Here is a 55,713-nt window from a genome sequence, read left to right on the forward strand (position 1 = left end):
GATCCCGCCGGGCCCCCTGATGCTGCTGCAGGGCTTCGGCAGCGCCGAGACGCTCGACGGCGAAGACCACCGCCACCGCAAGGCAATGATGATGTCGCTGCAAACCACGGCCGACCGCGCGCGCATGGTGACGATCGCGCAGGCAGAATGGCGCGCCCGGGTCGCCGGCTGGCCCGCCCGGCGCCGCGTGCGCCTGTTCGACGACGCCGAAAGCGTGCTGTGCGCCGCGGCCTGCCGCTGGGCCGGCATCCCTGCCGCGCAGGTCGACCATGCGCGCCTGACCCGGGAATTCTCCGCCATGATCGACGGCGCCGGCAGCGTGTTCCGGCGCACCCTCCAGGGCCTGCTGCTGCGCAGCCGCACCGGGCAGTGGGCCAGGGGCCTGGTCGAGGCGGTGCGCACCGGCCAGCTGGCACCGGAACCGGGCAGTCCGCTGGCCGTGATCGCCCGCCACCGCGACCGCGACGAACGGCCGCTGGGGGCCGACATCGCCGCCAACGAGCTGATCAACGTGCTGCGTCCGATCGTGGCAGTGGCGCGCTACATCGTGTTCGGCGCCCTGGCGCTGCACGAGTACCCCGAATGGCGCGCGCGCATCGCCACCGGCGACGAGGCCACGCTCACCGCCTTCGCCCAGGAGGTGCGGCGCTTCTCTCCCTTTTTTCCGGCGATCGGCGGGCGGGTGCTGGATGCGTTCGACTGGCGCGGCCGGCACTTCGCCGAAGGCACCTGGGTGCTGTTCGACATGCACGGCACCAACCACGACCCGCGGCTGTGGCCGGAACCGGAGCGCTTCAGGCCGGAGCGTTTCATGGGCTGGCAGGGCGACGGCTTCGACCTGGTCGCGCAAGGCGCGGGCGACTACCTGACCGGGCACCGCTGTCCCGGCGAAGCGATGACGATCGACCTGGTGAAGGCGGCGCTGCACCTGCTCGCCTCGGAAGTGGTGTACACGGTGCCGCGCCAGGACTTGCGCGTCAATCTGGCGCGCATGCCGGCCATGCCGGCCAGCGGATTCGAGATTCTGGTGGCGGCGCCGGTGCGCTGAACCCGCCTCAGTCCTGGCTGCGCAGTGCCGGCTGGCCCCGTGCCGGCGCCTGCCTGTGCGCGCTCGCCACGCGGTTGCGCCCATGCGACTTGGCATCGTACATGGCCAGGTCGGCGGCCCGCAGCAGCTCCTCGGCATCCATGCCGTCGTCCGGGAACAGCGCGATGCCCAGGCTGCCCGAGATGCGGTGCACCAGTTCGCCGTCCTCGAAGGGCTGGTTCAGCTGGACCAGGATGTTCTCTGCCACCTTGCTCGCGTCAGGCAGCTGGTCGCAGCGCGGCAGCAGCACCACGAACTCGTCGCCGCCGACGCGCGCCAGGGTATCGGCATCGCGCAGGCCCGCGCGCAGGCGGCGCGCCACCAGTTGCAGCAGGCGGTCGCCGGCCGCGTGGCCGGCTTGAACTTGTCGAGGTCGAAGTAGATCAGCGCCACCTTGTGCCCGTCGCGGCTGCCCGCGCGGATCGCCTGGCGCAGGCGGTCGCCCAGCAGCACGCGGTTCGGCAGGCCTGTCAGCGCATCCTCGTGCGCCATGCGGCGCATGCGCGCTTCTTCGAGCTTGCGCGCGTCGATGTTGGAGAAGGTGCCGACCATGCGCATCGGCTGGCCCAGCTCGTCGCGTTCGCTGACGGTGCCGCGCGCATCGATCCAGCTCCACTCGCCGCTGCGCTTGCGCACCCGGAACTCGGCCGCGAAGTCCGGGCTGCGCCCGGCCAGGTGGCTGCGCAGCTGGGTGCGCAGCTGCGGCAGGTCTTCGTGGTGGACGATGGCGTCGAGCGCGCTGCCGTACCAGGAGATCACCGCGCGCTCGGTATCGAGGATCATCCGGGCGCGCGCCGACAGCGTGGCCAGGCCGGTGACCACGTCGCAGTCCCACACGCCGTCGCCGGTGGCGGTGAGCGCCAGCTTCCAGCGCGCCTCGGCGGCGGCCAAGGCCTTGAGGGCGCGGCGGCGCCGTTCGGTGGCGCCGAGCGCGGCCCAGCCCAGCAGGGTGAGCACGAAGGACACGGCGGCGCCGGCCCAGCTCAGGGCATTGCGCTGCCGGGCGAAGCGCGCCTCGGCATCCTGCACGGCTTCGCCGACCGTCACCACCATGCCGTAGTCGGGCAGCTTGTGCCAGGCGTAGAAGCGTTCGACCCCGTCGAATTCGCCGACGCGGCGGTAGCTGCCCGTCACCGGGCTATGCGGGGAATGCGGATTGTCCTTCAGGACCAGGCCCATGCCATGGCTGGGACTGCCGCGGGTGCTGCGGGCGATCATGGCCCCGTCGGTGCGGAGCAGCGACACCGACGCATGGGGACCGAGGTCGATGTCCTCGTAGAAGCGCACGAAGTAGTCGGGCGCGACGGCGGCCACGATCACACCCTGCAGGCCGCCGCCGGCGTCGCGGATCGCGCGGCTGAACTGGACCGTCCAGGCATTGGTGAGCGGCGAGACCACCGATGAACTCACATAGATGCGATCGTCGCGCGCACCGACATGGGCCAGGTAAGCGGGGTGGGCGCTCAGGTCTCGACCGGTGAACGAAGGCCCGGCATTGGTATGGACAATCTTCCCTTTCGCGTCGACCACGCTGACCATGATCGGCACCCGGTAGCGCAGGTGACGCACGGTCTCTCCGGCCGCCCGCGCAAATCCGCCGCGGTCGCGTTGCCAGGTGAGGCGCAACTGGACCAGGGACAGGTCGATGATGCCCACGGTGGCGCGCACTTCCTCGGCGAAGACGTGCGCATAGTTGCGCAGGTCGCGCATGCTGCCGGCCTTGGCGATCGCGGCGAAGCGCGCCTGCTCCACCGCCACCAGGCCCCAGACGATGGGCAGCATGACGGCCAGATAAATGGCGAGGTCGCGCAATACCCGCGCTCGGAACAGCGTCGCCAGGCGTGCCCGCAAAGGAGGCTTGGTGGTGGGGGAAGACGTAGGCATGGACGACGAGCTTGCGGCAACCGTTAGATGGCAATGAGAGGCGAAGCCGGGCGTCTTGCTCGCGCCCGCAAAACTCATGGATCGCGCCCGTCGTGGTCACACCCATTATACATACAGTTTCCTACTGGAACTTAATGTTGAAGTAAAATTTGACGATTTCAAGGATTCCTTTTCGTCGTGAAAGGATATTTCACAACAAACATCTTGATGAAATATTATTTCATCAATAGATGGCAGCACGGCCTGTCATGACGCATGCTAGAGTGAGATCATGAAACCGATCTACAACGCGGCGGGAGTGCTGGCGCTACTGCTGGGGATCCTCGGACTGTTCCTGCCCCTGCTGCCGACCACGCCCTTCCTGCTGCTGGCCTCCTGGTGCTTCGCACGGGGCTCCGAGCGCCTGCACCGCTGGCTGCTGTCGCACCGCGTGTTCGGCGAATACCTGCGCAATTTCGAGGCCGGCCGCGGCATCCCCTTGAAGGCCAAGATCCTGGCCACAGCCATGCTGTGGGCGTCCCTGCTGATGGCGATGCGCCGCTTCGACAGCCCGGCCATTCCCACCGTGCTGGCCGTGACCGGCGCCTGCGTCAGCATCTACCTGTGGCGCTTCCTCCCTACCCTGCGCCTGGACCGCTCCGCAAAAACCTGAGCCCGTCCGACAGCACGTTGATGACCATGCCCGAGAGCGCCAGGGCCGTTCAGGAACAGCCGCGCTTGAAGCGTCCCTTGCCATCGGCCGGATAGCTCAGCAGGATCGTATCGGCGCGTCCCTCGGGCATCCAGATGAGTTGCACATCGCCGCGGTAGGAAGCGTAGTGGTGCGGGCCGACCTCTTGCAGGTAGACCTGGCGACGGTTGTCGAACGTGGCCAGCACATCGTGCTGGAGGTCGCTCAGTTCCAGGCGACGGCCGTTCGACAAGGCGTAGTGGCCCGCCACTTCGGCGGACAGCTGGGCGCCCGTGGAAACGAAGCCGCCAGAGCCGCCCGCGCCTTCGCGCTGGGCGACCAGCATGACCATGCCTCCCGCGCCGCACTGGGCGGCGGACGCAAGCGGCGCCGCCAGCAGGCAGGCGGCCGCGATGAGCGGATGTAAGCTGCGCATGACACCTCCTCGTGATGAATGAGCTGGCAGCCGCACCATGGCGGCCGTCCTGTCACTCAGACAGCGGAATGGACGGGGAGTGCAAGCTAGGTCACGTCACTGATTGAATGCATTGAGCGCGATCAAACACACGGCAGATTTGAAGAGGTCACGCAAGCTGACGCCGCATTGCCGGCAATTGCGGATAATGGAGGCCTCATCAGCCACGGCGCAATGTATGGAAATCCAGTTCCTCGGCACCTCCTCCGGCGTACCGACCCGGTCGCGCAACATGACGGCGATCGCAATCCGCACGCGCGGCGCCCGGCACTGGTCGCTGGTCGACTGCGCGGAAGGCACGCAGCACCGGCTGCTGCGCTCGAATTTGTCGCCGATGAGCCTGCGCGCGATCTTCATCACCCACCTGCACGGCGACCACTGCTACGGCCTGCCCGGCCTGCTGGCCAGCGCCGGCATGCTGGGCCGCACGGAAGCACTGAGCATCGTCGGCCCGCCGGCCCTGCGCGGGATGATCGAATGCGTCATGGAAGCGACGCAGCTGACCCTGCCCTACCCCATCGACTGGGTGGCGGTCGACGCGCTGGCGCACAGCGACATCCTGCCCGACCTGCGGGCGCACGCCACCAAACTGTCGCACCGGATCGATTCCTGGGCCTACAGCTTCACCGAGGCGGCGGTGGAACGCAAACTCGACATCGGCAAGCTGAAAGCGGGCGGCGTCCCCGCCGGGCCGGCCTGGGGCGAGATCCAGCAGGGGCGCAACCTGGTCCTGCCGGATGGCCGCACCGTGGTGGCCGAGCAATTTTTGCTGCCGCCGCGCAGGTCGCGCAAGGCGATCATTGCGGGCGACAACGATACACCGGAGCTGCTGGCGCTCGAAGCGGCCGGCGCGGACGTGCTGGTGCACGAGGCGACCTATACGGAAGCGATCCTGCACAAGGTGGGGCCGGAGCCGCAGCACAGCTCGGCCGCGATGGTGGCCCGGGTGGCCGAGCAGGCCGGGGTGCCGAACCTGATCCTGACCCACTTCAGCCCGCGCTACCTGGACCCCAAGCAGGGCAAGGCGAATGTCCTGACGCTGGACGACATCGAACGCGAGGCGCGCGAGCATTACACGGGCACGCTGGCGCTGGCGCGCGACTTCGCGCGTTACGAGCTCGGGAAGGATGGCAGCCTGCATCCGCTGCCCTGAGCTCGGGCTACAATCCTTGCATGCCTAAAAAAACGCCCATCTTCCCCGGACCGAATACCGCACGCGGCGCCGTGCTCGCCGTGCTGCTGTCGAACGAAGACCAGTTGGGTAGCGAACCGCTGCGCGGCCGCATCACCCTTGCCGCCATCGTGCGCGCGCTCAAGCGCAAGTACCACTGGCCGATCGAGACCGAAAGCTTTCCTTCCAACAGCGCGGACGGGCGCGCGACCTGGGCGACGGTGTACAGCCTGCCGGCCGAGGTGATCGCGAAAGCCCTCAATGCCGGCGGGCGCGACTGGCTGAAGAGCCGGAAGGCTGGCTCGGCTGGTGATCAAGGAATGTAGCCGGTGGCCCGCGGCGACCTGTGCCGCGACATTCACCAGGCTCAAGCGCCAAAATCACACAAATCTTCAAGGGCCACAATTGATCTTGTAGATATTCTGCGTGATGATGAGACGATCATCCATTGCGAGCGGGGTCCATCATGAAAAGGCCCATCTATAAAGTCTTGTATGTGCAGGTATTGTTCGCGATCATTGTCGGTGTCTTGCTGGGCATCTATGATCCGGGCCTCGCCACCGCGATGAAGCCGCTGGGAGACGGCTTCGTCAAACTGATCAAGATGATCATCGCTCCGGTGATTTTCTGTACCGTCGTCGCGGGCATCGCCGGCATGCAGGACATGAAAAAGGTCGGCCGCGTCGGCGGCAAGGCCCTGATCTACTTCGAGATCGTGTCGACCTTCGCGCTGGCGATCGGCCTGGTCGTCGCCAAGCTGATCCAGCCGGGCGCCGGTTTCAACGTCGACCCGGCCCACCTCGACAGCAGCGCGATCGCGCAGTACACGGACAAGACCAAGTCGCTGTCGACCGTGGACTTCCTGATGAACGTCATCCCGAACACCTTCGTGGACGCGTTCGCCAAGGGCGAGATTCTGCAAGTCCTGCTCATCGCCATCCTGTTCGGCTTTGCGCTGTCGTTCCTGGGTGAGCGCGGCCGTCCGCTGACGCGCTTCATCGAGGACGTCTCGCACGTCATCTTCGGCATCGTGAACATCATCATGAAGGCCGCCCCGATCGGTGCGTTCGGCGCCATGGCCTTCACCATCGGCAAATACGGCGTCAAGTCGCTGATCCCGCTGGCCTCGCTCATCGGCTCGTTCTACCTGACCTGCGCGCTGTTCATCGTGCTGGTGCTGGGCGCCATCGCCCGCGTGATCGGCTTCTCGATCTTCCGCTACCTCGCCTACATCAAGGAAGAACTGCTCATCGTACTGGGCACGAGCTCGTCGGAAAGCGCCCTGCCCGCCCTGATGCGCAAGATGGAAAAGCTGGGCTGCCCGAAATCGGTCGTGGGCCTGGTCGTGCCGACCGGCTACTCGTTCAACCTGGACGGCACCAACATCTACATGACGATGGCCGCCCTGTTCGTTGCGCAAGCCACCAACACCCACCTGACCCTGATGCAGGAACTCACGATCCTGTTCGTCGCGATGCTGACCTCGAAAGGCGCATCGGGCATCACCGGCGCCGGCTTCATCACGCTGGCCGCGACCCTGGCCGTGGTGCCGACGATCCCGGTGGCGGGCATGACCCTGATCCTCGGCATCGACAAGTTCATGAGCGAAGTCCGCGCGCTGACCAACATCATCGGCAACGGTGTCGCCACGATCGTCGTGTCGAAGTGGGAAGGTGAGCTCGACAAGGAGCGCTTGAGCGCCGAGCTGCGCAACCCGAGCCCGGAACTGGAGGACTCGCTGCGCGTTGTCGCGGCGCATGAGACTGCCTGATTTACGAGTGAATTGCCACGCGTTCAGTAGACACGCCTGAGCCTGCCATTGTAGGTTCAAGGAGAAAGTTTGAGCGGCAAGCGGCGTCCCGAAGAGTTCAGGATTGAAGCGCTCAAGCATACAACGCTTACTGCCGTGTGGCCTACCCACGCTACGCGGAATTACAAGCGCAGCACATGCCAAAAAACTAGAGACTTGAAGCGTGTCAATGTCACGCTGTCTCCGAGTTTTACCATCGTTCATTGTCCACACCACACTGCCGCTCGCTTCCCAGCCAACTGGGATAGCGCCAACACCCCAATCAGGAAGCTCCTAATGGACCTGAAGGATATATCACAGGTATTTGACGGCTTGTCTGAAGCAAAACGCCCCATCCGTTTGCGGCTATCGCAAGAGCAGCAGGTACTAGACGATGTCTTGCTGGTCAAACGCATTACGGGAAATGAAACCTTATGCGGCGGACTGGAATACCGGCTTCTATGCGTATCGACACGTTCTGATTTGCCTTTGAAAGAATTCATCGCAGTGCCGGTTGAGCTCCAGTTCGTGACAGACCGCGGGGACGTACGCGCCGTGTGCGGAATAGTCGCGCAAGTGGCTGCCGGCCAGAGTGATGGAGGTCTGGCGACCTATGAGTTGCTGGTGCGCGATGCGTTAGCTCTGATGGAGTATCGCACCAACACCCGCGTCTTCCGCAATCAGAATGAACTGGATATCACCGAAGTCATTCTGCGTGAGTGGCGCCAGAACAATTCAGTGCTGGCCAAAGCGTTTGACGTGGACTGGTCGCATGTAAAGGGCACCTATGCCGCTCGAGAATTCACGATGCAGCACAACGAGTCTGACGCCGCCTTTCTGCGACGGTTATGGAAACGGCGTGGCATCGCGTGGTTCATGCGGCCGGGTCAAGCTAGCCGGATGCGAAGTCAGAACATCCCCGCTCATGCCTTGGTGCTATTCGACGATGTATATGCTCTACCGCAAAATGCCGCTGGCGCCGTGCGCTATCACCGTGATGGGAGCACGGAGGATGCGGACACCGTTACCGCATGGAGTCCGGTGCGCACACTCAAACCGGGCAATGTCGCCCGCCAAAGCTGGGATTACAAGCAAACCCGTCCCATGACCAGTAACGCTCCCTCCCGCGTAAATCAAGGGGTGATGGGCAGCCAGTTCGCGGTCAGCCTCGAGGATTACTTGGTCGACGTGCCGCATGCTGGAAAGGATTACGACGACTACCGGCAACTCGGCGACATACGCATGAAGCGCCATGAGTACGAATCCAAGTGCTTCTATGGCGAAAGCAGTGTGCGCGCCTTATGTATCGGGGAATGGATTGCCCTGACCGGCCATCACGAAATCGACACGCATCCGCCGAAAGAGCGAGAATTCATCGTTACGCGCCTGGAGGTTGATGCAGAAAACAATCTGCCCAAGACCATCGACGAGCAGGTGCAGCGCCTGTTTGCTCTCAACCGCTGGGACGAAAGACCGTCCAGCAGCGCTCTACAGCAAGCCAGCGAGGAACGCGGCATGCGGTACACCAATCGCTTTTCTTGTGTGCGTCGTGGCATTCCGATTGTTCCCGCATTTGACTCCCGTGCCGATTTGCCGCGTCCACAGCTGCAAAGCGCAATTGTGGTCGGGCCGGCCAGCGAAGAAGTGCATTGCGACGAATATGGACGCGTCAAGGTGCGTTTTCCCTGTACCAAGCCAGAAGACCACAAGCATGCGTGAATCGCCCCGGGTTTTGTAGAGGCTCCAATGTTTGAGAAAATGGAGCTATGAAGAAGCAACCCAAGTATTCCCCCGAAGTCATCGAGCGCGCTGTGCGCATGGTCAGCGAGGCTGCCAGCGAGTACGAATCGCAGTGGGCCGCCATCACGTCGATCGCGGCCAAGATTGGCTGCACGCCTGAGACGCTGCGCCGCTGGGTACGCCAGCAGGAGCGCGATACCGGGCAGCGTCCAGGCCCGACCACAGCTGAAGAAGAGCGCATCAAGGCGCTGGAGCGAGAAGTGCGCGAGCTGCGCAAGGCAAACGAGATCCTGCGTCTGGCGAGTGCGTTTTTCGCTCAGGCGGAGCTCGACCGCCGCTTCAAGCCGTGAGGGCATTCATCGACCAGTACCGCCATGCCTACGGTGTCGAGCCGATCTGCCGGGTGATGCAGGTCGCGCCGTCGGGATACTGGCGCTATGCGGCGCAGCAGCGTAACCCCGCACTGCGCTGTGCACGAGTCCAGCGTGACGATGTGCTGAGCGTCGATATCGAACGGGTTTGGCAAGCAAACATGCAGGTCTATGGGGCTGACAAGGTCTGGCGCCAATTGCGACGCGAGGGAACGGACGTGGCCCGCTGCACGGTGGAGCGCTTGATGCGCAAGGCCGGGCTGCGAGGCGTCATGCGTGGCAAGGTCGTGCGCACGACGATTGCGGATGCAAAGGCGCCATGCCCGCTCGACCGGGTCAACCGCCAGTTCAAGGCGCAGCGGCCGAACCAGCTGTGGGTGTCGGACTTCACGTACGTATCGACCTGGCAGGGTTTCGTCTACGTCGCCTTCGTCATCGACGTCTTCGCTCGGCGCATCGTCGGCTGGCGGGTGAGCAGTTCGATGCGGACTGACTTCGTGCTCGATGCGCTGGAACAGGCACTGTATGCTCGTCAGCCGGAACGAAATGCGCTGGTCCATCACAGCGATAGGGGCTCGCAATACGTGTCAATAAAGTACAGCGAACGTCTAGCAGAAGCCGGCATTGAGCCTTCTGTGGGCAGCAAAGGCGACAGCTATGATAATGCCCTAGCCGAGACCATCAACGGGCTCTACAAGGCTGAGTTGATCCACCGCCGTGCTCCTTGGAGAACACGTGAAGCCGTTGAACTGGCCACGCTGGAATGGGTTTCCTGGTTCAACCACCACCGCTTGCTGGAGCCGCTCGGTTATATACCGCCAGCGGAAGCTGAGGCAAACTATTACAAGCAGTTGAGCAGTCAGGCTGTTCCGGCCTGACTCACACTAACCGGCCTCCACGAAAGCCGGGGCGATTCATGCGCAAGGTGCCGGTGCCAGCGACAGCGACTCGGACTCCGGTTGGATACGTGTCGCTAGCACCTGGGCCAGCAATCACTGGGGAACAATTACCCTTCCCCGTGTGGGCGATGAGGTCATCGTCGATTTTCTAGGCGGAGACCCTGACAAGCCCATTATCGTGGCGCAGGTGTACGGCGGCAGAACCAAGCCGCCTTCGTTCAGCCATACCGGGGCCCTACCTGGAAACAGGTACCTGGCTGGCATCAAGAGCAAGGAAGTGCACGGTACGCGTTACAACCAGCTGCGGCTAGACGATACCTCGGGGCAAATCAATGCGCAGCTATCCTCCCAGCACGGGCATAGCAAGCTGAATCTGGGATGGCTGACTCATCCTCGCAGTGACGGCAAGGGGGAGGCGCGAGGCGAAGGGGCGGAGTTGCGCAGTGATTGCGCTGTTGCGGTACGCGGCGCACAAGGCGTACTCATCACTGCTGCCGCACGTCAGCAAGCGAGCGGCAGGCAACTCGACCGTAATGAATTGATTGGCTTGGTGGATGCGCTGCAAGGCATGCAGCAGTACCTGTCCGAACTGTCGTCGACGCATCATGCGGACGGCACCGACGACAAAGAACTCAGTCAACTGATCGCTCACCTAAAGCGGTGGGAAGCCGGCAGCAACACCGAAGTCGACGGCACGGGCACCGGGGGCCAACCCGTCGTGGCACTGTCCGCGCCTGCCGGTGTGGCAGTGACGAGCCAGGACAACATTGCGATCGGCTCGCAAACGCATATCGACATGGTCAGTATTGGCAATACCCAACTTTCCGTTGGCAAGAAATTGCTCGCCCGCGTATCAGAGAATATCAGCTTGTTTGCACATCGACTCGGCATAAAACTCATTGCCGCCAGCGGCAAGCTGGAAATGCAAACGCACGGTGACGACATCGAGCTCACGTCCGCCAAACGCATCGTGTTGACTGCAGCTGACGAAATCGTGCTGCAAGCGCCCAAACTGCGTGAGGTACGCTGATTTTTTCGGACACTCTTGTTTGGTAAAGTTCACCAACAGGAGCCTTTATGAAGACATTGAAGAAGACGTACACCCCGGAACTCAAGGAAGAAGCCGTGAAGCTGGTGCTGGCGCAGGGTTTGTCCATTGAGCAGGCAGCAGCACGAGTAAGTATCCCAAAAGGGACGCTGGCCAATTGGGTAGCAGCCGCCAAACGCGGGCCGGCCGCAACAGCAGCCCCTGGAAGCCGCTCTGTGGCCGAGCTGGAAGCGGAGAACGCGAAGCTGCGCAAGCAGCTAGCCCAGGCAGAGATGGAGCGGGACATCGTAAAAAAAGCGGCGGCGTACTTTGCGCAGGAGTCGCTGCCAAGTACGCGTGGATAAAGACAATGCGACTCGATTTCCCTGGCTATCCTGTGAAGCTGATGTGCCAGGTATTGGACGTCTCGCGCAGCGGCTACTACAACTCGCTGCAGGCCAAGCCATCGACACGCGAGCAGGAAGACGCTCGGTTGAAAATCCTGATTACGGCAGTGCATCGGCAAACCCGAGAGACCTACGGGGTGCCTCGGATAAAGCACGAGCTTGCTGCACAGGGTCATGAAGTTGGTCGCGACCGTGTGCGCCGACTTCGCCAGGAGCTCAATCTGCGCTGCAAACAACGGCGCAAATTCATCGCAACGACAAACTCGAATCACAACCTTCCCATCGCTGAGAACTTGCTGGAACAGCGGTTCGCGCCGAACAGGCCTGACGAAGTGTGGGTGACCGACATCACCTATATCTCCACTGCCGAAGGCTGGCTGTATCTTGCCGGCGTAAAGGACGTTTTTACCTGCGAGATCGTCGGCTACGCGATGGGCGAGCGCATGACGCAGGAGCTGACGACGCAGGCCTTGTGGCGCGCCGTGAGCCACAAGCGGCCGGCGCCAGGGCTGATCCATCATTCGGACCGTGGAAGCCAATACTGCGCCCATGCCTACCAGGAGCTGGTGGCGCAGTTCGGCATGCGCGCGTCGATGTCGCGCCGCGGGAACTGCTATGACAACGCGCCGATGGAGAGCTTCTGGGGCACGCTGAAGAATGAGCTTGTTCATCATCGCCGCTATGCCACCCGTGCTGAGGCAAAGGCCTCGATTCAGGAATACATTGAAATTTTCTACAACCGACAGCGGCGCCATTCCCGCATCGGCTTTGTTCCGCCAGCGTTGTTCGCCGAATCCTTCAGCGAACAGCCGCAGGCGGCTTAAGACGAGCGTGTCCGTTATTGACAGTACACCTCAGCGCTTCGTTGCGCAAGGTGCTCAAGTGGATCTCGGTGGCGGCGCGATCACGCAGCAAAGCAGTGGCAAGCACACCATCAAATCGTCGAAGTTCGCTCATATCAAACCGGGAGGCGGCAGTCCACTTGGTGTGACTTTGCCCAAGAGCGAGCTGGCGCACGATCAGCAAACGGTTCTGCGCTGGATTGGAACAGACGAGCCGATGAAGAATCAACGCTATCGCATCACGACAGAGGACGGCCGCACGTTCGAAGGACGCACCGATGCAACCGGGCTGACAGAGCGATTTACGAGTGCCATCCCTTTTGGACAGTACACGGTCGAAGCGCTCGACGACTGACAACGGTATCGCAGACAAGACGATAAACGAGGCTGAAGGGCACGATGACAACCGCTGAATACCTGTTACCCGCGAAACAAAACGATGGTGCCGCTCGGAAGGCTGAAGGCTTTGCGACACCGAAGCAGGACAAGAAGCTGCAATGCGCCAGGTTCCTCCCCAAGCGGGTGTTGCCGATCGTTTGAGGTGTACTGTCAATAACGGACACGCTCGTCTTAAGCCGCCTGCGGCTGTTCGCTGAAGGATTCGGCGAACAACGCTGGCGGAACAAAGCCGATGCGGGAATGGCGCCGCTGTCGGTTGTAGAAAATTTCGATGTATTCCTGAATCGAGGCCTTTGCCTCAGCACGGGTGGCATAGCGGCGATGATGAACAAGCTCATTCTTCAGCGTGCCCCAGAAGCTCTCCATCGGCGCGTTGTCATAGCAGTTCCCGCGGCGCGACATCGACGCGCGCATGCCGAACTGCGCCACCAGCTCCTGATAGGCATGGGCGCAGTATTGGCTTCCACGGTCCGAATGATGGATCAGCCCTGGCGCCGGCCGCTTGTGGCTCACGGCGCGCCACAAGGCCTGCGTCGTCAGCTCCTGCGTCATGCGCTCGCCCATCGCGTAGCCGACGATCTCGCAGGTAAAAACGTCCTTTACGCCGGCAAGATACAGCCAGCCTTCGGCAGTGGAGATATAGGTGATGTCGGTCACCCACACTTCGTCAGGCCTGTTCGGCGCGAACCGCTGTTCCAGCAAGTTCTCAGCGATGGGAAGGTTGTGATTCGAGTTTGTCGTTGCGATGAATTTGCGCCGTTGTTTGCAGCGCAGATTGAGCTCCTGGCGAAGTCGGCGCACACGGTCGCGACCAACTTCATGGCCCTGTGCAGCAAGCTCGTGCTTTATCCGAGGCACCCCGTAGGTCTCTCGGGTTTGCCGATGCACTGCCGTAATCAGGATTTTCAACCGAGCGTCTTCCTGCTCGCGTGTCGATGGCTTGGCCTGCAGCGAGTTGTAGTAGCCGCTGCGCGAGACGTCCAATACCTGGCACATCAGCTTCACAGGATAGCCAGGGAAATCGAGTCGCATTGTCTTTATCCACGCGTACTTGGCAGCGACTCCTGCGCAAAGTACGCCGCCGCCTTTTTTACGATGTCCCGCTCCATCTCTGCCTGGGCTAGCTGCTTGCGCAGCTTCGCGTTCTCCGCTTCCAGCTCGGCCACAGAGCGGCTTCCAGGGGCTGCTGTTGCGGCCGGCCCGCGTTTGGCGGCTGCTACCCAATTGGCCAGCGTCCCTTTTGGGATACTTACTCGTGCTGCTGCCTGCTCAATGGACAAACCCTGCGCCAGCACCAGCTTCACGGCTTCTTCCTTGAGTTCCGGGGTGTACGTCTTCTTCAATGTCTTCATAAAGGCTCCGTTGGTGAACTTTACCAAACAAGAGTGTCCGAAAAAATCAGCGTACCTCAGTTTTTCTGCCCGGGATCATGGGATCGAACTTGCGAATGAGCGCGCAGCGACAAACGGAGCTGCATAAAAAGGACAACATTGCATGGCGGCCAGATGTTCTCGGGCCAACGAATATAAGCAACGCCTCCAATGACAGTCCAAGAGGCCGACAACTGAGGCTCGATCCGATGCAAACCACGGTGGACATTTATGATCCTGCCGGTCCAATGGACATCAGTGGAGATGGTCGGCATGGCAATGTGACACTCGACGAGAACTTTCGCTCGCCATTGCTAACGGATGACCCACCAACCGCGAAAAACCCGCGTACCGCGATACAAAAGGCCCGGGCGCGAGGCTGGGGTGAGGTCTTTTTCAAAAGCTATGGAGAGCTGCTACAGCATCTCGAATCACGCCTCAACAATACATTCTCCGACGGTAAGCTGCGGCAGGAATGGTGCGATGTCGTGGGCGTTGATCCTCGCGTATGGGGAAGCGATCCCAGCTTGCCGCAATCGGCATTAACGGAAGGCGAACTCAAGAAACTGGCTACGGGCTGCTGGTTTGCTGTGTACGCGTTCGGATACAACTGGCTGCAATCCAATGGGGACAGCGCCAGAATCATCGCAAAGCGCATCAATCAGCTGGTGGACGATCTCAAGCAGTCAGGCTATGAGTGCAACCAAGTGATCGTCGTAACCCACTCTATGGGCGGGCTGGTCGGCCGGGCACTGGTCCATCCGAAGTACGGAAATCTGCAGGACAAGGTGCTGGGGGTCGTCCATGGCGTCATGCCGGCCATCGGTGCCCCAGCTGCCTACAGGCGCATGAGGGCCGGGTTCGAGGATTCCGGCATGATGTTTGGCCCGGAAAACAGTCTTGGCGCCAAGGTGGCCGGCAATTATGGCGACGAGGTGACAGCAGTTCTGGCGAATGCACCAGGGGGATTGGAGTTATTACCAACCGCGTCCTATGGCAATCGCTGGTTGCGCGTGACACACAATGGACGCGACCTGGATGCATGGCCGAAACAAGGCGAGCCATACAGTGAGATCTACAAGGTGCGAGGCAAGTGGTATTCACTGTTTCTGGAAAAATGGATCAATCCGTCTGGACTGCCTTCAAGACTAGGCGGCGGCACTTTCGAGCGGACGTGCGAGTATCTCGATAAGGCCCAAGGCTTCCATCGACAGATCGATCAAACGTTTCATCCCAACAGCTATGCACATTACGGTGCCGACCAAGCGCGACGGAGCTTTGGCGAAGTCATATGGGAAATCGACAAAAGCTGCGCTGACCCGACGGGCTGGCAAGATTGGCCCATCCTCGGTGACACCAAGCAAGGGCGAGTGGAACTCGTTCGATGGGATACTCTAAACAGCAAGGCCTTCGAAATTGTCGATTTTGAAGTACCCAAGCCGATATATGCCACTATCCTTCCGCCATCGGCGCCAGGCGACCAGACCGTTCCAGCGAAATCTGCCGACCATCAGCTGAAAAGTGGAATGTTCAAGGGCGTGTTCCGCCAGACCGGTTACGAACACCAAGCAAGCTACAAAAATCATCGGGCGATCGCATCGACGTTGTACAGCATTATGCGCATCGCCCAAGCAGCTACATGGAAATGCTGAAAAGGACATTTATATGCTCGCAATAACACGCCTTTACATTGTTCCTCTTGCCGGCGTGCTCTTGATGCTTGCTGCCTGCGATCGCACTCCAAAAGAATGGAAGACCGCTAACATGACCACACTTACTCCCCGTCTCCAGGCTGTTTTCCAGAAAACTAAGACCGTCTGCTTTGGAAGATTCATGGTGGATTTGCCTTCCTCAACAACCGTAGCATGGGGGGAAACGGATGTGTCACTTGGTATAAGCGTACGCCCTAATGGCGTAAATGAAGTAGAAAACCTGGCGCAGAAATTTATCAATGAACTCAACAGTGAGAAGGCCATCAACCACGATGACGTCCCCTTGCTGCTGTCGGTAGAACATGTGCCCCAGCCGGAAGGCAAAATCGTTATCGGTTACGAAGATTTTCAGTCCGTCAACGGGCTCAAGATCAACGGGTATTTCAGGCTGAATAATGACGGCATTATCATTAATGCACGTCCTTTAAGGAACGACAGAGATGGAACTGTATCACTCATCAAGAGCATCGCCCGGCGCCTGAAGCAACGTTCTGAGAACGAAATCCCAATTGAGCACGGCAACTGTATCGAACACGCCTTCCTCCCTGACAAAACGGCTCCAGGCGAGGAACCGCCTGCAGAACTCATTCGTATCGGTTTTCGGTTGAAGGAGTTTCCTGACACGCACCTCTCGATTTTTATTGGTCCGTCGAATCCCCATTACGAAGAGAGCCACTCGTTGGAGTGGCGACTCAATCAGCTCGAGAAGAACCAAAAAACCCAGGATCCCAACAATCCCCTGATAAAAACTAAAGACTTGCGGAGAGGGGCGCGGCAGATCCACGGCTGGTTAAACGGCTTTGAAGCTCTGTCGCGTACCCCGGAACAGGCGGAAATACACTCGATCCATGATTTCGCCATGGATTTCAGAGGGGTGCCGTCAGACCCGTTGAAACCTTATGTAGAAATACAGATGCAGACCGGCGTTGCCGATAACGTCGCCGGCGCAACCAAAGCTAGCCTGACTGACGAAGAGGCCATCGCGGTTTGGGACAAGATCACCAGCACTATCCGCGTGCGTTCGACCGGCACCGCGGCGGCCAAGACCGCCGAGACGGACTCTGGCCCCAGGCTTCCACTCGGCGAGCTTGCGGCAACTGGTCGCGCGTGCCCGCAAACGGGCTGGTGGGTGCCTGATGAGCCGAAAGATCGTCAGGGTGACCGGAGACAGCACATCAAGGCAGGCGAGCGCATGCCACATGTGATATCGCTCGGCGAACCGTCCATATGGCAAAAGCTGAAAGGAGAAAGGCCTACTTACCGTACGGCGACGGTGTGGAAACTCCTCAGCTATGACGACGCGCCAGTTCACGTCGACACGATCTTGGCGACGCCAACAATCGCACAAGTTTCTTCCGACAACTTTGCCGTCAAAGACGCTGGAGGCGGCACAACCGAAAGCAGCCGGAACGACGAAACCTCAGCGCAGAAGAAAGGTTAAGCCATGCGAAATGTGATTCGTCTTGGCGCCCCCTCGTCTCATGGCGGCAAGGTCGAGAGTACCGGCGCAAATCATTTTACGGTTGACGGCATTCCTGTCGCTCGCGTCGGGGATGTATGCAGTTGCCCCATCAAAGGACATGATAACTGCACCATTGCCGAAGGAGAACTAGACCACGTCATTGACGGAGTTGCTGTCGCCTACGATGGGCATAAGACCACTTGTGGAGCTACCCCCCGGTGTCAGAATAGTTGTCGCGTCACTTGGTGAAGTAAAACCATACCGGGGACGGGCAAGAGAGATTGCGTGAAGCAGTATTCAGCAGAACGGAAAGAAGCACTACTACGGCAGATGATGCCGCCGCAGAACAGGTTGGTGTCGGAGCTGGCTCGCGAGAGCGGGATTACCGAGCAGACCCTTTATACTTGGCGCCGTCAACTTCGTAATCAGGGAACAGCGGTGCCGGGTAGTGGGAAAAATGCTGAGGAATGGACCTCGGAAGACAAGTTTGCCGTGGTGTTGGAGACGGCCGCGCTGAACGCCAGCGAGCTGGCCGAGTATTGCCGTCGCAAGGGGTTATTCGCCGAGCAGATCGCCATGTGGCGCGCCGCATGCATGGCCGCCAATGCGAGCACGACGCAGCAGACGCGGGGCCAGCTGGCGCAGTCGAAGGAAGACAAGAAGCGCATCCGGCAGCTGGAGAAGGACTTGCAGCGCAAGGAGAAAGCGCTGGCCGAGGCGGCAGCGCTGTTGATCTTGCGAAAAAAAGCCCAGGCGATCTGGGGGGACAAAGAGGAAGACTGATCAGCGTCCCAGATCGCCTGTCGTGTGTCGAGTTGATCCGTGAAGCACAGACAGCGGGCAGTCGCCTTGCGCCAGCCTGCCTCGAGTTGGGCATCACCCTGCGCACATTTCAGCGCTGGGTGCGTGAAGGCGACGATGCCGTGGCCACTGACAGCCGTCCAACCAGTGTGCGTCCAGAACCGGCCAACAAACTGAGCGAGGACGAGCGAGCCGAGATCCTGGCCGTTGCCAACAGCGAGGAATTCGCCAGCCTTCCACCGAGCCAGATCGTGCCGGCGCTGGCCGATCGCGGCGTGTACATGGCGTCGGAGTCGAGCTTCTACCGCGTCTTGAAAGCGGCATCGCAACAGCATCACCGAGGCCGAGCGAAGAAGCCTTCTGAGCGCGTCGTCACGAGCCATTGCGCCACCGGCCCGAACCAGGTATGGAGTTGGGACATAACCTGGATGCCGGCCGCCGTGAAAGGCCAGTTTTACTATTGGTACATGGTGCTCGATGTCTTCAGCCGTAAGATCGTCGGCCATGAAGTGCATGTCGCGGAATCGGCGGAACTGGCGTCACGGCTGATGCGCCGGGCCAGCTTGGCCGAAGGATTGGCAGGCCGTTCCCTGGTGCTCCATTCAGACAATGGCAGTGCCATGAAAGGCGCGACCATGCTGGCCACGCTGGAGCAGTTGGGTGTGGCACCGTCGTTCAGCAGGCCGCGTGTGAGCAACGACAATGCCTACGCCGAGTCGTTGTTCCGTACCTGCAAATACCGTCCGGACTACCCGAGAAAACCATTCGGGAGCCTGGAACAGGCGCAGGCATGGACGCAGAAATTCGTACGTTGGTACAACCAGGAGCACAAGCACAGCGGCCTGAAATTCGTTACACCGGCACAGCGTCACAACGGCCAGGACGCGGCGATCCTGAAACGCCGGGAGCAGGTTTATGACGATGCCCGAAACCGTCACCCGCAGCGCTGGTCGCGGGGCATCAGGAACTGGACACTGGAGAATCAGGTCTGGTTGAATCCGGAACGGATTCGACCAGAAGAATTAAAGCGCGCAGCTTGAGGTGACGCGACAACTACGTTGACAAACGCCGCTACCTTGATTGCCACCATAGGGAACTTTGGCGGACAATAGTCAAAAGTAGCGTCTGAACCTCACTAGCTTTAGACCTTGGCGAGCATTGGCAGAGGCTTATATTTCCTATTTCTGGCTCCTGCAACTGTGAATGCCCGTGGAGAGAAACTCATGCGGCGCCAACTCGCCGCTATTCTGCAGCCAAGTGGCCGTTTAGTCGGCGTTACCTCTGCAAGATAGCGCTTCATCGCCGCTTCAAAGGTCATCCTTTCTGAAGGGCTGCGCTTGATGAACAAGCCTCGCACCATCTCATCTTCAGTCCGACGCGACCAGTCTTCAGCGTCTTTCTTGAGACGGAATGTCTTAACAGTGGTCGGCCAACCGGCCTTACGAATAACCGCTTTCCAGGTCCCCGATGGGGTCTTGACGATGGTTGCCATGCGCGCTCCAGTACTCTCAGAATTTGCTTACTGTACCGAAATTGTACGGAGGTTCCCAATAGAAACTAAAAAAGGACTTAGGTTCTCACCTAAGTCCTTGATTTTATTGGTAGGCCTCCCCGGAGTCGAACCGGGCACCAACGGATTATGAGTCCGCTGCTCTAACCAGGCATGAGCTAGAGGCCCAGAAATCGGGACAGTGACAAGCTGGAAGAACGCTCGCCACCCGCTTCAGCGGCGCGGTACCGTGAAGCGGAGTGGCGAGAGGATATTGCTTTTAGTGCAGGTACGTCAAGCGCAGACTACAACAATCAGCTGCTGCCCTCGAGGAAGCTCTTCAGCTTGTCCGAGCGCGACGGGTGGCGCAGCTTGCGCAGCGCCTTCGCTTCGATCTGGCGGATGCGCTCGCGGGTGACGTCGAATTGCTTGCCCACCTCTTCCAGCGTGTGGTCGGTCGACATCTCGATGCCGAAGCGCATGCGCAGCACCTTGGCTTCGCGCGGGGTCAGCGAATCGAGCACGTCCTTCACCACGCCGCGCATCGAGGCGTGCAGCGCGGCGTCCGAGGGCGCTAGCGTGTTGTTGTCCTCGATGAAGTCGCCCAGGTGCGAATCGTCGTCGTCGCCGATCGGCGTCTCCATCGAAATCGGCTCCTTCGCGATCTTCATGATCTTGCGAATCTTATCTTCCGGCATTTCCATCTTGATGGCGAGGGTCGCCGGATCCGGTTCGGCGCCGGTTTCCTGCAGAATCTGGCGCGAGATCCGGTTCATCTTGTTGATGGTCTCGATCATGTGCACCGGAATACGGATGGTGCGCGCCTGGTCCGCGATCGAGCGGGTGATGGCCTGGCGGATCCACCACGTCGCATAGGTCGAGAATTTATAACCGCGGCGGTATTCGAACTTGTCCACCGCCTTCATCAGGCCGATGTTGCCTTCCTGGATCAGGTCGAGGAACTGCAGGCCGCGGTTGGTGTACTTCTTGGCGATCGAGATCACCAGGCGCAGGTTGGCCTCGGTCATCTCGCGCTTGGCCTTGCGCGCCTTCATTTCGCCGGCGGCCATTTGCCGGTTGATGTTGCGCAGGTCCGGCAGCGGCAGCACGACCCTGGCTTGCAGGTCGATCAGGCGTTGCTGCAGTTCCTTGATGGTCGGGATGTTACGGCCCAGGATGGCGCTATAGGCGTGGCCGGCGTTCACTTCGCCGTCCACCCAGTCCAGGTTGGTCTCGTTGCCCGGGAAGACCTTGATGAAGTGGGCGCGCGGCATGCCGCAGCGGTTCACGGCCACGTCCAGGATCTGCTTCTCGATGTGGCGCACTTCGTCCACCTGGCCGCGCAGGGTGTCGCACAGCTTCTCGACCACCTTTGCGGTGAAGCGGATGCCCAGCAGTTCGTTGGAGATGGCGTCCTGCGCCTTGACATAGGCCTTGCTGTTGTAGCCGTCCTTCTCGAAGGCCTTGCGCATCTTGTCGAACTGGTCGGCGATGTTGCCGAACTTCTCGAGGGCGGATGCCTTCAGGGCCTCCAACTGCTCGGCCGAGTAGCCGGCCGCGCCCGAGGCGCTGGTGCCGGTGTCTTCTTCCTCTTCCTCGGCTTCTTCCTCTTCGTCGGCGTCTTCGTCCTCGTCGTCGGTCGAGGTCGGGGCCACGGCGGTCGGCGAGGTGTTCTCGTCTTCGTCCGGGTCGACCATGCCGTCGACGATCTCGTCGATCTTGATCTCGTCCTTCTCGATCTTGTTGGCGGCCTCGATGATCTCGGCGATGGTCACCGGGCAGGCCGAGATGGCCTGGATCATGTCCTTCAGGCCGTCCTCGATGCGCTTGGCGATCTCGATCTCGCCTTCGCGGGTCAGCAGTTCGACCGAGCCCATCTCGCGCATGTACATGCGCACCGGGTCGGTGGTGCGGCCGAAGTCGGAGTCGACGGTCGACAGCGCCGCCTCGGCGGCCGCCTCGGCTTCGTCGTCGCTGGTGACGTTCGGGACGTTATCGGACAGCAGCAGGGTTTCGGCGTCAGGAGCGTGCTCGTAGACGGCGATGCCCATGTCGTTGAAGGTGCCGATGATGCCTTCGATCGCTTCCGGATCGACGATGTTGTCCGGCAGGTGGTCGTTGATCTCGGAGTAGGTGAGGAAGCCGCGCTCCTTGCCCGACTTGATCAGGGCCTTGAGCTTGTTGCGGCGGATCTCGAGCTCTTCTTCGCTCGCCTCGGTATCCGAGGAGAACGCGTCCTTCAGCAGCGCCTTTTCCTTGGCCTTGCGGTCCTTGGCCTTGGCCTTGTCCGCTGCCTTCAGTTCGGCGCGCTCGACCGCGTTCAGTGCGGCGATCTCATCGTTCTCGGGCGTGAATTCCTTGGGCTTGCGGCCACGGCGTCCGGGGACCTTGACGGTGGGCAGGACGTAACCGGACGTGTCGATGGCGGCCAGTGCGGCCGCATCGGTCGTCGCGTTGACCGGTGCCGGGCTCGCCGTACGAACCTCGGCCTGGTCTTGGCCTTTGTCCACCTTGGCGGACGCTCGCGTGGTCTTTGCAGCCACTTTGGTTTCGGGTTTCTTGGTTGGCACAGGCGCTTTCGAAGTCACAACGACTAACTTTACGATGGTTAAAGATAAAGTTTTTTGTTACCTTACATCACCCTGCGGGCAACGAAGCGTTGCCCCGCTAACTGAAACTCCACGCCCCGATTGAAACGAAAAATTGTTTCAACAGTTGCAATAGTTAGCGTTTTATTATAGCACGCACCCCTGTTTTTCCAAGTTGCACAAATGACCACACTGGCGTCGGCCGGCAATCATTAACGGGGTGTCATTGCTGCAGAATCTTCCCGAGCCAGGAGCTCCTGCTGGGCAACGATTTCGCGATAGCGAGTACTCACCTGATCTGGGGTCAGCCCCGAAGAAAACAACTGGTTAAGTTCTTGCTTTAACGCGTCCATCTTGATCTGGCGCACAGCACTAAGCAGCCAGATGCGATCTGCCTCAACGTCCGATTCCGGTTCCGCAGCAATTTCCGATATCAAACTGTCGTATTCTGCCGTCACTTCTTTTAACTGTTGTGACAAGGCGGCGAAAGTGCCGTACTCGCCCAGTCCCTGGGCCAGGTGCACCAGGTGGCGCAGGGCGTCGGCGGCTTCCTGGCCGAAATAGTCGAACGAGGCCAGCGCTTCGTCGTTCAGCTGCAGCGCCAGGTGCGGGTGCGAGACCAGGATGCGCAGCATCTGCAGCTCGAGGCCCACCGGCTTCGGGCGGCCCTGGCGCGGCGGCGCGCGGCGCACCACCGATACCGGCTTAGACAACTCGAACAGCGATTCGATCTCGGCCGACGAGGATTCGGTCAGGTTGGCCAGCCCGCGCACGATCTGCAGGCGCAGCGCGGTCGGCGCCATTGCCTGCAGCATCGGCTTGGCCTCGTGCTGGGCATGCGCCCTGCCCTCCGGCGTGTCCAGGTCGTGCTCGGCGGTCACTTCGCGCAGCAGGAACTGCGACAGCGGCATCGCGTCGTGGATCTCCTGTTCGAACGCCTCGGCGCCGCGCTCGCGCACGAAACTGTCCGGGTCGTGCTCCTGCGGCAGGAACAGGAATTTGATGGTCTTGTCGTCCGTCACCTGCGGCAGGCAGGCTTCCAGCGCGCGGCGGGCGGCGCGGCGGCCGGCCTTGTCGCCGTCGAAGCTGAAGATCACGGTGTCGGTCTGGCGCAGCAGCTTTTGCACGTGGGTGCTGGTGCAAGCGGTGCCGAGCGTGGCTACGGACTGCGGGAAGCCGAGCTGGGCCAGGGCGACCACGTCCATGTAGCCTTCCGTCACCAGGACGTAGCCGGCGTCGCGGATGCTTTGCCGCGCCTCGAACAGGCCGTACAGCTCCAGGCCTTTCTGGAACAGCGGCGTTTCGGGCGAGTTCAGGTATTTCGGTTCGCCGCCGTCGAGCACGCGGCCGCCGAAGCCGATCACCTGTCCCTTGGTATTGCGAATCGGGAACATGATGCGCTCGCGGAAGCGGTCGTAGCGTTTCTTGTTGTTGCCGTCCTCGTCGATCTTGTCGATCACCAGGCCGGATTCCACCAGCGCCAGGGCATCGTAGTCGGGGAAGACCGAGCGAAGGTTGTCCCAGCCGCCGGGGGCGTAGCCCATGGCGAAGCGGGCCGCCACCTCGCCGGTCAGGCCGCGGTTCTTCAGGTAGGCGATGGCATTCGGCGCTTCGCGCAACTGGGCGCGGTAGTAGGCGCAGGCCTGGGTCAGCGCTTCGGTCATCGCCAGCGACTGGGCCTGCTGGGCGGCGCGCTGCTGCGGCGGGATCTTGTCGTCCTGGTCCGGGACCACCATGCCCACGTTCTGGGCCAGGTCCTTGACGGCATCGACGAAGCCCATGCCGGAGTATTCGATCAGGAAGCCGATCGCGGTGCCATGGGCGCCGCAGCCGAAGCAGTGATAGAACTGTTTGGTCGGGCTGACGGTGAAACTGGGGGACTTTTCGTTGTGAAACGGGCACAGGCCCATGTAGTTGGCCCCGCCCTTTTTCAGCTGGACGTAGCGGCCGACGATGTCGACGATGTCGACACGGTTGAGCAAATCGGTAATGAAGGATTGCGGAATCACTAGGAGGTACTCAGTGTTTGTCTTAACTCAGACTATACCGCAGCGGTGACTGCAAATTGATTTATGACAAGACATCCGTTTGGATGGGGTCGGCTGTGGGGAACATGCGTCGCGGCGGTTCCAGAGCCGGTTGGACGCGCGCACGGCTAAGCCGTGCACCCTACGCAGGGTGGTCGGCTTAGCCGACCGCGCGTTCAGCCACATGCGGATCAGCCGCCCGACAAGGCCTTCTTGACCAGGCCAGAGACCACGGTCATGTCCGCACGCCCCGCCAGCTTCGGCTTGAGCACGCCCATCACCTTGCCCATGTCCTGCGGGCCGGCAGCGCCGGTCGAGGCCACCGCGGCCGCCACTTCGGCGGCAATTTCCTCGTCCGACAGCCCGGCCGGCATGTAGGTCGACAGGATCGCCAATTCGGCTTTCTCGATGTCGGCCAGGTCGGCACGGCCGCCGGCTTCGAACTGGGTGATCGAATCCTTGCGCTGCTTGATCATCTTTTCGACGATGGCCAGGGTCTGGGTATCGTCCAGCTCGATCTGCTCGTCGACTTCCCTGCGCTTGATCTCGGCAAGGATCAGGCGGATCGTGGCCAGGCGGGCGCTTTCCTTGGCGCGCATCGCGGCTTTCATGTCCTCGGTGAGTTGTGCTTTCAGGCTCATGGTATCTCCGTCTGTTAGAGCTAAATCAATGGATATAAACGACAAAACCCGCCGCGGCATAACCGGAGCGGGCTTGCGGACGCTCAGCGGCTCGCCGGGACCATGGAGTCGCCGGTGCAAGCCGTCAATGCAGTCTGATTAGTACAGCTTCTTCGGCAGCTGTTGGCTGCGGATGCGCTTATAGTGACGCTTCACTGCGGCGGCCAGCTTGCGCTTGCGCTCTGCAGTTGGCTTTTCGTAGAACTCGCGAGCACGCAGTTCAGTCAGCAGACCGGTTTTTTCGATAGTGCGCTTGAAGCGACGCATAGCGACTTCGAACGGCTCGTTTTCTTTAAGGCGGATAGTGGTCATGTAAAAATCAAACCGTTGGATTTAGGGAAGAACGAAATTCTAGCACCGATTGAGGTGCATTGGAAGGGTTTATCAATTTGTTCCGCAATTGCCACAGCTTACACACTCTGCCCGGCGGCCTGGCCCGAAGCCCAGGCCCACTGGAAGTTGTAGCCGCCCAGCCAGCCGGTCACGTCGACCGTCTCGCCGATGAAATACAGGCCCGGCACCTTGTTCGCCATCATGGTCTGCTGCGACAGTTCGCGCGTGTCCACACCGCCCAGCGTCACCTCGGCCTTCTTGTAGCCTTCCGAACCGGTCGGCACGATGGCCCAGCGGTTGATGGCGTCGCCCAGCTTGCGCAGCTTGGCGTCGGCCATGTCGGCCAGGCGCGCGTCCGGCGCGAAACCATTGGCCACCAGCAGGCCGTCGGCCAGGCGCGCCGGCAGCCACTGCGCCAGCACGTTGCCGAGCTGCTTCCTGACCGTGGTCTTCATGCCGATCAGCTCCTCGGCCACGTCCATCTCGGGCAGCAGGTCGAGCACGATCGGGGTGCCGGGCTGCCAGTAGCTCGAGATCTGCAGGATGGCCGGCCCTGACAGGCCGCGGTGGGTGAACAGCAGGTCTTCGCGGAAGTGGCCGCCCTTGGCCTTGCCCTTGCCCTTGCCGCCGCCGGTGCTCACCTCCACTTCCAGCGCGATGCCGGCCAGCGGGACGAAGGCTTCCCAGCTGGGACCGTCGAAGGTCAGCGGCACCAGGCCCGGGCGCGGCTCGACGATCTGCAGATCGAACTGCCGGGCGACGCGGTAACCCAGGTCGGTGGCGCCGATCTTCGGGATCGACAGGCCGCCGGTGGCGATCACCAGGCTGTCGCATTCAATGTCGCCGCCTTCCGCCGACACCAGGAAACCGGTCCCGGTGTTGTCGATCGCGCCGACCTTGCAGGGCATGCGCCAGCTGACCTCGCCCAGGTTGCATTCGGCGCGCAGCATCTGAATGATCTGCTCGGACGAGTCGTCGCAGAACAGCTGGCCCTTGTGCTTCTCGTGCCAGGCGATGCGGTGTTTCTTGACCAGGGCAAGAAAGTCCTGCGCGGTGTAGCGCGACAGCGCGCTGCGGCAGAAATGCGGGTTCTGCGACAGGAAGTTGGCGGGACCGGCGCCGATGTTGGTGAAGTTGCAGCGGCCGCCGCCGGAAATGCGGATCTTTTCCGCCAGGCGGGTGGCATGGTCGAGCAGCACCACGCGCCTGCCGCGCTGGCCTGCCACCGCCGCGCACATCATGCCGGCGGCGCCCGCGCCGATTACTGCTACATCATAGTGTTTTGCCATGCCCCGTTACCGTGTCCCGCGAATCGCCAAACCGGCCATTGTATACGGTTCAGGGCGACGGCGGAAAGCTAGCCCCCGTCGGCCGCCCGCACGTCCAGGTCGCGCCCGTTGAGCACCGTGCCGTCCCTGGCGATCGTGATGACGTGCATGCCCGTATCGGTCAGGCCCAGGCGCTTGAGCTGTTCCGGCGACACCCGCAGGAAGTACTCGCCCGGGAAGATCGCGCCGATGACGAATAGCGCAGCATGCCGTCGGCGAAGCGCTCGCCCTCGCCCGGGGTGTCGGCCGCCTCGAACTGGCCGGCATCCGTCATGCGGCGGTTGACCAGCGAAATGCGGTAGCTGGCCGGCTTCGTGCCGTTGTTGATCAGTTCGACCTGGGCGGCGCGCTGGTTCTTGTCGAACACGATGCGGGTCGGATGCAGCATGAGATCCGCCTGCGCGGGCCAGGACAGGGCCAGCAGGATCATGGCCAGCAGGGCGCACAGCGCCAGGCGAGTACGGCGCGAGCCCGGCAGGCCGAAGCGCGGGGCGAACATCGGGGAATCCATGGTGAGGAACCTACTGAAAATTGACGGTCAGGGGAAACGAACCGGAATACGTCCCGGCTGGCTGGTTCGGCGCCACGGTCAGGGTCGCGCCGATCGACAGGGTGGTGCCGCCAGTCGGCACCGAGAGGATATTCGTTGGGTTGTTGACGAAATTGTTGACAGCCATGCTGTTGGTGCCGCTGCTCAGGCGAATACTGCCGTTGGCGGGCACCGAGATCACGACCGCCTTGTTGCTGCCGCCGTTGCTGCTGCGGCCCACGGTGAAACCGGCCTGTCCCGTCGACGGGGAATTGAGGAGCACGACGCCGCCGGTGCGGGAACGGACGCCCGCAGGGCTGACGGTGATGGTGCCGCCGGTGCCGGCGACGAAGCGGCCGAAATCGAGGCCGCGCGTGTTGTTGAGTACGATCTGCTGGGCATGGACCCCGGCAATCGCGCAGAGTCCTGCCAGCGCCGCCAGCACTTTCGTGCCGGCGGGCCTGGGGAAACGGTAGTGGCGTACCGGCATGGTCGGGTGCAGGCTGGGCCGCTACCGCGGCGCTCAGTTGTACTCGACGGTGGCGGTGACCGAGCCGGCATAGGTGCCGGCCGGCTGGTTAGCGCTGACGGTCAGTACGCCGCCGACGAAGATCGACTGGGCGCCGCCACTGCTCAGGGTACCGGTCGCCACGTCGTCGCTGGTAATCGCGCTGGCGCTGGTGTCGCCGATCCGGATGAAGGCCATGGTGTTGCTGCCATCGCTCAGCGTGGCGGCGCCGCTGAAGGCGATCGAGTAGGTCAGGGACGCCGAACCGGACACGTCGAAACGGGCCGCGCCCGCGGTGCCGCCCGCCAGCGTCACGCCGCCACCGGCGGTGCGGGCACCGCCCGGCGTGAGGGTGACGGTGCCGCCCGTTGCGCCGGCTGCGAAGCTGCCGAACGACAGGTTGACCGGTGCGGTGATCGAGATCGGGTGACCACGGTGCTGGTCGAGGTGGCGGTGGCCTGGGCGGCAATCGCGCTGCCGGCAGCGGCGGTCATCGCCAGTGCAAGGGCAGCGAGGGACAGGTTGGTGAGGCGAGCTTGCTTGGACATGCTGGTCTTCCTTCAGATAGTGATGGAGCGTATGTTGCGAGCGAGGCTGCTTAGTACGAACCGGACTATAAGTGTCACGGAAGAAACTATAAACGTTGCCATTCGGTATCGTTTTGCTATGTTGCAAGAAAATAATACCGACTTATTGCGAAAAATCATGACAAAGGTATTCAGAAACGCCAAAGATTGTTGTCAATTTCATCAATAAATGTTAATTGAACACATCTTTAGTGAGCGTGCTCCTGACGGCTCAATGTATTCACTCGCACATGACGTATCTTTATGGGGAGTTCGCTACGGATGGTGATGTAGGATGTTTCCTACAAAAAGTGTATGCTGCCAGGATAAATTCGATGTCCTCAGGCCGGACGTTGTTGCCATCCAACGTTCGTCAGCCTGAAAAAACAAAAGGCCATCCCAAGAGATGACCTTTGCCGACGAAAGAGAAACCGCAAGGTTGCCGTGTCAGCGGCGCAAGGCGCGCGCGACTTCGACGCAGTGGGCCACCTGTGCGGCGACCGGCGGCGGAACCGGAACCTCGCCGCGCAGGGCGGCCGCGATCCAGGCCGCGGTGGTGGCCGCGTCGCGCGCCTCCGGGACCTCGGCCAGCTGGTCGGTGGGGGCGTCGCGTTCGACCAGCAAGCTGCGTTGGCCGCCGTGGAACCAGTCGATCCGCGGGGCGCGGTGCGGATTGGCGACGGTCTCCCCTTCGGTGCCGCGCATCAGGAAGGCGTCGCCGCGCTCGGGCGGGGCGGCCGTCGTGAAGTACGCGCCCAGCGTCTCCAGGTATTCCGGATGGGTGTAGGACACGAGACGCAGCGCCGGCCCTTCGAAAGGCTGCAGGATCTTGACCAGGGTATGGGTCGAGTTGCGTACCCCGAGGATGCGGCGCAGCGACAGCATGTGGGCCAGGCTCGGCGCGAGGTTCTCGATCGGGATGAAGGCGGGACGGCGGCTGGCGAAGGCATCGAGGATGTCGGCGCTCGACCCGGCTTCGGCCAGGCCGAGTTCGAGCAGGATCTCGCTGGTGGTGATGCGGCCCGGGTCCTTGCGGACGCCATGCACCAGGGTCGGCACGCCCTCGCGCGCCAGCAGCAGGGCCAGAAGCGGGGTCAGGTTGGCCAGCTTGCGCGCGCCGTTGTAGCTCGGAATCAGGACCGGGGCATGGTCTCCCGGCGGGCTCGGCAAGGGAGCGAACGCGCTTTCCGCCGCATCCATGAAGCCGGCCAGTTCCTCCACCGACTCGCCCTTGATGCGCATCGCCAGCAGGATCGCGCCCAGCTCCAGGTCGGAAACGCGCCCTTCCAGCATGGCCGCGTACAGGGCGCGGGCATCCTCGCGCGACATGCTGCGCGCACCTTTCACGCCACGGCCGATTTCCTTGATGAAAGGGGCGGCGGCGAAGCGATCGATGTTCTTGTCCATGGCGCAAGGATACAACGCCTGTGCGCGGCCCGTGCGCGCCGGCCTGAGTTTTTGGGCCTTGGTGTGCAAGTGCAGCATTTTCGGTCTACACTGAATATTCCCTTTAGAAACCATCGCACCATGATCAACACGCCTGCCATTGAAAATACCAACGTCAGTTCGTTCGGGCAGATGCCGACGCCGACCGAACTCCACGCCACGCTGCCCCTGTCCGACAAGGCCTTTGCCACCGTCATGGCGGGCCGCGAAACGCTGCGCAACATTCTCGACCGCAAGGACAAGCGCCTGTTCGTGGTGGTCGGGCCCTGCTCGATCCACGATCCGGAAGCCGGCCTGGATTATGCGCGCCGCCTCAAGGCGCTGCAGGCCGACGTGGCGGACACGATGGTGCTGGTGATGCGCGTGTATTTCGAGAAGCCGCGCACCACCACCGGCTGGAAGGGCTATATCAACGACCCGTTCATGGACGATTCGTTCCGCGTCGACGTCGGCATGGAGCGCGCACGCCGCTTCCTGCTCGACGTGTGCGAACTGGGCCTGCCCACCGCCACCGAAGCGCTGGACCCGATCTCGCCGCAGTACCTGGGCGATTTGATTGCCTGGACCGCGATCGGGGCCAGGACCACCGAGTCGCAGACCCACCGCGAGATGTCCTCCGGTCTGTCGACCCCGGTCGGCTTCAAGAACGGCACCGACGGCGACGTCTCGATCGCGATCAATGCCGTGCTGTCCTCGGCCAACCCGCATGCCTTCCTGGGCATCAACGGCCAGGGTACGGTGTCGATCGTGCGCACCAGCGGCAATGCCTACGGCCACGTGGTGCTGCGCGGCGGCGGCGGCCGTCCCAACTACGATTCGGTGTCGGTGGCGATCGCCGAGCAGGCGCTGAACAAGGCCGGGCTGCCGGCCAACCTCGTGGTGGATTGCTCGCATGCCAACAGCTACAAGAAGCCGGAACTGCAACCGCTGGTGATGTCGGACGTGATCCAGCAGATCCGGCACGGCAACCGCTCGCTGGTCGGCGTGATGATCGAATCGAACATCGTCAGCGGCAGCCAGGCGATTCCGGAAGACCTGACGCAGCTGAAGTATGGCTGCTCAGTGACCGACGGCTGCATCGGCTGGGAAGAGACCGAGGCGATGCTGCGTAGTGCGCACAAGGAACTGTTGCAAAGACCTTAAGGCTTTTCGTAGGGTGTTCGGCTCTGCCGAACGCGCGTTCACATCACGCATGCGTAGACGCATCGATGATTCATACCCTGGTTGAACGCGCGGACGGCGGAGCCGTCCACCCTACGGTAAAATCGTTGTTTTTCCCTCCTGCTGTTTCCCCCCATGATTGTTCTCGGCGTCGAATCCTCCTGCGATGAAACCGGCCTGGCTCTGTACGACACCGAGCGCGGCCTGCTGTCCCATGCCCTGCACTCGCAGGTGGCCATGCACGAAGAGTACGGCGGCGTGGTGCCGGAACTCGCTTCGCGCGACCATATCCGCCGCGCCCTGCCGCTGCTGGAAGAGGTCTTGAAACGCGCCGACCTTTCCGCGCCACGCATCGATGCCATCGCCTACACCCAGGGCCCCGGGCTGGCCGGCGCACTGCTGGTCGGCTCCTCGCTAGCCTGCTCGCTGGCCCTCGCCCTCGACAAGCCGGTGCTGGGCGTGCACCACCTGGAAGGCCACCTGCTCTCGCCCCTGCTGGCCAGCGAGCGCCCGGAATTCCCCTTCATCGCCCTGCTCGTCTCGGGCGGCCACACCCAGCTGATGCGGGTGGACGGCGTCGGCCGCTACACCCTGCTGGGCGAGACCCTCGACGATGCCGCCGGCGAAGCCTTCGATAAATCGGCCAAGCTGCTGGGCCTGGGCTATCCGGGCGGGCCGGCGATCTCGCGCCTGGCCGAGTTCGGGGACCCGCTTGCCTACACGCTGCCGCGCCCGATGCTGCATTCGAAGGACTTCAACTTCAGCTTCTCGGGCCTGAAAACCGCCGTGCTCACGGTAGTGAAGAACCACGAGGAAAAAGTGGTGGCGAATATCTGCGAGCAGGACAAGGCCAACATCGCACGCGGCTTCGTCGACGCCATCGTCGAGGTCTTGACCGCCAAGTGCGTGAACGCGCTGAAACACACGGGCCTGAAGCGCCTGGTGATCGCCGGCGGCGTCGGCGCCAACCGCCAGCTGCGCGAATCGCTCAATGCCGCGGCCGCCAAGCGCAAGTTCAGGGTCTATTATCCGGAGCTGGAATTCTGCACCGACAACGGCGCCATGATCGCCTTCGCCGGTGCCATGCGCCTCGAGCGCAACCCGGATCTGGCCCAGCGCGACTACGCTTTCAACGTGCGTCCGCGCTGGCCGCTCGACGAGCTGGAAGCCGCCTGACCAGCCCTTTTACCGTGTTTTCAACATTGAACTTGCAAGCCTGACATCGATCCTACGGTGTGACCGCCCCTTGCCAAACGATGGCAATATCCGACGGTTAAGTTTTACGGAGGGTCTGCGATGCGCGTTGTAAGTTGGAACATTCGTTGGGGTTGTGGCAAGGACGGCCGGATACGGATTCATGCGATCATCGACGTCCTGCGGCGGCTGAATCCGGATGTCGTGTGTCTGCAGGAAGTCGCGGCCAATCACTCGGAACTGGAAGGCAGCGCCACCGCCAACCAGTTCAAGCAGCTGGGCGGCGCCTTCGGCGGCTACCACGCGATGGAGCATGCTCCGAGCGAACTCTACAAGAACAACTCGCCCCGCCTGTTCGGCAACCTGATCCTCTCGCGCTACCGCATCTCGCAGGTGCACCGCCACCTGCTGCCCTGGCCGGCCGATCCGGAGAACCCGGCCGGCATGCCGCGCGGCCTGATGGAAACCGTGATCGACGCGCCCAGCGGCAAGCTGCGCCTGATGACCACCCACCTCGAGTACTATTCGGCGCTGCAGCGCAGGGCGCAGGTGCAGCGCATCCGCGAACTGCACGCCGAAGCCAGCGCCCGCGCCCGCATCTTCCAGCCGGACCCGAGCCTGGATGCGCCCTTCCGGCTGGGTTTTCGTCCGGCATCGAGCATTCTTTGCGGCGATTTTAATTTCACCCCGGATTCGAGCGACTACCAGGCCATGCTGGCGCCGATCGACGGCGCCCCGGCTTTCGTGGACGCCTGGCGCGTCGCCCACGGCGGCGTGGCGCGCGCCCCGACCACCGGCCTGCACGGCTATCCGTGGCCGGACAAGCCGGACTGCTACGACTACTTCTTTGTCACCGACGACCTGGCGCCGCGCGTAGTGACGGTCGACGTGCAATCCGAGACCGCGGCGTCGGACCACCAGCCGGTCGTGCTCGACCTGAAATAATGCTTACTGCGCGGGTGCGTCGCCGCGCGCCGCGATCTCGCGCAGCGCCTGCTCGAACACTTCCGGCGGCTGGCCGCCCGAGATCAGGTGGCGCTGGTTGATGATGATGGCCGGTACCGAGTGGATGCCGGCGCGCTGGAAGAACTGCTCGCGCTCGCGCACCTCCTCGGCATACTCATCGGACTCCAGGATGCGCTTGGCCCGCTCGCGGTCCAGGCCGACCCGCTCGACGACGTCCAGCAGCACGTCGTGGCAGCTGGGGTCCTGGCAATGGCTGAAATAGGCTTCGAACAGGCCCATCTTGAGGTCGCGCTGGCGGCCCTCTTCCTCGGCCCAGGACAGCAGGCGGTGGGCATCGAAGGTGTTGTAGATGCGGCCGCGCCGCTCCATGTCGAAACTGAAGCCGACGTCCGCGCCGCGCTGGCGGATCATCTCGCGGCTGCTGGCCTGCTGCTCGGCGGTGGCGCCGTATTTCTCGGTGATGTGCTCGACGATGTCCTGGCCGTCCGGCCCCATGTTCGGGTTCAGCTCGAAGGGCTGGAAATGCATGTCGGCCGCGATCTCTCCCTTGACGCGCGCAAGCGCCAGTTCCAGCGAGCTCAGGCCGATCGCGCACCAGGGGCAGGAGACGTCCGAGACGAAATCGATGCGAAGTTGTTTGCTCATGGAGGTGCCACCTTTCTGGTTCGTTGCGGCACCGCAGGTGCCTGATGGCGATATGGTAACGCGATGCGGCTTTTTCGGTGCGCCATGAAAAATGGGGGAGCATTGCTCCCCCATGTTGCCGGCAGACGCTCGCCTTATTTCCTGGCCGCGCCCTTGGCCTTGCTGCCGATCTTCGATTCCTTGCCCGCCATCAGGTTGCCGATATTGCTGCTGTGGCGCCACAGGAGCAGCAGGCTCATGGCCGCCACCGCGAACAGGATCTCGTCCGCTCCGAACAGCAGGCCGTAATAGAAGGGCGCGAAGATCGACGCGATCAGCGCCGCCAGCGAGGAGTAGCGGAAGGCATAGGCCACGATCAGCCAGGTCGCCAGCGTCGCCAGGCCCAGCCAGACGTTAATGCCGAGCAGCACGCCGAGCGCGGTCGCCACGCCCTTGCCGCCGACAAACTTGAAGAACACCGGCCACAGGTGCCCCAGGAACACGGCGATCGCGACCAGGGCGATGCCGCCGTCATCGAGGCCGTACTGCGGCCCGAACTTGACCGCCAGCCAGACCGCGAGCCAGCCCTTGGCGGCGTCGCCGACCAGGGTCGCGATCGCGGCCTTCTTGCTGCCGCTGCGCAGCACGTTGGTGGCGCCCGGGTTCTTGGAACCGTAGGTGCGCGGGTCGGACAGGCCGAAGGCGCGGCTCATCACGACTGCGAAGGAAATCGAGCCGATCAGGTAGGCGGCAATGGTGGCGATCAGGGTGTTCATGTCACTTTCTTACTGTTTGTCGGTACGGATACTGGGCGCTCGGACTATACACAGTGAGCATGCCCTTTGGCAATCATTCCGCCAGCGCGCACTGCACCGGCTTGGCGCCCAGCGTCGTGGTCAGCACGCCGGGGGCGATCCCGACCAGGTAACCGCGGCGGCCGCCGTTGATGTAGATCTTGTCCAGGGCCAGGATCGATTCCTCGACGTACACCGGCATCGCCTTGCGGATGCCGAAGGGCGAGGTGCCGCCGACCAGGAAGCCGGAATGGCGCTGCGCCACCTCCGGCTTGCAAGGCTCGACCGACTTGCAGGGAATCGCGCGCGCCAGGTTTTTGGTCGAGACCTTGCGGTCGCCGTGCATCAGCACGATCAGCGGCCGCGCCGCTTCGTCCTGCATCACCAGGGTCTTGACGACATTGTGCTCGGGCACACCCAGTTCGCGCGAGGACACGGCCGTGCCGCCATGCTCTTCGTACTCGTAGGGATGTTCGGTAAAAGCCACGCCATGCTTGCGCAGGAACTGCGTCGCGGGTGTCTCAGAAACGTGCTCTTTCTTGGCCATGCGTGGTACGCTAAAGACGAACATAAGGGGTTTCTATTATGCAGCAAGAAATTCGCTTTGCCACCTTCAACACCTTCAACCTGGCCCCGCCAGGCATGCGCTGCTACGAGAACCTCGCCCCCTGCACGCCGGAGGAGTACGAGGCCAAGCTGGACTGGACCGCGCACCAGATCGATCTGCTCAATGCTGACGTGATCGGTTTCCAGGAAATCTTTTCGCAGGCTACCTTGCGGGAAGTGCTGTCGCGCACCCGCCGCTTTCGCGAAGCGGTCCACCTGGGCTTCGATCCCGACCCGGAAGCGCCGCGCCTGACCCCGAGCGTGGCCCTGGTCTCGCGCCTGCCCGTGCGCAGCCATCCGCGCGCCATCAGCATGTTCCCGGACAAGGTGGCGATGCCGCCGGGCAGCCGCGACCCGGACCGTTTCACGCGCGCGCCGCTGCATGCCGAGGTCGAACTGGCGCCCGGCATCGTCATCGACGTGATCGTCGTGCACCTGAAATCGCGCCGCCCCGACTACCGCAGCAGCGACACCGGCGAAGACCCGAACCTGTACGCCCTCGCCTGCCTGCGCTCGCTGATCCGGCGCGGCACCGAGGCCACCGCCCTGCGCGTGCTGCTCACCGACATGGCGCGCGACAAGGGGCGCCCGCGCATCGTGCTGGGCGACTTCAACGACGTCGCCGATTCGGTGACCACCGAGATCGTGCTCGGCGAGGGCGCGCCGCTGGCCGAGCGCATGTTCGACGCGGCCCGCCTGCATATGCACCAGGACAACCTGCGCAGCGTCGGCTTCTCGATCGTGCACGAAAGCCGGCACTCGACCATCGACCACATCCTGGTGTCGCAGGAATTCAATCCGGTGCTGCCGAACGCGATCGGCGAGGTGGTCGACGTGGTGTACCTGAACGACCACCTGAACCTGGGGTTGCCGGAAGCCTCGGACCATGGGCAGGTGCTGGCGCGCATCCGCCTGTATCCGCAGGCCGGGCAGCCGGAGGGCGGCGTGGATTGATCAAAGCGCGCTGCAGGCAAGCGCGGCGCTTCGCTTTTGTAAGGTGGGCGGCTCTACCGCTCACGCCGGTAATCTTGCGCCATGCCGGCCGCCCACGCGTTCAACGCCGGCATGAACAGACGATCGGTCTATGCATGGACGGTCTGCACGCGTGGGCGGCGGATATGGCGCGGCATAGTTCGTTTCAGGTGTAGCCCCACCCTGCGAACATCTCAGTTCAGCGGGCTCAGCGCACCGCCGGATTGAAATCCGGCCGGCTGCTCGCCCCCGCGGCATAAAACCCCTGGTACTCGTCGCAGCCGTGCTGGCGCAGGAAGCGCAATTGCTCCTCGGTCTCGACGCCTCCGGCCACCACGCGCAGGCGCAGGCTGCGCGCCACCGCGATGATCGCCGGAATCAGGGCTGCGTCCGCCGGATCGTGCTCGATGTCGCTCACGAAGCTGCGGTCGATCTTCAGCTTCGACAGCGGGAAGCGGCGCAGCGACGACAGGCTGGACAGCCCGGTGCCGAACCGGTCGATGGTCAGCTGCACCCCGCGTTCGCGCAGCGACTTCACGGTGTCGTCGAGCACATGGTCGCCGCGCATGATGGCGCCCTCGGTGATTTCCAGGTCGAGCCAGGCCGGCGCCAGGCCGGACTGCGCCAGCGCGGAATCGACCGTCTCGAGCAGGCGGCCGTGCAGGAACTGGATGTCGGACAGGTTCACCGCCACCGTTACCGCATGGCCGGCGTCGCGCCAGGCGCGCGCCCGGGTGCAGGCCTCGACCAGCACCCACTCGCCGATCGGCACAATCAGGCCGCACTCTTCGGCCACCGGCAGGAACTCGTGCGGCAGCAGCAGCCCGCGCTCCGGATGGCGCCAGCGGATCAAGGCTTCCATGCCGATCACCTTGCCGGATCCGACCTCGAGCTCGGGCTGGTACTCGAGCACGAATTCGCGCCGTTCGAGCGCCTGGCGCAGGCGCTTTTCCAGTTCGCCGCGCTCCAGCACGCGCGCATTCATCTCGGGGCTGAAGAAGCGGAAGCTGCTGCCGCCGTGCTGCTTGGCGTGGTACATCGCCACGTCGGCATGGTGCATCAGGGTGTCGACGTCGCCGCCGTCGGTGGGACAGATGGCGATGCCGATCGAGGCCGACAGCGTCAGCTGCTGCCCCGCCGCCTCGATGGGACGGGAGACCGCCCCCATCACGGCATGGGCGACGTGCGCGGCCTGGTCGACCCCGCCGATATCGGCCAGCAGCATCACGAACTCGTCGCCGCCCAGGCGGCTGATGGTGTCGACCCGGCGCACGCAGCCGCGCAGGCGCGCGGCGACTTCGCGCAGCACCGCGTCGCCGGTCTGGTGGCCGTTGTTGTCGTTGATGGCCTTGAAACGGTCGAGGTCGAGGAACAGGACCGCGAAACTGTCGCGCTGGCGGCGCCAGGTGGCCAGCGCCTGGTGCATGCGGTCGAGGAACAGGGCGCGGTTGGGCAGGCCGGTGAGGACGTCGTGCTCGGCCTGGTGGCGCACCTGCGCTTCGGCGCGCTTGCGTTCGCTGATGTCGGACAGCGTCGCCATATAGCTGCTGGCGGCGCCATGCGGGTCGCGGATGGTGGTGAGCGCCACCCAGGCGGTGTAGTGCTCGCCGTTCTTGCGCACCGCGGGTAGCTCGCCCTGCCAGCGGTCCTGGCCGTCGAGCTGGGACCAGATGGTGTCGTAGAAGCCGCCGCCGCCGTCCTCCTTGTCCTTGTCCTCGCCCCAAGGCAGGCTGGCGAGCGTGGAACCGATGATGTCGGCGGCGTCGAAACCGGTGATGGCGGTGAAGGCCTGGTTGACCGCCTGCACCCGGTATTCGGCGTCCATGACGATGATGGCTTCGTGCGCGTTCTCGAACACCCGCGCCGCCTGGCTCAGGTTGTCTTCGACCTGCTTGCGCGCGGTGATGTCCACTTCCATGCAGAACACCTGCTGCGTGTGGCCGTCGCGCTTGACCGGGAAGTGGTTCGAATGCAGCCACAGGCGCCGGCCGGCGGCGCTCTCGACCCGCCAGTCGCGCGGCGCCGGCGCCGCGCCGTCGCGCCAGATGGCGGCGATGGTGTTGTCGAATTCGTGCTGCTGGTCGAGGTGGGACACCAGGTCGCGGAAGGGCTTGCCCAGCGCATGGCTGGCGGGGATGCCGAACAGCTGGGCGCAGGCATGGTTCCAGAATCGCACGATGCCTGCGCCATCGCGCGAGTGCACTGCCACCGCCGGCGCCAGTTCGATCGCCGTCACGAAACGGTACAGCCAGTCGAGCGCCTGGCGGCCAGGACCGTCGAGCTCGGCGGCTTCAGGCAGGGCGCCGGCTGCCGGATGCGGCGCCGGCACCGCCTGAAGCTGCTCCTGGACGTGGCGGACAGGATCGGCGGGCAAATCCAGCCCGCGCGGGCCACTGGGCCAGCCGGTCGGGTCGCGCGCTTGTTCGCTCACGGAAGAATCCTTTTCTAACGGAAACAGCCATGGATGCCATGACAATCCCGTCATTCTTCCCCGCCCGGCCGAGCCGGCGTTTGCGGGCACGCAAACGCCACGCTCGCCTGCATTTCGTCGCGCCCGGAAGGCATTCCAGACCCGCGCTTCGACCGCCTGTCGCATCCGGCTGGATGCGCGCGCGTCGCCTGGCTATATTGGCATCATGCGCAAGGAGCTCCACCCTCGCCAAGAGGACGGAGCCCGAGCGCGAAGTATTCCTGCCCGCCCCGCGGACGCGCCTTCAAGCGAGGTCCTGCGGGGCCGCTTCGTTCTGCTGCGCCGGCGGCTGGCCGTCAGCGCCCTCTACCGTTTCGCGCTTGGCGTCCTGCTTGCGCTTGGCCTTTTCTTCCGCCTTGCGCTTCTTTTCGAGTTCGCGCTGTCGCTTTTCATACTGGAAATTCGTCCGTGCCATGTTCACCTCGTTACAGTGGATGTGAAGGGTGATGATCGGTCCCGCAGGCCCATTATGGCCGACTGCGTGCGCGGCGGCTTGAATTAACCCCGCGGATGATGCTGGGCATGCAGGTGCTTGAGGCGCTCGCGCGCAACATGCGTATAGATCTGTGTGGTCGAAATGTCGGCGTGGCCCAGCAACAGCTGCACGACACGCAGGTCGGCGCCATGGTTCAACAAATGGGTGGCGAAGGCGTGGCGCAGGGTGTGCGGCGAGAGCGGTCCCTGGATGCCGGCCTTTTGCGCGTGTTTCTTGATCAGTATCCAGAACATTTGCCGCGTCATCGCCCCGCCGCGGGCAGTGACGAACAGGGCGTCGTCGACCTGCCCGTTCAGGATGATGCCGCGCGCATCCCGCAGGTAGCGCTCCAGCCAGTTGCGCGCCTCCTGGCCGAAGGGCACCAGGCGGGTCTTGCTGCCCTTGCCGGTGATGCGCAACACGCCATCGTTCAAGCTGACTTCGACCAGTTTCAAGTCCACCAGTTCCGACACCCGCAGCCCGCTCGCATACATCAGCTCGAGCATGGTGCGTTCGCGCAGGCCCAGCGGCGTGGACACGTCCGGCGCCGCGAGCAAGGCTTCGACCTGGCTTTCGCTCACGGTGTGGACGAAGCGGGTCGGCTGCTTGGCCGACGCCATCTTCAGGCAGGGATCCATCGGGATCTGGTTGCGGCGCAGCGCCAGCCCGTAGAAGCGTTTCAATACCGACAGGCGCCGGTTGGCCGTGCTGGGGCGGGTCTCCAGGTGGCGCTCGGCGAAGTAGGCGGCGATGTCCTCGGGTTGCACGGCCAGCAGGCTGGCGCGCTGGGGCCGCTTGGCTTCCAGCCAGCCGGCAAACAGCTTGAGGTCGCGGCGGTAGGCGTCGAGCGAATTTTTGGCCAGCCCCTGTTCCAGCCAGAGGGTGTCGCAGAACTCGTCGATCAGTCCCAGATCGATTGCTGCTGCCATGGGGATGCGGTGGCGCCTTCGTGGCGCAGCAGCCAGCGCTTGACGGACAGGTGGAAGCCGTTCTCGTCGTCCTGGTTGGAAAAGCCTCCCAGGCCGCCGGATGCCGTCACCCGGTGGCAGGGAACGATGAGCGGGAACCAGTTGGCGCCGCAGGCCTGGCCGACCGCGCGCGGGGCCGAGCCGATCGTCTTGGCCAGCAGGCCATAGGTCTTGACGGTGCCGCGCGGGATCGCGGCGATCTCGGACCAGACGCGGCGCTGGAAGGCGGTGCCGGCCTCGCACAACGGCAGCTCGAAACGGAAATCGGGGTCTTGCAGGTAGTGCGCCACCTGCCGGGCGGCTTGATCGGCCACCTCGTTGTCGGCGGCTTTTTCCTGGAACGAGGGCTGCAGATAGACCAGTTCGCGCACACGGCCGTCCATGGTGCGGATCCCGATGGCGCCGAACGGCGCCGGGACGATGGCGTTGAACAAGGTGCTTGCCTGGTCGGTCTTCATTCCAGCATCTTAACCGCTGGGATGACGCCCTGCCACCCCATGGAGGAGCGCAAGCGAAAAAAAAAAGCGCACCCTGAGGTGCGCTCCAATGCGGGTCACGTCCCCGGCCGTTTAGCGGTGCTAACGGCTTCTGTAAAACGTGTGTCTCCTCGATTGTTCTCCGGTATGGATTACCGTGATTTTCTCTATGCTCCCCAAAACCGTGTGTGTTCTGTTCGCGTACGCACCATGTGGGTGCGAAGAGGCCCCATCATAACGCAAGCTTTTCGAGCAAACGTATCTTTTTGGCCACATTACAGAAAATTATTTTAGATATGCGAAAAACGCATGAGCGTTCGCAGGCGTGTCATGACGCTGTCATTTGCCGCTCTTGTCCACCTCGCGCCGGATCGCCTGCACCACGTCCTTGCCGATGCGCGCTTCCATCTGCGTGTACACCGACTGCATGGCGCGCCGCCACTCGGCCTGCTGCTGCGGGCTGAGCGTATGGATGGTGATGGTGCCGGCGCGGCGGATAGCCTCCAGGGCCGCGTCGTTGGTCCGCTGGGCGATGGTCTTCTCGTAGGCAGTGGCTTCCATCATGGCTTTTTCCAGCGTCTTGCGGATGCCGCCCGGCAGGCCGTCCCAGAACTTCTTGTTGACGATGACCGCATAGCCCAGGTAGCCGTGATTCGACACCGTCAGGTGCTTCTGCGACTCGTGCATGCGCTGGGTGAACATGTTCGAGGGCGTGTTCTCGGTGCCTTCCACCACGCCGTCGCGCAGGGCGGGCGTGGTTTCCGAGAACGCCAGCGCCAGCGGCTGGGCGCCCAGCGAACGCATCTGGGCCTCCAGCACCCTGGAAGCCTGGATGCGCATGCGCAGGCCGCGGAAATCAGGCGGCGCCAGCAGCGGCTTGTTGGCCGACATCACCTTGAAGCCATTGTCCCAGTAGGCCAGCCCGGTGATGCCCTTGGACTCGAGTTTGCGCAGCAGGCCGCGCCCGATGCGCCCTTCCGTCACCGCGTACAGCGCCTGCTTGGACGGGAAGATGTAGGGCAGGTCGAAGGCTTCGAATTCTTTCACGCCCAGCGGCGAGAACTTGGCCAGCGAGGGCGCCAGCATCTGCACCGCGCCCAGCTGCAGGGCTTCGAGTTCCTCGCGGTCCTTGTAGAGCTGGCTGTTCGGGTAGACTTGCACCTTCACCCTGCCGCGGGTCATCTGCTCGGCCAGGAGCTTGAAGCGCTCGGCGGCGCGCCCTTTTGGCGTGTCCGGCGCGACCACGTGGCTGAACTTGATGACGATCGGCGCCTGCGCCCATGCGGCATTGCCTGCAAGGGCCAGCAGCACGGCGGACAAGAGGCGGATCTGGACGGCGGTTCGGTTCATCCTGCTGATTGATGCAAATAAGGTGGGTGGGAACCAGTCTGCGAGGCATGCGGCCGGCGCGCCATCGTGGACTTCCACAATAGTAGCCCGACAGTGTAACGAAATACGGAGCCTCGATGACATTCCCGTTCGCCCAGCACCAGCCCGACGCGCAGCGTGCGCGCTCCTGGCGCTGGCTGGTGCCGGTCCTGCTGGTGCTGCTGTTCCTGGCGGTGCTGATCTGGCTGCCCTGGCAGGCGCGCCAGATGGAAGCGACCGAACGCCAGGAACAGCTGATCGCCGACACGCTCTGGGTCGAGCAGACCCTGCGCTTCGAGCTGGCGCGCAGCGAAGAAGCGCTGGCCGCGCTCGGCGCCGACCTGTCGCGCCCGCCGTATCAGCGGCCGGGCGCGGAGGCGCTGCAGGCGCGCTGGCGCCAGATGTTCGAGAACGGCCCCGAGCTGGTGCGCATCGTCTGGTATGACGCCGAGGGCAAGGTGCTGGCCAGCCACGGCCTGGAGCCGCCCGCCGCCCTGCCCGCGCCGACCCGGCTGGCGGCCGAGGTGGCCGGCGCCACCAGGCGCGGCCGCTACAGCGAACCCTACGGCGCCAGCGCCGCCACGCCGGGCGTGCTCGACTTCTACCTGCCGCTGTACGCGGACGGCAAGCCGGCCGGCAGCCTGGTCGCCACCTACAGCCTGCAGACCCTGCTCGACGAAGCCGTGCCCTGGTGGTTCGCGCAGGACAATGCCCTGACCCTGCTTGACCGCGACGACGACCCGGTGGCGCGCCGCGCCGCCGGCGGCCCGGGGCGCGGCGTGTACACCCACCGGCGCGAGCTCGACCTGCCGGGCGCACTGGTGGTGCTGTCCACCGACAGCGTCAAGCGCGCGCCCCAGCTGCTGCCGAATCTGCTGGTGGGCTCGGTCATCGTGCTGGCCCTGGGCCTGGTGATGAGCCTGGGTTCGCTGTGGCGCCACATCTCGCGCACGCTGGCGGCCGAGCGCGCGCTGCGCCAGCAGATGGCCTTCCGCACCGCGATGGAGAACTCCCTGATCACCGGGCTGCGGGCGCGCGACCTGGAAGGGCGTGTGACCTACGTGAACCGGGCCTTCTGTGAGATCGTCGGCCTGCCGGCGCAAGAACTGGTCGGCAAGAAGCCGCCCATGCCCTACTGGGCGCCGGAAGTCATGGCCGACTACGAAGAACGCTTCGCCAGCGTCCTGTCGGGCAACGTCACCCCGCAATTCGAAACCGTGTTCCAGCGCCCGGACGGCGTGCGGGTGCCGGTGCTGGTCTACGAGGCGCCGCTGGTGGATGCCGACGGCCGCCAGACCGGCTGGATGAGTTCGATCCAGGACATCACCGACCGCAAGCGCGCCGAGGAACTCAACCGCCAGCAGCAGGAAAAGCTGGAAACCAGCGCGCGCCTGGCCACCATGGGCGAGATGTCCTCGATGCTGGCCCACGAGCTGAACCAGCCGCTGGCGGCGATCTCGAGCTATACGGCGGGCGCCCTCAACGTGCTGGAGCGCAGCGGCAAGGCGGGCGAACCGGTGAATGCCGGCATGCTGCGGCACGCGCTGGAGCAGGCGCGCCAGCAGGCGCAGCGCGCCGGCCAGATCATCCGCAGCGTGCACGAGTTCGTGAAAAAGCGCGAACCGCGCCGCGAGCCGGTCACCATCCCCAGCGTGGTCGAGGGCGTGCGCGCCCTGGTCGAGCTGCAGGCGCGCCAGGCCGGCGTCATCCTGCGCGTCGAGCTGCCGCCGCAGTTGCCGAAGGTGGAGGCCGACCGCGTGATGCTGGAGCAGGTGCTGCTCAACCTCACCCGCAATGCGATCGAAGCGATGGTCGACACCCGGCTGGACCAGCGCGTGCTGCGCATCGGCGCCGCGCACGCGGACGGCATGGTGGCGGTGTCGGTGATCGACCGCGGCCACGGCATCGCGCCGGAAGTGGCGGCCGGGCTGTTCTCGCCCTTCTATTCGACCAAGCTCGACGGCATGGGCATGGGCCTGTCGATCTGCCGCACCGCGATCGAGTTCCACGGCGGCACCCTGAGCCATGCGCCGAACCCGGGCGGCGGCACCATCTTTACGTTCTCGCTGCCGGCGCAAGCGGCGGGCGGGGCGCTGGGCTAAAATCCGGGTGCGGCCCGCGCCGCCGATTAACCAACAGAACAAGTCCGGAGACCCACCACATGCTGCACATCGTCGACGATGAAGACGTCATCCGCGACGCGCTCGCCTGGCTGGCGCAATCGCGCGGCCTGGAAGCGCGCGGCTACGCCAGCGGGGAGGAATTCCTCGCCGCCGTCGCCGCGTCCGCCCCCGGCGCCGGCGGCGCGCAGGGCGACTGCGTCCTGCTGGACGTGCGCATGCCCGGCATGAACGGCATCGCCGTTTTTGACCAGTTGGTAAAAAATGGCCTGAGCGCGCGCCTGCCGGTGATCTTCCTGACCGGCCACGGCGACGTGCCGATGGCGGTTGACTCGCTCAAGCGCGGCGCCTTCGACTTCTTCGAAAAACCCTTCAACGACAACGTGCTGATGGACCGCGTCGAGGAAGCGCTGGTCGCCTCGCGCAAGGCGCTCGATGCCGCGGCGGTGCAGGCGCGCCTGGCGACCCTGTCGGCGCGCGAGCGCGAAGTGCTGGACCTGATCCTGGCCGGCATGATGAACAAGGTGGTGGCCGACAAGCTCGGGATCAGCATGCGCACGGTGGAGGTGCACCGCGCGCATATCTTCGACAAGATGCAGGTCAAGACGGCGGTCGAGCTGGCCGGCCTGCTGAAGTGACTCTGCCGGCACCGTTACCACAATTAATACTTTGCTTATCACCGCGTGGGCAGGAAACCTGCCCACCCTACACGCCCTCAATTGCTCTTCGTTCTCCTTCTTTTTCGCGCGGCAAGCGTCCCTGCGGTTTGAAGGAAGCCTTGTAAAATGTACCGGAACGCGACACGGCCGCTGCATTCTGTGGCGATCGCGGAGTTATTGCATTTAGGGATACTCATGAACGAAAAAACAGTTGCAGACAAGATGTTCCTGAGGACGGCGAAATCGATGCTGATCCTTAACGGACAAGCCAACCCCGGCGTGGCGGCGCAGATGCCGCAGCACCTGGTCAAGGAAGGCGACGGCCCCTTCGACGTGATCCTGATGTTCGCGCTCAACCGCAAGGAGCTCGAGCAATACCTGCCGGTGGCCAAGGAAAAGCTGGGGGAAAAGGGTTCGCTGTGGATCGCCTACCTCAAGCAGACCGCCTCCAAGGCCACCGACATCAATCGCGATTCGATCAATGCCTATGCCAAGGAAAACGGCATCACCGCGGTGGCGATGATCTCGATCGACGGCGACTGGTCGGGCCTACGCCTCAAGCGTATCGAGTGATACCCCATGGCGGCCGAGCGCCCAGGCCACGTGCTCGCGCACCAGGCTGGAAGGGTGGCCGGCGCGGGCTTGCAAGGCCGCCACGATCGCCGCATCGCCCTTGAGGTCCGCGCTGGCGGCGGCATTGCCCAGCCCCACCGCCAGGTTGCGCAGCCAGCGCTCGTGGCCGATACGGCGGATCGGACTGCCTTCCATCCGGCGGTTGAATTCCTCCTCTTCCCACCCGAACAGCTCGACCATGCCGGCCGCGCCCAGGCCGTTCCTCTCGTCGAAATCGGGCAAGCTCGCGCGCTGTGCGAACTTGTTCCACGGGCAGGCCAGCTGGCAGTCGTCGCAGCCGTAGATGCGGTTGCCGATCAGGGGACGCAGGTCTTCCGGAATGGCGCCCTTGAGCTCGATGGTGAGATAAGAGATGCAGCGCCGTGCATCCAGCCGGCCGGGGCCGAGGATGGCCTGGGTCGGGCAGACCTCGATGCAGGCCTGGCACGCGCCGCAGTGGGCGCCGGTGGGCGGATCGACCGGCAGCGCCAGGTCGACCAGGATTTCGCCAATGAAGAAGGTGGAGCCGGCCGTGCGCGACAGCAGCAGCGTGTGCTTGCCGCGCCAGCCCAGGCCGGCTTTTTCCGCCAGCGGCAATTCCATCACCGGCGCCGAATCCGTAAACACGCGATAGCCCAGCTCGCCCACCGCCGCTTTCACGCGCTCGGCCAATTGCTGCAGGCGGTTACGCAGCACCTTGTGGTAGTCGCGCCCGCGCGCATACACCGAGACCACGGCGGCGCCGGGTTCCAGCTGGCGCGCGTGTTCCTCGCCACGCCAGTCGTCCCCGCGCGACATCGGCAGGTAGTCCATGCGCGCGACGATGGCGCGCACCGTGCCCGGCACCAGCTCGCTTGGCCGCGCACGCTTCATGCCGTGGCTTGCCATATAATCCATCTCACCATGGCAGCCGGCGTCCAGCCAGGCCTGCAGGCCGGCTTCCGCATGCGCCAGGTCGACGTCCGCGATGCGCACGTCGGCGAAACCGAGTTCCGCGCCCCAGGTCTTGATGGTGCGTGCGAGCTCGTGCAGGTCGGGTGGGGATGTCAGCATGGCGGGATGAACAACATGGCGACAGCGGTCGCTTAACACGCTATTTTATTCGATGCAGCCTTTCAAAGCCTACTTGCCCGACGAATCCGCCACTGCCGCCCTGGGTGCGGCGCTGGCACGCGCGCTCCAGCCCGGCCTGGTGATCTACCTGCACGGCGACCTGGGCGCGGGCAAGACGGCGCTCACCCGCGCCCTGATCCAGGCGGCCGGGCACAAGGGCACGGTCAAGAGCCCGACCTACACGCTGTCCGAGCCCTACCGCGTGCAGGTCGACGGCCAGGATATCAACATCATCCACTACGACCTGTACCGGATGTCGAGTCCCGAGGAATTCCTGGACGCGGGCTTCCGCGAAGACTTCGATGGCAGCAATATCTGCATCGTGGAATGGCCCGAAAAAGGCGAGCCGGTGTTGCCCTCACCCGACGTTCGAATCTTGCTTGACGTCAGCGGTCTCGGCCGTGAGGTAGAATTGCAGGCGTTGACTCAACCAGGCCTGCTATGTCTCGACCGCCTCGCCTACCCTCCACCGACTCCCTGATTCCTGGTTCGCCGCGCCGCCGCACCATGCTCAAGGCCGGCGGAACGCTGCTGCTCTCCGTGATCGCCCCGCTGCCGGCCAACGCCGCGCAGATCCTGGCCGTTCGTGTCTGGCCGGCGCCCGACTACACCCGCGTGACGCTGGAAAACGACAGCGACCTCAAGACCGAGCACTTCCTCCTGTCCGACCCGCCGCGGCTGGTGGTGGACATCGATGGGCTGGGGCTGAACAGCACCCTGAAGAGCCTGGTCGCCAAGATCGAATCGAACGACCCCTACATCCAGCAGGTGCGGGTCGGCCAGAACCGTCCGAACGTGGTGCGCCTGGTGTTTGACCTGAAGGAAGAGATCAAGCCGGAAGTGTTTACGCTGGCCCCGGTGGCCGGCTACCAGCACCGCCTGATCTTCGACCTCTACCCTACCCGGCCGGTCGATCCGATCGCCGCGCTGATCGAAAAGGGCGACTGGTTCAGCGAGGCGCCGACCTCGGCGGCTGCCGGCAGCGCCAATCCGGCCTCGCCCCTGCCCGCCGCGCCACCGGCCCAGTCCGGCGCCGTCCCGGAAGCCATCGCCAAGCTCGAATCCGAGATGTCGGCCCTGGACGGCACCCCGCCGCCGCATCCGGTGCAGCCGACGCCCTCGAAAGCCGGCGCCAAGGCGCCGCCGCCCAAGGTGGTACGGATGGTCACCATCGCGCTCGATCCGGGCCACGGCGGCGAGGACCCCGGCGCGATCGGCGCCAACGGCAGCCGCGAGAAGGATATCGTGCTGTCGGTGGCCAAGCGCCTCAAGGCCAAGCTCGAGCAACTGCCCAACACCCGCGTCATGCTCACCCGCGACGGCGACTATTTCGTGCCGCTCGGCCAGCGCGTGCAGAAGGCGCGCAAAGTGCAGGCCGACCTGTTCGTGTCGATCCACGCGGACGCCTGGATTTCGCCGACCGCGCGCGGCTCCTCGGTCTTCGTGCTGTCCGAGAAGGGCGCCAGTTCGAGCGCGGCGCGCTGGCTGGCGGACGGCCAGAACCGGGCCGACCTGGTCGGCGGCGCCAACTTCGCGGTGCAGGACAAGCAGATCGCGAGCGTGCTGTTCGACCTGTCGACCACGGCCCAGATCAACGACAGCCTCAAGCTCGGCAAGGCGGTCCTGCGCGAGATCGGCGGCATCAACCGCCTGCACAAGGCCTCGGTCGAGCAGGCCGGCTTCGCAGTGCTGAAAGCGCCTGACATCCCGTCGATTCTGGTGGAAACTGCATTCATCTCGAACCCGCAGGAAGAAGCCAAGCTGCGCGACGAGGCCTACCAGAACCAGCTGGCCGACGCGATCACGAACGGCATCAAGCGCTATTTCTCCGACAACCCGCCAATGGCCAAGAGCGGCCAGACCTGAGCCTGAATCGACCATGACCCTCGCCACCCACACCACCGTCGGGCAGCTGCCCGCGATCCGGATCCAGGCGCCGGACGGCGCCGAGGCCACCATCACCCTGTACGGCGCCCACCTGGTGTCGTGGAAGGGCGCGGACGGCCAGGAACGCATGTTCATGAGCGAAAAATCGGTGCTCGACGGCAGCAAGGCGTTGCGCGGCGGCGTGCCGGTGATCTTCCCGCAATTCGCCGAACGCGGCAAGGGCATGCGCCACGGCTTCGCCCGCGTGAGCAACTGGCGCCTGGAAGACAGCGGCCTGGACGAGGGCGCGGCCTGGGCCAGCTTCGACCTGGCGGCGGGCGACCTGCCGACCACCCTGGCCGACGCCTGGCCGCACACCTTCGCCCTGTGCCTGCGCGTGGCGGTGCGCGCCAACGAACTGCACATGACGTTCACCGTGCGCAACCTGGGCGCGGCGCCCTTCCCCTTCTCGGCGGCGCTGCACACCTACCACCTGGTGCCGGACGTGTGCGAGGCGCGCATCGAGGGCATCTCCTCGGACGAGATCTCGATCGTCGACAAGCTGGACGAGGTCTATCCGCACGTGGCGGGACGCGCCCAGCTGGCCACCAGCGCCGGGACGCTGGTGCTCGAACAGAGCGGCTTCACCGACGCGGTGGTGTGGAACCCGGGCGCGGTGGATGCGGCGGCGCTGCCGGACATGGAGAACGACGAGTACAAGCGCTTCGTGTGCATCGAGCCGGCCGTGCTCGATCCGGTGACGCTGGATGCGGGGCAGTCCTGGACCGGGACCTACCGCGTCAGCTGAAATGAAGAAGCCCAGGCCTGGAGCCCAGGCCTGGGGTCAGGTCTGACTTTCGGACACGGACTGAGCAATACAATCACGCAATGCTCGAGTTCGTGTCCAAATGTCAGACCTGACCCTCATGTAAGCCGCTCATGTAAGCCGGGCACTGCCCGGCTTCTTTTTTAGTTCGACTCCTTGATCATCCTGCCGTTACTTGGCTGGATCGGCCGCGCATTGAGCGGATACAGGCGCGAGAACAGCGCCATCTGCGCCGGCGACGCCTGCATGGTCTGCTTCATCACGATCCACAGCACGTCCTCGGTGCACGGCGGCTCGCTCAGGGAACCCATGTAGGTGAAGTACTCGCGCTTCTCAGGCAGCGCCTCGCGCGGATCGATCAGGATCGAGGGCGACACGGTCTGCTGCTTTTCCAGCGGCAGGTGGTTCCACACCGTCTGGATCAGGGGATTGGCCTTGCCGCGCTCGAGCAGCACCGCCAGCACCAGCAGCTTGCCTTCGTAGCTGCGGTGCACCAGGTGGATCACCATCTCGGTGCCCTTGCCGTTGATGCGCTCTTCCGATGGACGGTGGAAGTGGAACTGCTGCAGCTCGTAGCTCATGTTGCCGACCGTGAGGAAGTTGCCGCCGCCGACCGTCACCTGGATGGTGTGGCCGTTGTCGATCTCGCTGAACGAGCTGGGACGGTAATCGAAGGCGATCTGCTCGAGGTCGACCTTGATTCCGTCGCGCAGGTCGATCGGCGACTGGCGCTTGCCGGTATTGCACTTGGCCCAGTTCGAATTGATGTTCGACCAGTTGGCCGGACCGTACTCGCCTTCGTAGCTCCAGTGGGTGCCGTTCTTCGGCTTGTTGGCGGCGGCGATCGCGGCTTCGGCTTCCTTGCGGCGCTTGGCCTCAAGCGCTTTCCTCGCCTTGGCGGCCGCGGCGGCGCGGGCCGCCTGCTGCTCGCGCAACTGGGCCAGGCGCTCGGCGATACGCACCGACAGGTCGACTTCAGACTGTTCTTCGTCGCCTGCCGCGGGCGCCGGGCGGGCGGGCGCCGCGCCGCGGGCATCGGCCGCGGCGGCCAGGGCCTTCATGTCCGGCTTGACCGCGCCGGCAACCGGCTTGCCTTCGAGGATGGCCTTGACGGTGGCCGTCTTGCCATCGGTGGGCTTGGGAGCGGGGTCGCTCGCGCTTGCGCAGGCCATGGCAAGGCTGCAAGCGAACAGGGCGATGAGGTGGCGCATGAGAATCCAGGGGGTGGCTATCCTCATGCTTATCGGCAATAAGAGCGGCAAACTTGAGTGCGCTGGAACAAGAACGCCCCGAAAAATCGGGGCGCTGTGTGGATGGCAAGCCTGCGTACTTACCGGCTCAGCAAGTTGCGGCCGAATTTGTACAGGCCGCCGATCGCCAGCGGCACCATCGCCGCCGAGATGCCGACCAGCACGATCTCGCTCAGGTGGGCCTTGATCACCGGGATATCGCCGAACAGGTAGCCGGCGGTGACCAGGCTGCCCACCCACAAGACCGCGCCGGTCACGTTGAACATCTGGAAGCGGGTCAGCGTCATCTCGGACACGCCCGCCACCAGCGGCGCGAAGCTGCGCACCACCGGCACGAAGCGCGCCACGATGATGGTCTTGCCGCCATGCTTCTCGAAGAAATCGTGGGTGCGGCGCAGCGCGTCCTTGTTGATCCAGCGGTAGTTGTGCGTAAACACACGCTGGCCGATGGCCCGCCCGACGTAGTAGTTCACGGTATTGCCGGTCACCGCGGCCACGATCAGGAGGCTCATCAGGAGCGCGAAGTTCATCTGGCCGGTGGCGCAGAAGGCGCCCGCGATGAACAGCAGGGTGTCGCCGGGGAGGAAGAAGAACAGGACCAGTCCGGTTTCGGAAAACACGATCGCGAACAGCACGATGTAAACATAGGTTCCGTACTGGGCCAGGAGCGCGCCCAGCGTCCTGTCGACATGCAGGAGCATGTCGAATAACTGCATCAGATCCATCATCTTCCTAGAGGTTAGCCGCGCATCATACCACCAGTTACCCTCGCCGCATGCGCGACCATCCGGACGGCTTTACCTTCCGACCACATTCCCGCACAATCGACGGGATAAGCAATCGACAACATCTGGAGACCGCATGACCGCTTCGTTCAATGCATCACGCCTGGCGCTCGCCGCCCTGGCCCTGCTGGCCGCCGGCAGCGCCGGCGCCGCCCCCGCCAAGCCGGAAAAAGAATTGCCGCCGAAACCCTCGCTGGCTGACGTGCTCAAGGCATCCAAGCCCGGCGACTGGCGCGCGCTGGATCCGGACAACACCCTGTACATGGACCTGCCGACCGGCCGCATGATCATCGAACTGGCCCCGAGCTTTGCGCCAGCCACCGCCGCCAACATCCGCGCCCTGGTGCGCGAAAAATATTTCGACGACCTGTTCATCATCCGCTCGCAGGACGGTTTCGTGGTGCAGTGGGGCGATCCGGACGAGGAGAACCCGAAGCCGTTCAAGGCCGCCAAGACCGTCAAGGCCGAGTTCACCGCGCCGATCAAATCGGCCGGCAGCTTCACCCGCCTGAAGGATGGCGACGTGTATGCGCCCCAGGTCGGACACGTAGAAGGCTTCCCGGCCGCGCGCGACCCGGCAAGCGGCCAGACCTGGCTGGTGCACTGCCCGGCAATGATCGGCGTGGCGCGCGACACCGGTTCTGACACCGGCAACGGCTCGCAGCTGTACGTCGTCACCGGCCACGCGCCGCGCCACCTCGACCGCAACATCACCGTGGTCGGCCGCGTGGTCCAGGGCATGCCGCTGTTGTCGGTCCAGCCGCGCGGCACGGGCGCCGCCGGTTTCTACGAGAAGCCCGAGCAGCGCATGTCGCTCAAGCGGGTAGCCATGGCGGCTGACGTGCCGGAAGCCGAACGCAGCCGTTTGGAAGTGATGCGCACCGACAGCGCCACCTACCAGGCCGTGGTCGAGGCGCAGCGCAACCGCGGCGGGCCGTGGACCAAGGTCGCGGCCGGTAGGATCGACCTGTGCAATGCGCCGATCCCGGTGCGTGAGCAGAAATAGGCGGGATATAATCGGGGGATGAACGCGCCCGTCCCTACCGTTGCCACTGCGGCTGCTACTTCGCACCGCCCGATCCAGCAACTCCCCGACCAGCTCATCTCCCAGATCGCAGCCGGCGAAGTGGTCGAGCGGCCCTCCGCCGTGGTCAAGGAGCTGCTGGAAAACGCCCTCGACGCGGGCGCGACCCAGATCACCGTGCGCCTGGAAGAAGGCGGCGTCAAGCGCATCGCCATCACCGACAACGGCCGCGGCATCGCGCCGGAGCAGCTGCCGCTGGCGCTGGCGCGCCATGCCACCTCAAAAATCGCCTCGCTACACGACCTCGAACACGTCGGCACCCTGGGCTTTCGCGGCGAGGCGCTGGCCTCGATCGCCTCGGTGGCCGCGGTGCGCATCACCTCGCGCACGCCAGACGCCGCCCACGCCTGGGAAATCGTCGGCTCGCACGAGGGCACCGTGGCGCCCTCTTCCGGCGCCTTCGGCACCACCATCGACGTGCAGGACCTGTACTTCAACACCCCGGCGCGGCGCAAGTTCCTGAAGTCCGAGCAGACCGAATACGGCCACTGCGCCGAAGTCGTGCGCCGCATCGCGCTCTCGCGTCCCGACGTCGCTTTCAGCCTGACCCACAACGGCCGCACCATCGACCACTGGAACGTGAGCGAAGCGGCCAAGCGCAGCGGCCAGATCCTCGGCAACGACTTCGCCGAGGCGCGCCTGGCGCTGGACGAATCCGCGGGCCCCTTGCGCCTGCACGGCTACGTCGGCCTGCCGACCGCCTCCAAGGCGCGCGCCGACGGTCAGTTCTTCTACGTAAACGGGCGTTTCGTGCGCGACAAGCTGCTGGTGCACGCGGTGCGCGCGGCCTACCAGGACGTGCTGCACGGCGACCGCTTCCCCTGCTACGTGCTGTCGCTCGACCTCGACCCGGCGCTGGTCGACGTCAACGTCCACCCATCCAAGATCGAGGTGCGCTTCCGCGACAGCCGCGCGGTGCACCAGTTCGTGTTCCACGCGGTGCAGCGCGCACTGGCGCAGACTTCGGCCACCGCCCACGGCAGCGCGCCGGCGCCGATCTCCGCCGCCGAAGTCAAGCCCACCGGCACGCCGGTATGGGCGCCGCGCCCGCACGAGCAGACCTCGTTCGGCGCCCAGCTTGCGCCCACCTTCTCGCCCTCGCCCTTCGCGCCGGGCAGCCGCTGGGACGATCCACACCCGGCGCCGTCGACCGGCGGCGTGGCGCAGCGTCTTGAATCCTATGGCGCCCTGTTCGCCGCCGGCGGACCGGCCAGGGCCGAGGCCCCGGCCGGCGTGCCGCTGTCAGGCTCCGAGCGCCCGCTGTCGAACGAGGACTTCCCGCTCGGCTTCGCCCTGGCCCAGCTGCACGGCATCTACATCCTGGCCCAGAACACCAAGGGCCTGGTGCTGGTCGACATGCACGCGGCCCACGAACGCATCCTCTACGAGCAGATCAAGAACGCGCTGGACGCACGCGCGGCAGGCGAAGAACTGCAGGTGCAGCAACTCCTGATCCCGGTGACCTTCTACGCCGACGCCATCGAGGTGGCGACCGCGCAGGACCACGGCGAGACCCTGAAGACGCTCGGCTTCGACATCGCCGCCCTGTCGCCGACCACGCTGGCGGTGCGCACCGTGCCGACCCTCTTGAAGAACGCCGACGCCCAGACGCTGGCGCGCGACGTGCTGCGCGACGTGCGCGAATTCGGCGGCTCGCGCGTGCTGATCGAGCGCCGCAACGAGCTGCTCGGCACCCTCGCCTGCCACACGGCGGTGCGCGCCAACCGCATCCTCTCTGTGCAGGAGATGAACGCGCTGCTGCGCCAGATGGAGATCACCGAGCGCTCCGACCAGTGCAACCACGGCCGTCCGACCTGGGTCCAGCTCGAAATCTCGGCACTCGATAAACTCTTCCTGCGCGGGCAGTAATCAAGATGAGCAACAAGAAACCGATGGCCGTGGCCATCATGGGCCCGACCGCGTCCGGCAAGACCGCGGCGGCGCTGGCGATCGCCCGCACCCGCCCGGTCGAGATCATCTCGGTCGACTCGGCCCTGGTCTACCGCGGCATGGACATCGGCACCGCCAAGCCCAGTCTTGATGAGCTGGCCGCCGTGCCGCACCACCTGATCGACATCATCGACCCGCTGGAAGCCTATTCGGTGATGCAGTTCCGCGAAGACGCGATCCGGCTGGTGGGCGAGATCAGCGCGCGCGGCGCCCTGCCGCTGCTGGTGGGCGGCACCATGATGTACTTCAAAGGCCTGACCGACAGCCTGGACGAGCTGCCGACCGCCGACCCGGCCCTGCGCGCCCGGCTCGATGCGGAAGCGGCTAGAATCGGCTGGCCCGGCATGCACGCCAGGCTGCGCACGCTCGACCCGGTGACCGCCGAGCGCCTGAAACCAAACGACGCGCAACGCATCAACCGCGCGCTGGAAATCATCGCCCTGACCGGCAAGCCGATGTCCGAGCTGCTGGGCAAGCGCGAGAAGCCCGAGCTGCCGTTTGACTTGATCTCGTTCGCGCTGGAGCCCTCGGAGCGCGCCGTGCTGCACCAGCGCATCGCCCAGCGCTTCGACGCCATGCTGGGGGAGCGCGACGACGCGGGGCTGGTGGCGGAAGTGGCGCGCCTGCGCGCGCGCGGCGACCTGTCGCCAAGCCTGCCCTCGATCCGCTGCGTCGGCTACCGCCAGACCTGGGACTACCTGGACGGCAAGATCGACCGCGCCGAGCTGCGCGAACTGGGCATCATCGCCACGCGCCAGCTGGCCAAGCGCCAGATCACCTGGCTGCGCGCGATGCCGGAGCGGATCGTGATAGACTGCCTGGGTACGGACCCGACGGGCGAGCTGATGCACAGGCTGAGCCAGTTGGAAAAATGACATTGACGCGAGATTTTTGCGTCGCAGATCGGCGTCCAGCCTTGACAGGCGGCGCGCCGGCATCGATAATGCCTGCCGTTGCGGTGATATAGCTCAGCTGGTTAGAGCACAGCACTCATAATGCTGGGGTCGGTGGTTCAAGTCCACCTATCACCACCACAGAATTCCAAACGGATGGCTTGGCTCGCAGGGTCAAGCCATTTTGTTTCCGCGGTACTTTTTCGGTGATATAGCTCAGCTGGTTAGAGCACAGCACTCATAATGCTGGGGTCGGTGGTTCAAGTCCACCTATCACCACCAGACAGAAACGGCCCGGTTCTCGCGAACCGGGCCGTTTTCTTATCAAGATCGACTCAGTGCTTCTTGCCGCCACCCGAAATCTTGTTCTCGGTGGCCCAGGCGCGCCGTTCCGCTTCCTTCTTCGGCACCCCCTTCTTCTCGTAGCCCTGCTCGATATGCTCGGCCTGGCGCTTCTGCTTGTCCGTGTAGGACGATTTATCACCTTGAGGCATGATGAGGCTCCTTTCGACGGTGGGATAGTCCACGATGAAAGCCTACGCTCCTGCCCGCCCTTGTAACGTTCGGTAGCTCACGCAAAGGGAGCTTCTACTCAGCAGTAAAGGACTCGTCCAGCGCATAGTCGCCGCGCGCCAGGCCCGCCAATACGGCGCCGGCCTGCTGCAGGTAGTCCGAGGGCACCAGGATGCGCACGCCCCCCAGCGCCGGGGCCAGCAGCAGGTCGGTCTGCATCAGGTGGGCGTCCGCCAGCACGGCCGGAATGCCGGCGGCGACCAGGCAGCCCTGGGCCAGCGTGGCTTCCATCGGCACCAGGTACCTGGCGATGATGAACAGGTCGCGGCCGGGGATCTGGACCACCTCCGGGTTGGCGGCCAGCCAGG

General features: G+C 63.9%; 53 protein-coding genes, 3 tRNA genes, 2 pseudogenes and 1 other annotated feature (2 of these 59 only partly in view). Of the genes and pseudogenes, 30 read left to right on the forward strand and 28 right to left on the reverse strand.

Annotated elements, in window-relative coordinates; genetic code table 11:
* Nucleotides 1-1,048, forward strand: partial view of a cytochrome P450 gene (locus MasN3_RS22230; RefSeq protein WP_281910306.1) — the 3' portion only. The gene continues 242 nt to the left of window position 1, outside the view; only the last 1,048 of its 1,290 coding nucleotides appear in the window; its start codon lies off the left edge, out of view; the stop codon is at nt 1,046-1,048.
* A gap of 7 nt (nt 1,049-1,055) precedes the next feature.
* Here MasN3_RS22230 and MasN3_RS25360 read toward each other — a convergent pair.
* Nucleotides 1,056-3,049 (reverse strand): annotated as a pseudogene (locus MasN3_RS25360) (diguanylate cyclase domain-containing protein).
* A 193-nt stretch (nt 3,050-3,242) separates the two neighbouring features.
* Here MasN3_RS25360 and MasN3_RS22245 point away from each other — a divergent pair.
* Nucleotides 3,243-3,623: a YbaN family protein gene (locus tag MasN3_RS22245; RefSeq protein ID WP_281910307.1), complete on the forward strand. Its 381-nt coding sequence runs from the start codon at nt 3,243-3,245 to the stop codon at nt 3,621-3,623.
* A 49-nt stretch (nt 3,624-3,672) separates the two neighbouring features.
* Here the strand turns inward: MasN3_RS22245 and MasN3_RS22250 are convergent, their stop codons facing one another.
* Nucleotides 3,673-4,077: a hypothetical protein gene (locus MasN3_RS22250; RefSeq protein ID WP_281910308.1), complete on the reverse strand. Its 405-nt coding sequence runs from the start codon at nt 4,075-4,077 to the stop codon at nt 3,673-3,675.
* Nucleotides 4,078-4,294: 217 nt separating this feature from the next.
* Here MasN3_RS22250 and MasN3_RS22255 point away from each other — a divergent pair, with 217 nt between their 5' ends.
* The 8 genes from MasN3_RS22255 to MasN3_RS22290 all read left to right on the forward strand — a co-directional run bounded on the left by MasN3_RS22255 (nt 4,295) and on the right by MasN3_RS22290 (nt 12,717).
* Nucleotides 4,295-5,269, forward strand: a complete 975-nt coding sequence (locus MasN3_RS22255) for an MBL fold metallo-hydrolase (RefSeq protein WP_281910309.1) — start codon at nt 4,295-4,297, stop codon at nt 5,267-5,269.
* A gap of 20 nt (nt 5,270-5,289) precedes the next feature.
* On the forward strand, nt 5,290-5,613 hold the full coding sequence (locus tag MasN3_RS22260; RefSeq protein ID WP_281910311.1) for a hypothetical protein: 324 nt from the start codon (nt 5,290-5,292) through the stop codon (nt 5,611-5,613).
* Nucleotides 5,614-5,750: 137 nt separating this feature from the next.
* Nucleotides 5,751-7,058 carry a dicarboxylate/amino acid:cation symporter gene (locus MasN3_RS22265; protein WP_281914569.1) on the forward strand — a complete coding sequence of 436 codons (1,308 nt, stop codon included), beginning with the start codon at nt 5,751-5,753 and terminating at the stop codon, nt 7,056-7,058.
* A gap of 315 nt (nt 7,059-7,373) precedes the next feature.
* On the forward strand, nt 7,374-8,795 hold the full coding sequence (locus MasN3_RS22270; protein ID WP_281910312.1) for a type VI secretion system Vgr family protein: 1,422 nt from the start codon (nt 7,374-7,376) through the stop codon (nt 8,793-8,795).
* 47 nt (nt 8,796-8,842) lie between these two features.
* Nucleotides 8,843-10,065, forward strand: a protein-coding gene (locus tag MasN3_RS22275; RefSeq protein WP_281910314.1) for an IS3 family transposase whose coding sequence is annotated in 2 segments (ribosomal slippage) — nt 8,843-9,131 and nt 9,131-10,065 — 1,224 coding nt in all. Because the reading frame shifts where the segments join, the coding sequence is not laid out codon by codon here.
* Nucleotides 9,121-9,237: a sequence feature (AL1L pseudoknot), on the forward strand. It overlaps the preceding gene by 117 nt.
* A 34-nt stretch (nt 10,066-10,099) precedes the next feature.
* Nucleotides 10,100-11,116 (forward strand): type VI secretion system Vgr family protein, encoded by a 1,017-nt coding sequence (locus MasN3_RS22280; RefSeq protein WP_281914570.1) that lies wholly within the window; start codon nt 10,100-10,102, stop codon nt 11,114-11,116.
* 47 nt (nt 11,117-11,163) lie between these two features.
* Nucleotides 11,164-12,344 (forward strand): IS3 family transposase gene (locus tag MasN3_RS22285; RefSeq protein WP_281907664.1). Its coding sequence is split into 2 segments (ribosomal slippage): nt 11,164-11,431 and nt 11,431-12,344, totalling 1,182 coding nucleotides; the frame shifts between segments, so codons are not numbered across the junction.
* 7 nt (nt 12,345-12,351) lie between these two features.
* On the forward strand, nt 12,352-12,717 hold the full coding sequence (locus MasN3_RS22290; RefSeq protein WP_281910315.1) for a hypothetical protein: 366 nt from the start codon (nt 12,352-12,354) through the stop codon (nt 12,715-12,717).
* A 215-nt stretch (nt 12,718-12,932) separates the two neighbouring features.
* Here the strand turns inward: MasN3_RS22290 and MasN3_RS22295 are convergent.
* Nucleotides 12,933-14,113 (reverse strand): IS3 family transposase gene (locus MasN3_RS22295; RefSeq protein ID WP_281910317.1). Its coding sequence is split into 2 segments (ribosomal slippage): nt 12,933-13,855 and nt 13,855-14,113, totalling 1,182 coding nucleotides; the frame shifts between segments, so codons are not numbered across the junction.
* A gap of 95 nt (nt 14,114-14,208) precedes the next feature.
* On the opposite strand from MasN3_RS22295, the gene MasN3_RS22300 reads away from it, so the two are divergent.
* The 4 genes from MasN3_RS22300 to MasN3_RS22315 all read left to right on the forward strand — a co-directional run bounded on the left by MasN3_RS22300 (nt 14,209) and on the right by MasN3_RS22315 (nt 19,146).
* The gene (locus MasN3_RS22300; RefSeq protein WP_281910318.1) at nt 14,209-15,783 is read left to right on the forward strand and encodes an esterase/lipase family protein; all 1,575 of its coding nucleotides are present in this window, start codon (nt 14,209-14,211) and stop codon (nt 15,781-15,783) included.
* 112 nt (nt 15,784-15,895) lie between these two features.
* Nucleotides 15,896-17,284 (forward strand): T6SS immunity protein Tli4 family protein, encoded by a 1,389-nt coding sequence (locus tag MasN3_RS22305; RefSeq protein ID WP_281910320.1) that lies wholly within the window; start codon nt 15,896-15,898, stop codon nt 17,282-17,284.
* A gap of 3 nt (nt 17,285-17,287) precedes the next feature.
* Nucleotides 17,288-17,554 carry a PAAR domain-containing protein gene (locus MasN3_RS22310; protein WP_281910322.1) on the forward strand — a complete coding sequence of 89 codons (267 nt, stop codon included), beginning with the start codon at nt 17,288-17,290 and terminating at the stop codon, nt 17,552-17,554.
* A gap of 36 nt (nt 17,555-17,590) precedes the next feature.
* A protein-coding gene (locus tag MasN3_RS22315; protein WP_370662289.1) for an IS3 family transposase occupies nt 17,591-19,146 on the forward strand; the annotation gives its coding sequence in 2 pieces (ribosomal slippage) (nt 17,591-18,062 and nt 18,062-19,146; 1,557 coding nt in all).
* Nucleotides 19,147-19,367: 221 nt separating this feature from the next.
* Here MasN3_RS22315 and MasN3_RS22320 read toward each other — a convergent pair.
* The 11 genes and pseudogenes from MasN3_RS22320 to MasN3_RS22370 form a co-directional block, all read right to left on the reverse strand.
* Nucleotides 19,368-19,598 (reverse strand): annotated as a pseudogene (locus tag MasN3_RS22320) (site-specific integrase); the annotation flags it as partial.
* Between the two features lie 107 nt (nt 19,599-19,705).
* Nucleotides 19,706-19,784 (reverse strand) — tRNA-Ile (locus MasN3_RS22325).
* Between the two features lie 125 nt (nt 19,785-19,909).
* Nucleotides 19,910-22,105: an RNA polymerase sigma factor RpoD gene (rpoD, locus tag MasN3_RS22330; RefSeq protein WP_370662310.1), complete on the reverse strand. Its 2,196-nt coding sequence runs from the start codon at nt 22,103-22,105 to the stop codon at nt 19,910-19,912.
* Nucleotides 22,106-22,395: 290 nt separating this feature from the next.
* Nucleotides 22,396-24,192, reverse strand: coding sequence for a DNA primase (gene dnaG, locus MasN3_RS22335; RefSeq protein WP_281910324.1), 1,797 nt, complete (start codon nt 24,190-24,192; stop codon nt 22,396-22,398).
* A 209-nt stretch (nt 24,193-24,401) separates the two neighbouring features.
* A complete protein-coding gene (locus tag MasN3_RS22340) occupies nt 24,402-24,851 on the reverse strand; it encodes a GatB/YqeY domain-containing protein (RefSeq protein ID WP_281910327.1) in 450 nt (149 codons plus the stop codon).
* 138 nt (nt 24,852-24,989) lie between these two features.
* Complete coding sequence (rpsU, locus tag MasN3_RS22345) at nt 24,990-25,202, reverse strand: 30S ribosomal protein S21 (RefSeq protein WP_005665410.1); 213 nt, start codon at nt 25,200-25,202, stop codon at nt 24,990-24,992.
* 98 nt (nt 25,203-25,300) lie between these two features.
* A complete protein-coding gene (locus MasN3_RS22350) occupies nt 25,301-26,512 on the reverse strand; it encodes an NAD(P)/FAD-dependent oxidoreductase (protein WP_281910335.1) in 1,212 nt (403 codons plus the stop codon).
* 68 nt (nt 26,513-26,580) lie between these two features.
* Complete coding sequence (locus MasN3_RS22355) at nt 26,581-26,706, reverse strand: hypothetical protein (protein WP_281910337.1); 126 nt, start codon at nt 26,704-26,706, stop codon at nt 26,581-26,583.
* Nucleotides 26,673-27,062, reverse strand: a complete 390-nt coding sequence (locus MasN3_RS22360; protein WP_281910338.1) for a hypothetical protein — start codon at nt 27,060-27,062, stop codon at nt 26,673-26,675. The genes MasN3_RS22355 and MasN3_RS22360 overlap by 34 nt, the downstream gene beginning before the upstream one ends.
* A 10-nt stretch (nt 27,063-27,072) precedes the next feature.
* The gene (locus tag MasN3_RS22365) at nt 27,073-27,570 is read right to left on the reverse strand and encodes a DUF4402 domain-containing protein (protein WP_281910340.1); all 498 of its coding nucleotides are present in this window, start codon (nt 27,568-27,570) and stop codon (nt 27,073-27,075) included.
* A 33-nt stretch (nt 27,571-27,603) separates the two neighbouring features.
* The gene (locus MasN3_RS22370) at nt 27,604-28,011 is read right to left on the reverse strand and encodes a DUF4402 domain-containing protein (RefSeq protein WP_281914571.1); all 408 of its coding nucleotides are present in this window, start codon (nt 28,009-28,011) and stop codon (nt 27,604-27,606) included.
* 3 nt (nt 28,012-28,014) lie between these two features.
* Between MasN3_RS22370 and MasN3_RS22375 the strand changes: the two genes are divergently transcribed.
* Nucleotides 28,015-28,344 carry a hypothetical protein gene (locus tag MasN3_RS22375; protein WP_281914637.1) on the forward strand — a complete coding sequence of 110 codons (330 nt, stop codon included), beginning with the start codon at nt 28,015-28,017 and terminating at the stop codon, nt 28,342-28,344.
* Between the two features lie 257 nt (nt 28,345-28,601).
* Here MasN3_RS22375 and ybiB read toward each other — a convergent pair whose 3' ends face one another.
* Nucleotides 28,602-29,561 (reverse strand): DNA-binding protein YbiB, encoded by a 960-nt coding sequence (ybiB, locus tag MasN3_RS22380; protein WP_281910341.1) that lies wholly within the window; start codon nt 29,559-29,561, stop codon nt 28,602-28,604.
* A 120-nt stretch (nt 29,562-29,681) separates the two neighbouring features.
* Between ybiB and MasN3_RS22385 the strand changes: the two genes are divergently transcribed.
* The 3 genes from MasN3_RS22385 to MasN3_RS22395 all read left to right on the forward strand — a co-directional run bounded on the left by MasN3_RS22385 (nt 29,682) and on the right by MasN3_RS22395 (nt 32,900).
* Nucleotides 29,682-30,743, forward strand: coding sequence for a 3-deoxy-7-phosphoheptulonate synthase (locus tag MasN3_RS22385; RefSeq protein WP_281910342.1), 1,062 nt, complete (start codon nt 29,682-29,684; stop codon nt 30,741-30,743).
* 153 nt (nt 30,744-30,896) lie between these two features.
* Complete coding sequence (tsaD, locus tag MasN3_RS22390; protein WP_281910344.1) at nt 30,897-31,937, forward strand: tRNA (adenosine(37)-N6)-threonylcarbamoyltransferase complex transferase subunit TsaD; 1,041 nt, start codon at nt 30,897-30,899, stop codon at nt 31,935-31,937.
* 120 nt (nt 31,938-32,057) lie between these two features.
* Nucleotides 32,058-32,900 (forward strand): endonuclease/exonuclease/phosphatase family protein, encoded by an 843-nt coding sequence (locus MasN3_RS22395; protein ID WP_281910345.1) that lies wholly within the window; start codon nt 32,058-32,060, stop codon nt 32,898-32,900.
* A gap of 3 nt (nt 32,901-32,903) precedes the next feature.
* Here the strand turns inward: MasN3_RS22395 and MasN3_RS22400 are convergent, their stop codons facing one another.
* The 3 genes from MasN3_RS22400 to MasN3_RS22410 all read right to left on the reverse strand — a co-directional run bounded on the left by MasN3_RS22400 (nt 32,904) and on the right by MasN3_RS22410 (nt 34,886).
* Entirely contained in the window at nt 32,904-33,566 is a 663-nt protein-coding gene (locus MasN3_RS22400; protein ID WP_281910347.1) for a DsbA family oxidoreductase, read from the reverse strand.
* 134 nt (nt 33,567-33,700) lie between these two features.
* Nucleotides 33,701-34,321: a glycerol-3-phosphate 1-O-acyltransferase PlsY gene (gene plsY, locus MasN3_RS22405; protein ID WP_281910349.1), complete on the reverse strand. Its 621-nt coding sequence runs from the start codon at nt 34,319-34,321 to the stop codon at nt 33,701-33,703.
* Between the two features lie 73 nt (nt 34,322-34,394).
* Nucleotides 34,395-34,886, reverse strand: a complete 492-nt coding sequence (locus MasN3_RS22410) for an aminoacyl-tRNA deacylase (RefSeq protein WP_281914572.1) — start codon at nt 34,884-34,886, stop codon at nt 34,395-34,397.
* A 38-nt stretch (nt 34,887-34,924) separates the two neighbouring features.
* Here MasN3_RS22410 and MasN3_RS22415 point away from each other — a divergent pair, with 38 nt between their 5' ends.
* Complete coding sequence (locus MasN3_RS22415; RefSeq protein ID WP_281910351.1) at nt 34,925-35,899, forward strand: endonuclease/exonuclease/phosphatase family protein; 975 nt, start codon at nt 34,925-34,927, stop codon at nt 35,897-35,899.
* Nucleotides 35,900-36,125: 226 nt separating this feature from the next.
* Here MasN3_RS22415 and MasN3_RS22420 read toward each other — a convergent pair whose 3' ends face one another.
* The 5 genes from MasN3_RS22420 to MasN3_RS22440 form a co-directional block, all read right to left on the reverse strand.
* Nucleotides 36,126-38,348: a putative bifunctional diguanylate cyclase/phosphodiesterase gene (locus tag MasN3_RS22420; RefSeq protein ID WP_281910354.1), complete on the reverse strand. Its 2,223-nt coding sequence runs from the start codon at nt 38,346-38,348 to the stop codon at nt 36,126-36,128.
* Between the two features lie 283 nt (nt 38,349-38,631).
* Complete coding sequence (locus MasN3_RS22425) at nt 38,632-38,802, reverse strand: hypothetical protein (RefSeq protein ID WP_281910355.1); 171 nt, start codon at nt 38,800-38,802, stop codon at nt 38,632-38,634.
* A gap of 83 nt (nt 38,803-38,885) precedes the next feature.
* Complete coding sequence (gene xerD, locus MasN3_RS22430; RefSeq protein ID WP_281910357.1) at nt 38,886-39,791, reverse strand: site-specific tyrosine recombinase XerD; 906 nt, start codon at nt 39,789-39,791, stop codon at nt 38,886-38,888.
* Nucleotides 39,764-40,288, reverse strand: a complete 525-nt coding sequence (locus MasN3_RS22435; protein ID WP_281910359.1) for a methylated-DNA--[protein]-cysteine S-methyltransferase — start codon at nt 40,286-40,288, stop codon at nt 39,764-39,766. Before MasN3_RS22435 ends, xerD begins: the two co-directional genes overlap by 28 nt.
* Nucleotides 40,289-40,645: 357 nt before the next feature.
* A complete protein-coding gene (locus tag MasN3_RS22440) occupies nt 40,646-41,656 on the reverse strand; it encodes a TRAP transporter substrate-binding protein (RefSeq protein ID WP_281910361.1) in 1,011 nt (336 codons plus the stop codon).
* 116 nt (nt 41,657-41,772) lie between these two features.
* On the opposite strand from MasN3_RS22440, the gene MasN3_RS22445 reads away from it, so the two are divergent.
* The 3 genes from MasN3_RS22445 to MasN3_RS22455 all read left to right on the forward strand — a co-directional run bounded on the left by MasN3_RS22445 (nt 41,773) and on the right by MasN3_RS22455 (nt 45,026).
* Entirely contained in the window at nt 41,773-43,776 is a 2,004-nt protein-coding gene (locus MasN3_RS22445; RefSeq protein ID WP_281910363.1) for a sensor histidine kinase, read from the forward strand.
* A 59-nt stretch (nt 43,777-43,835) separates the two neighbouring features.
* Nucleotides 43,836-44,432 (forward strand): response regulator transcription factor, encoded by a 597-nt coding sequence (locus MasN3_RS22450; RefSeq protein ID WP_281910364.1) that lies wholly within the window; start codon nt 43,836-43,838, stop codon nt 44,430-44,432.
* Nucleotides 44,433-44,699: 267 nt separating this feature from the next.
* On the forward strand, nt 44,700-45,026 hold the full coding sequence (locus MasN3_RS22455; protein WP_281910365.1) for a DUF3052 family protein: 327 nt from the start codon (nt 44,700-44,702) through the stop codon (nt 45,024-45,026).
* On the opposite strand, the gene queG is transcribed toward MasN3_RS22455, so the two are convergent.
* Nucleotides 45,003-46,118 (reverse strand): tRNA epoxyqueuosine(34) reductase QueG, encoded by a 1,116-nt coding sequence (gene queG / locus MasN3_RS22460; protein ID WP_281910366.1) that lies wholly within the window; start codon nt 46,116-46,118, stop codon nt 45,003-45,005. The genes MasN3_RS22455 and queG overlap by 24 nt on opposite strands.
* A 52-nt stretch (nt 46,119-46,170) precedes the next feature.
* Between queG and tsaE the strand changes: the two genes are divergently transcribed.
* The 3 genes from tsaE to MasN3_RS22475 are packed head-to-tail and all read left to right on the forward strand — an operon-like array spanning nt 46,171 to nt 48,852.
* Entirely contained in the window at nt 46,171-46,659 is a 489-nt protein-coding gene (gene tsaE / locus MasN3_RS22465; protein ID WP_281910367.1) for a tRNA (adenosine(37)-N6)-threonylcarbamoyltransferase complex ATPase subunit type 1 TsaE, read from the forward strand.
* Complete coding sequence (locus MasN3_RS22470; RefSeq protein ID WP_281910368.1) at nt 46,620-48,044, forward strand: N-acetylmuramoyl-L-alanine amidase; 1,425 nt, start codon at nt 46,620-46,622, stop codon at nt 48,042-48,044. The genes tsaE and MasN3_RS22470 overlap by 40 nt, the downstream gene beginning before the upstream one ends.
* Nucleotides 48,045-48,057: 13 nt before the next feature.
* Nucleotides 48,058-48,852: a D-hexose-6-phosphate mutarotase gene (locus MasN3_RS22475; protein WP_281910369.1), complete on the forward strand. Its 795-nt coding sequence runs from the start codon at nt 48,058-48,060 to the stop codon at nt 48,850-48,852.
* A 161-nt stretch (nt 48,853-49,013) separates the two neighbouring features.
* Here MasN3_RS22475 and MasN3_RS22480 read toward each other — a convergent pair whose 3' ends face one another.
* Nucleotides 49,014-50,081 carry a carbonic anhydrase gene (locus tag MasN3_RS22480; RefSeq protein WP_281910370.1) on the reverse strand — a complete coding sequence of 356 codons (1,068 nt, stop codon included), beginning with the start codon at nt 50,079-50,081 and terminating at the stop codon, nt 49,014-49,016.
* A 119-nt stretch (nt 50,082-50,200) separates the two neighbouring features.
* Nucleotides 50,201-50,845 carry a VTT domain-containing protein gene (locus MasN3_RS22485; protein WP_281914573.1) on the reverse strand — a complete coding sequence of 215 codons (645 nt, stop codon included), beginning with the start codon at nt 50,843-50,845 and terminating at the stop codon, nt 50,201-50,203.
* A 136-nt stretch (nt 50,846-50,981) separates the two neighbouring features.
* Between MasN3_RS22485 and MasN3_RS22490 the strand changes: the two genes are divergently transcribed.
* From MasN3_RS22490 to MasN3_RS22510, 5 genes are all read left to right on the forward strand, one after another.
* Complete coding sequence (locus MasN3_RS22490) at nt 50,982-51,911, forward strand: peptidylprolyl isomerase (RefSeq protein ID WP_281910372.1); 930 nt, start codon at nt 50,982-50,984, stop codon at nt 51,909-51,911.
* Between the two features lie 18 nt (nt 51,912-51,929).
* Nucleotides 51,930-53,858, forward strand: coding sequence for a DNA mismatch repair endonuclease MutL (mutL, locus tag MasN3_RS22495; RefSeq protein WP_281910373.1), 1,929 nt, complete (start codon nt 51,930-51,932; stop codon nt 53,856-53,858).
* A gap of 5 nt (nt 53,859-53,863) precedes the next feature.
* On the forward strand, nt 53,864-54,814 hold the full coding sequence (miaA, locus tag MasN3_RS22500; RefSeq protein WP_281910375.1) for a tRNA (adenosine(37)-N6)-dimethylallyltransferase MiaA: 951 nt from the start codon (nt 53,864-53,866) through the stop codon (nt 54,812-54,814).
* Between the two features lie 82 nt (nt 54,815-54,896).
* A tRNA-Met gene (locus MasN3_RS22505) sits at nt 54,897-54,973 on the forward strand.
* Between the two features lie 64 nt (nt 54,974-55,037).
* Nucleotides 55,038-55,114: transfer RNA gene (locus MasN3_RS22510), tRNA-Met, on the forward strand.
* Between the two features lie 53 nt (nt 55,115-55,167).
* Here the strand turns inward: MasN3_RS22510 and MasN3_RS22515 are convergent.
* Both MasN3_RS22515 and MasN3_RS22520 read right to left on the reverse strand, forming a co-directional pair.
* Complete coding sequence (locus tag MasN3_RS22515) at nt 55,168-55,326, reverse strand: hypothetical protein (RefSeq protein ID WP_281910376.1); 159 nt, start codon at nt 55,324-55,326, stop codon at nt 55,168-55,170.
* Between the two features lie 94 nt (nt 55,327-55,420).
* Nucleotides 55,421-55,713, reverse strand: the 3' portion of a protein-coding gene (locus MasN3_RS22520) for a putative signal transducing protein (RefSeq protein ID WP_209587467.1). The gene runs 22 nt beyond the window's last position; the window shows 293 of its 315 coding nt (coding positions 23-315); its start codon lies off the right edge, out of view; it ends in the stop codon at nt 55,421-55,423.

Origin of the sequence: Massilia varians (genome assembly GCF_027923905.1) — a bacterium.
Classification (GTDB): Bacteria; Pseudomonadota; Gammaproteobacteria; order Burkholderiales; family Burkholderiaceae_D; genus Telluria; species Telluria varians_B.

What these genes read in the sequence shown, in the direction of transcription:
- MasN3_RS22245 (WP_281910307.1), top strand. Translation starts at nt 3,243, where the DNA reads ATGAAACCGATCTACAACGCGGCGGGAGTGCTGGCGCTACTGCTGGGG.
- MasN3_RS22250 (WP_281910308.1), bottom strand. Translation starts at nt 4,077, where the DNA reads ATGCGCAGCTTACATCCGCTCATCGCGGCCGCCTGCCTGCTGGCGGCG.
- MasN3_RS22255 (WP_281910309.1), top strand. Translation starts at nt 4,295, where the DNA reads ATGGAAATCCAGTTCCTCGGCACCTCCTCCGGCGTACCGACCCGGTCG.
- MasN3_RS22260 (WP_281910311.1), top strand. Translation starts at nt 5,290, where the DNA reads ATGCCTAAAAAAACGCCCATCTTCCCCGGACCGAATACCGCACGCGGC.
- MasN3_RS22270 (WP_281910312.1), top strand. Translation starts at nt 7,374, where the DNA reads ATGGACCTGAAGGATATATCACAGGTATTTGACGGCTTGTCTGAAGCA.
- MasN3_RS22300 (WP_281910318.1), top strand. Translation starts at nt 14,209, where the DNA reads ATGAGCGCGCAGCGACAAACGGAGCTGCATAAAAAGGACAACATTGCA.
- MasN3_RS22305 (WP_281910320.1), top strand. Translation starts at nt 15,896, where the DNA reads ATGACCACACTTACTCCCCGTCTCCAGGCTGTTTTCCAGAAAACTAAG.
- MasN3_RS22310 (WP_281910322.1), top strand. Translation starts at nt 17,288, where the DNA reads ATGCGAAATGTGATTCGTCTTGGCGCCCCCTCGTCTCATGGCGGCAAG.
- MasN3_RS22340 (WP_281910327.1), bottom strand. Translation starts at nt 24,851, where the DNA reads ATGAGCCTGAAAGCACAACTCACCGAGGACATGAAAGCCGCGATGCGC.
- rpsU (WP_005665410.1), bottom strand. Translation starts at nt 25,202, where the DNA reads ATGACCACTATCCGCCTTAAAGAAAACGAGCCGTTCGAAGTCGCTATG.
- MasN3_RS22350 (WP_281910335.1), bottom strand. Translation starts at nt 26,512, where the DNA reads ATGGCAAAACACTATGATGTAGCAGTAATCGGCGCGGGCGCCGCCGGC.
- MasN3_RS22360 (WP_281910338.1), bottom strand. Translation starts at nt 27,062, where the DNA reads ATGGATTCCCCGATGTTCGCCCCGCGCTTCGGCCTGCCGGGCTCGCGC.
- MasN3_RS22365 (WP_281910340.1), bottom strand. Translation starts at nt 27,570, where the DNA reads ATGCCGGTACGCCACTACCGTTTCCCCAGGCCCGCCGGCACGAAAGTG.
- ybiB (WP_281910341.1), bottom strand. Translation starts at nt 29,561, where the DNA reads ATGGACAAGAACATCGATCGCTTCGCCGCCGCCCCTTTCATCAAGGAA.
- MasN3_RS22385 (WP_281910342.1), top strand. Translation starts at nt 29,682, where the DNA reads ATGATCAACACGCCTGCCATTGAAAATACCAACGTCAGTTCGTTCGGG.
- tsaD (WP_281910344.1), top strand. Translation starts at nt 30,897, where the DNA reads ATGATTGTTCTCGGCGTCGAATCCTCCTGCGATGAAACCGGCCTGGCT.
- MasN3_RS22395 (WP_281910345.1), top strand. Translation starts at nt 32,058, where the DNA reads ATGCGCGTTGTAAGTTGGAACATTCGTTGGGGTTGTGGCAAGGACGGC.
- MasN3_RS22400 (WP_281910347.1), bottom strand. Translation starts at nt 33,566, where the DNA reads ATGAGCAAACAACTTCGCATCGATTTCGTCTCGGACGTCTCCTGCCCC.
- plsY (WP_281910349.1), bottom strand. Translation starts at nt 34,321, where the DNA reads ATGAACACCCTGATCGCCACCATTGCCGCCTACCTGATCGGCTCGATT.
- MasN3_RS22410 (WP_281914572.1), bottom strand. Translation starts at nt 34,886, where the DNA reads ATGGCCAAGAAAGAGCACGTTTCTGAGACACCCGCGACGCAGTTCCTG.
- MasN3_RS22415 (WP_281910351.1), top strand. Translation starts at nt 34,925, where the DNA reads ATGCAGCAAGAAATTCGCTTTGCCACCTTCAACACCTTCAACCTGGCC.
- MasN3_RS22425 (WP_281910355.1), bottom strand. Translation starts at nt 38,802, where the DNA reads ATGGCACGGACGAATTTCCAGTATGAAAAGCGACAGCGCGAACTCGAA.
- xerD (WP_281910357.1), bottom strand. Translation starts at nt 39,791, where the DNA reads ATGGCAGCAGCAATCGATCTGGGACTGATCGACGAGTTCTGCGACACC.
- MasN3_RS22435 (WP_281910359.1), bottom strand. Translation starts at nt 40,288, where the DNA reads ATGAAGACCGACCAGGCAAGCACCTTGTTCAACGCCATCGTCCCGGCG.
- MasN3_RS22440 (WP_281910361.1), bottom strand. Translation starts at nt 41,656, where the DNA reads ATGAACCGAACCGCCGTCCAGATCCGCCTCTTGTCCGCCGTGCTGCTG.
- MasN3_RS22445 (WP_281910363.1), top strand. Translation starts at nt 41,773, where the DNA reads ATGACATTCCCGTTCGCCCAGCACCAGCCCGACGCGCAGCGTGCGCGC.
- MasN3_RS22450 (WP_281910364.1), top strand. Translation starts at nt 43,836, where the DNA reads ATGCTGCACATCGTCGACGATGAAGACGTCATCCGCGACGCGCTCGCC.
- MasN3_RS22455 (WP_281910365.1), top strand. Translation starts at nt 44,700, where the DNA reads ATGCTGATCCTTAACGGACAAGCCAACCCCGGCGTGGCGGCGCAGATG.
- queG (WP_281910366.1), bottom strand. Translation starts at nt 46,118, where the DNA reads ATGCTGACATCCCCACCCGACCTGCACGAGCTCGCACGCACCATCAAG.
- tsaE (WP_281910367.1), top strand. Translation starts at nt 46,171, where the DNA reads ATGCAGCCTTTCAAAGCCTACTTGCCCGACGAATCCGCCACTGCCGCC.
- MasN3_RS22470 (WP_281910368.1), top strand. Translation starts at nt 46,620, where the DNA reads ATGTCTCGACCGCCTCGCCTACCCTCCACCGACTCCCTGATTCCTGGT.
- MasN3_RS22475 (WP_281910369.1), top strand. Translation starts at nt 48,058, where the DNA reads ATGACCCTCGCCACCCACACCACCGTCGGGCAGCTGCCCGCGATCCGG.
- MasN3_RS22480 (WP_281910370.1), bottom strand. Translation starts at nt 50,081, where the DNA reads ATGCGCCACCTCATCGCCCTGTTCGCTTGCAGCCTTGCCATGGCCTGC.
- MasN3_RS22485 (WP_281914573.1), bottom strand. Translation starts at nt 50,845, where the DNA reads ATGGATCTGATGCAGTTATTCGACATGCTCCTGCATGTCGACAGGACG.
- MasN3_RS22490 (WP_281910372.1), top strand. Translation starts at nt 50,982, where the DNA reads ATGACCGCTTCGTTCAATGCATCACGCCTGGCGCTCGCCGCCCTGGCC.
- mutL (WP_281910373.1), top strand. Translation starts at nt 51,930, where the DNA reads ATGAACGCGCCCGTCCCTACCGTTGCCACTGCGGCTGCTACTTCGCAC.
- miaA (WP_281910375.1), top strand. Translation starts at nt 53,864, where the DNA reads ATGAGCAACAAGAAACCGATGGCCGTGGCCATCATGGGCCCGACCGCG.
- MasN3_RS22515 (WP_281910376.1), bottom strand. Translation starts at nt 55,326, where the DNA reads ATGCCTCAAGGTGATAAATCGTCCTACACGGACAAGCAGAAGCGCCAG.